General features: G+C 41.7%; 32 protein-coding genes and 1 pseudogene. 17 read left to right on the top strand and 16 right to left on the bottom strand.

The genetic code is table 11. The features are described 5' to 3' along the window. The 5 genes from HWQ37_RS11995 to HWQ37_RS11975 form a co-directional block, all read right to left on the bottom strand. Positions 1-3368 (bottom strand): WD40 repeat domain-containing protein (locus HWQ37_RS11995; protein WP_465249692.1); only part of this gene is annotated, 3368 nt, incomplete at its 3' end. A 10-nt stretch (positions 3369-3378) separates the two neighbouring features. Further along, positions 3379-3567 carry a hypothetical protein gene (locus HWQ37_RS11990; protein WP_292747417.1) on the bottom strand — a complete coding sequence of 63 codons (189 nt, stop codon included), beginning with the start codon at positions 3565-3567 and terminating at the stop codon, positions 3379-3381. 5 nt (positions 3568-3572) lie between these two features. Beyond that, positions 3573-3764 (bottom strand): hypothetical protein, encoded by a 192-nt coding sequence (locus HWQ37_RS11985; RefSeq protein ID WP_292747414.1) that lies wholly within the window; start codon positions 3762-3764, stop codon positions 3573-3575. Positions 3765-3794: 30 nt separating this feature from the next. Next, on the bottom strand, positions 3795-5144 hold the full coding sequence (locus HWQ37_RS11980; RefSeq protein ID WP_292747410.1) for a P-loop NTPase fold protein: 1350 nt from the start codon (positions 5142-5144) through the stop codon (positions 3795-3797). Between the two features lie 380 nt (positions 5145-5524). Beyond that, positions 5525-5860 (bottom strand): SH3 domain-containing protein, encoded by a 336-nt coding sequence (locus HWQ37_RS11975; protein WP_292747407.1) that lies wholly within the window; start codon positions 5858-5860, stop codon positions 5525-5527. 202 nt (positions 5861-6062) lie between these two features. Here HWQ37_RS11975 and leuC point away from each other — a divergent pair, with 202 nt between their 5' ends. The 6 genes from leuC to HWQ37_RS11945 all read left to right on the top strand — a co-directional run bounded on the left by leuC (position 6063) and on the right by HWQ37_RS11945 (position 13657). Continuing rightward, positions 6063-7466, top strand: coding sequence for a 3-isopropylmalate dehydratase large subunit (leuC, locus tag HWQ37_RS11970; RefSeq protein ID WP_292747404.1), 1404 nt, complete (start codon positions 6063-6065; stop codon positions 7464-7466). A gap of 95 nt (positions 7467-7561) precedes the next feature. Next, positions 7562-8170 (top strand): 3-isopropylmalate dehydratase small subunit, encoded by a 609-nt coding sequence (gene leuD / locus HWQ37_RS11965; RefSeq protein ID WP_292747401.1) that lies wholly within the window; start codon positions 7562-7564, stop codon positions 8168-8170. Between the two features lie 141 nt (positions 8171-8311). Then, positions 8312-10258 carry a DUF4209 domain-containing protein gene (locus HWQ37_RS11960; RefSeq protein ID WP_292747398.1) on the top strand — a complete coding sequence of 649 codons (1947 nt, stop codon included), beginning with the start codon at positions 8312-8314 and terminating at the stop codon, positions 10256-10258. Continuing rightward, positions 10255-10689 (top strand): type II toxin-antitoxin system VapC family toxin, encoded by a 435-nt coding sequence (locus HWQ37_RS11955; protein ID WP_292747395.1) that lies wholly within the window; start codon positions 10255-10257, stop codon positions 10687-10689. Before HWQ37_RS11960 ends, HWQ37_RS11955 begins: the two co-directional genes overlap by 4 nt. A gap of 535 nt (positions 10690-11224) precedes the next feature. Further along, positions 11225-12766 (top strand): calcium-binding protein, encoded by a 1542-nt coding sequence (locus tag HWQ37_RS11950; RefSeq protein ID WP_292747392.1) that lies wholly within the window; start codon positions 11225-11227, stop codon positions 12764-12766. A gap of 381 nt (positions 12767-13147) precedes the next feature. Next, positions 13148-13657: a DUF6174 domain-containing protein gene (locus HWQ37_RS11945; protein ID WP_292747389.1), complete on the top strand. Its 510-nt coding sequence runs from the start codon at positions 13148-13150 to the stop codon at positions 13655-13657. Positions 13658-14058: 401 nt separating this feature from the next. On the opposite strand, the gene HWQ37_RS11940 is transcribed toward HWQ37_RS11945, so the two are convergent. Further along, a complete protein-coding gene (locus HWQ37_RS11940; RefSeq protein ID WP_292747387.1) occupies positions 14059-15255 on the bottom strand; it encodes an FAD-dependent oxidoreductase in 1197 nt (398 codons plus the stop codon). 124 nt (positions 15256-15379) lie between these two features. On the opposite strand from HWQ37_RS11940, the gene HWQ37_RS11935 reads away from it, so the two are divergent. From HWQ37_RS11935 to HWQ37_RS11920, 5 genes and pseudogenes are all read left to right on the top strand, one after another. Next, entirely contained in the window at positions 15380-15928 is a 549-nt protein-coding gene (locus HWQ37_RS11935; protein ID WP_292747384.1) for a (2Fe-2S)-binding protein, read from the top strand. Then, positions 15915-16922 carry an FAD binding domain-containing protein gene (locus HWQ37_RS11930; protein ID WP_292747381.1) on the top strand — a complete coding sequence of 336 codons (1008 nt, stop codon included), beginning with the start codon at positions 15915-15917 and terminating at the stop codon, positions 16920-16922. Before HWQ37_RS11935 ends, HWQ37_RS11930 begins: the two co-directional genes overlap by 14 nt. Positions 16923-17226: 304 nt before the next feature. Further along, on the top strand, positions 17227-19416 hold the full coding sequence (locus HWQ37_RS11925) for a xanthine dehydrogenase family protein molybdopterin-binding subunit (RefSeq protein WP_292747378.1): 2190 nt from the start codon (positions 17227-17229) through the stop codon (positions 19414-19416). A 197-nt stretch (positions 19417-19613) separates the two neighbouring features. Further along, positions 19614-19760 (top strand): annotated as a pseudogene (locus tag HWQ37_RS34845) (IS4 family transposase); the annotation flags it as partial. 715 nt (positions 19761-20475) lie between these two features. After that, positions 20476-21036 carry an ABC transporter permease gene (locus tag HWQ37_RS11920; RefSeq protein ID WP_292747375.1) on the top strand — a complete coding sequence of 187 codons (561 nt, stop codon included), beginning with the start codon at positions 20476-20478 and terminating at the stop codon, positions 21034-21036. 85 nt (positions 21037-21121) lie between these two features. On the opposite strand, the gene HWQ37_RS11915 is transcribed toward HWQ37_RS11920, so the two are convergent. The 4 genes from HWQ37_RS11915 to HWQ37_RS11900 form a co-directional block, all read right to left on the bottom strand. Continuing rightward, positions 21122-22534 (bottom strand): collagen-like protein, encoded by a 1413-nt coding sequence (locus HWQ37_RS11915; RefSeq protein WP_292747372.1) that lies wholly within the window; start codon positions 22532-22534, stop codon positions 21122-21124. Positions 22535-23058: 524 nt separating this feature from the next. Further along, the gene (locus tag HWQ37_RS11910) at positions 23059-24081 is read right to left on the bottom strand and encodes an NADP-dependent oxidoreductase (RefSeq protein ID WP_292747370.1); all 1023 of its coding nucleotides are present in this window, start codon (positions 24079-24081) and stop codon (positions 23059-23061) included. Between the two features lie 275 nt (positions 24082-24356). Then, complete coding sequence (locus HWQ37_RS11905) at positions 24357-26519, bottom strand: serine/threonine-protein kinase (protein ID WP_292747368.1); 2163 nt, start codon at positions 26517-26519, stop codon at positions 24357-24359. 64 nt (positions 26520-26583) lie between these two features. Next, on the bottom strand, positions 26584-28266 hold the full coding sequence (locus HWQ37_RS11900; RefSeq protein WP_292747365.1) for a serine/threonine-protein kinase: 1683 nt from the start codon (positions 28264-28266) through the stop codon (positions 26584-26586). 244 nt (positions 28267-28510) lie between these two features. Between HWQ37_RS11900 and HWQ37_RS11895 the strand changes: the two genes are divergently transcribed. Both HWQ37_RS11895 and HWQ37_RS11890 read left to right on the top strand, forming a co-directional pair. Next, positions 28511-30061, top strand: a complete 1551-nt coding sequence (locus HWQ37_RS11895) for a phenylacetate--CoA ligase family protein (RefSeq protein ID WP_292747362.1) — start codon at positions 28511-28513, stop codon at positions 30059-30061. A gap of 124 nt (positions 30062-30185) precedes the next feature. Beyond that, complete coding sequence (locus HWQ37_RS11890; protein ID WP_292747358.1) at positions 30186-32348, top strand: eCIS core domain-containing protein; 2163 nt, start codon at positions 30186-30188, stop codon at positions 32346-32348. A 230-nt stretch (positions 32349-32578) separates the two neighbouring features. On the opposite strand, the gene HWQ37_RS11885 is transcribed toward HWQ37_RS11890, so the two are convergent. Further along, positions 32579-33166 carry a Uma2 family endonuclease gene (locus HWQ37_RS11885; protein WP_292747420.1) on the bottom strand — a complete coding sequence of 196 codons (588 nt, stop codon included), beginning with the start codon at positions 33164-33166 and terminating at the stop codon, positions 32579-32581. Between the two features lie 152 nt (positions 33167-33318). Between HWQ37_RS11885 and fni the strand changes: the two genes are divergently transcribed. From fni to HWQ37_RS11865, 4 genes are all read left to right on the top strand, one after another. Continuing rightward, a complete protein-coding gene (fni, locus tag HWQ37_RS11880) occupies positions 33319-34368 on the top strand; it encodes a type 2 isopentenyl-diphosphate Delta-isomerase (RefSeq protein WP_292747355.1) in 1050 nt (349 codons plus the stop codon). A gap of 142 nt (positions 34369-34510) precedes the next feature. Beyond that, the gene (gene sppA / locus HWQ37_RS11875; RefSeq protein ID WP_292747352.1) at positions 34511-36346 is read left to right on the top strand and encodes a signal peptide peptidase SppA; all 1836 of its coding nucleotides are present in this window, start codon (positions 34511-34513) and stop codon (positions 36344-36346) included. Positions 36347-36622: 276 nt separating this feature from the next. Then, on the top strand, positions 36623-38221 hold the full coding sequence (locus HWQ37_RS11870) for a DEAD/DEAH box helicase family protein (RefSeq protein ID WP_292747349.1): 1599 nt from the start codon (positions 36623-36625) through the stop codon (positions 38219-38221). Next, a complete protein-coding gene (locus tag HWQ37_RS11865; protein WP_292747346.1) occupies positions 38151-39365 on the top strand; it encodes a DUF790 family protein in 1215 nt (404 codons plus the stop codon). The genes HWQ37_RS11870 and HWQ37_RS11865 overlap by 71 nt, the downstream gene beginning before the upstream one ends. Positions 39366-39437: 72 nt before the next feature. Here the strand turns inward: HWQ37_RS11865 and HWQ37_RS11860 are convergent, their stop codons facing one another. The 5 genes from HWQ37_RS11860 to HWQ37_RS11840 form a co-directional block, all read right to left on the bottom strand. Beyond that, positions 39438-39587, bottom strand: a complete 150-nt coding sequence (locus tag HWQ37_RS11860) for a hypothetical protein (RefSeq protein WP_292747344.1) — start codon at positions 39585-39587, stop codon at positions 39438-39440. A gap of 80 nt (positions 39588-39667) precedes the next feature. Continuing rightward, entirely contained in the window at positions 39668-39892 is a 225-nt protein-coding gene (locus HWQ37_RS11855) for a transcriptional regulator (protein ID WP_292747341.1), read from the bottom strand. 85 nt (positions 39893-39977) lie between these two features. After that, the gene (locus HWQ37_RS11850; protein ID WP_292747338.1) at positions 39978-40613 is read right to left on the bottom strand and encodes a hypothetical protein; all 636 of its coding nucleotides are present in this window, start codon (positions 40611-40613) and stop codon (positions 39978-39980) included. Next, the gene (locus HWQ37_RS11845) at positions 40613-41686 is read right to left on the bottom strand and encodes an RAMP superfamily CRISPR-associated protein (protein WP_292747337.1); all 1074 of its coding nucleotides are present in this window, start codon (positions 41684-41686) and stop codon (positions 40613-40615) included. The genes HWQ37_RS11850 and HWQ37_RS11845 overlap by 1 nt, the downstream gene beginning before the upstream one ends. Beyond that, positions 41664-42164, bottom strand: a complete 501-nt coding sequence (locus tag HWQ37_RS11840) for a hypothetical protein (RefSeq protein ID WP_292747335.1) — start codon at positions 42162-42164, stop codon at positions 41664-41666. Before HWQ37_RS11840 ends, HWQ37_RS11845 begins: the two co-directional genes overlap by 23 nt. Positions 42165-42330: the final 166 nt, after the last annotated feature.

Here is a 42330-nt window from a genome sequence, read left to right as displayed (position 1 = left end):
GCTTTGCCTGTGCTGACATCCCAGAGTTTGATCGTGTTGTCACCACTGCCAGAAGCCAGTGTCTTGCCATCGGGGCTGAATCCGACGCTAAAGACCGTACTGCTATGCCCTTCTAAAGTGTTAACTTCTATAGCGCGGTTTTCTTTCTTCTCATTTGGCTTTAAATAAACCGCTTGTCGTAAAGTTGCCACAGTTAGCATTGAGATATCGCTTCTGTGCTGCGCCCAAAGTGTATGCTTGAGTTTGTTACTTGCCCTTAAAGCTATTATTAAAGCATCTGGGTATTGTTCAGAGACAGCAAAGGCTTCAGAAGAATTATTGATGGCGTTAATTTGATTAACATTTGCCTCTACTGCCCACTGGAATGTTGCCGCAGCTAAAACAGCAAATCCTAAACCTGCGGTTATGGAACCAAAAAGGGCGCGTTTGAGAACACGATTAAGTTTCGCATCACTAATTTTTCTTTGTTCTCGTTCCTTTTCCAGTTCCGCCATTACCTGCTTTAACTTCGGTTCCTGTTGCTGGCGGATAAAGGCGGCGATGTAGTCATGTACCAGTTGATAACGGTCGGCGGGGTTTTCTGGTAGCAAAACCACTAAGCCAGATTGGACAAAAATTTCTAAAACTAAATCTAATTTACTGATTTCAGAAGCTTGTTTCCCCCTAGTCTCTGATCTCCCCGCCTTCTTTAACCCCCTTTTTAAGGGGGTTAAAGAAACTAAGCCCCCCTTTTTAAGGGGGGTTGGGGGGATCTCCGAGAAATACGGCATCAAATCGCGTTCCAATTCAGCACGAGTCTTCAGAGGGCGAGTTCCTTTTTCATCCGTCAGCAAATAGAGTAATATGTCTGCTGCTTGCTGATTTTCTTCACCGCAATCATTAACAACTTCATCCAAATAACGCTCAACTAATTCGTCTTTAGTGCCACGTTGCCGATATTCTGTCAGAGTTGTAATATTCTCCGTTTGCAGTTGCGCCCCCACAACCTGTAACTCAATGGGACGAACTTCACCCAATTCTCCGGCTAAATCTTGCACTAGTTGTTCAACTAAAGCAGGTTCTAAGTGAAAACTAGTATTTTCAGTTAAACGCTGAATAATTGACTTCGCATCAGCCGGTGAGAAGTTTCCTAACTTGTAAAGCACATTATTACTGAGAATGTCATTGCCAATAATCTTGAGACTGGACAAATCATTGCACTCCAGCAAGTAATGGATGTAATCCACCCGCAGCGATAAGATAACTTTCACCGATAAAACATTCAGACACTCTCCCAAAAACTCAAAGAATTGCTTCCTTTGTAATGCTTCAGTGTAAACAAAGAAAAATTCCTCAAATTGATCGAAAATTAACACCGTGCGGAGGTTACGCTGTTCGTTTTCTTTAAGTCTAGATATTAAATATTGCGGAGTTCCGAGTTCTGAGGGTGAACTTTGACCTTCTGAGGGTGAACTTTGACCTTCTGAGGGTGAACGTTGACCTTCTGAGGGTGAAAGTTGACCTTCTGAAGCTGAAAGTTGACCTTCTGAAGCTGAAAGTTGACCTTCTGAGGATGAAAGTTGACCTTCTGAGGATGAAAGTTGACCTTCTGAGGGTGAAAGTTGACCTTCTAACTCTCCCTCATCTTCCTCGTCTCCCAAAAGCCTCCCCAACTCTTCCACCCAGTTAGTGTAAACACGCATTACCACCGGCAAATAATCTTGAGTACCGATCGCTTTATTATTTAAAGCTGGCACCAGTCCCGCATTCACTAGGGAACTTTTGCCTACACCCGATTGCCCATGAATTACTATCAGCTTATAATCAGGGCGACCCATACGTTCAATTAAACGTTCTACATCCAAGAGGCGACCAGATGCGGCAATTTCTGGGGCAATGTTTCCTTGTGGAGAGTTTGAGCGTAACCTCTCTAAAAATATCTGTTTTGTAGCTTCTAACCTACCCGCACCAATAAAAGCCCGCAAGCCAAATTGCTGTTCAATAGAACGCCGTTGCTGTTTGATTTTGTATGCTTTGAGATATTCTTTCTGCTGAAAATAAAGCTGCTGCAAAAATCTGAGAATATCCAAGTAAAGCCTGATATCTTCTAAGGGATTACCGACATTATTCGCAGTTTCTAAGCTGAGGATTGCCTCTGGAATTTGACCTAAATAGTATTGAGAACGACCTAAAATAAACTGATAAAAGCTCAAATCTTTTGATTCTAAAACCCTTTTGGGAATATCAGATAAAATCTCTGATGTATTCGTTGATTCCAAATTGGGAATTGCCGCAAAAACTTCCAAGGCTTGCTTAACTAACTCATTTGCTTTCACCCAGTTTTTGTGAGCCAAAGCCACTTCAGCTAAAAAACCGTAATCTTTGGCTAATTCCCTTAGTTGGTTGTTAGCTTTATGAATCGCTAAAGCTTGTTCTGAAAGACTCTGCAATATTTCCCACTTTTGCAAGTCTCGCAAGATATCACCAACTTTCACTACTGAACTAGCAATTATCTCTGGATTGTGAAACTGGTTAATAAAATTTATATACTCTTGAAGATAATGCCAAGTTAATTGCCAATCGGGATGACTGATATCTTGATGTTTTAAAGCACTGAGATAATAGCAAAAGCCAATTTCACCGAGGATTTTTACCTGTCGTTCTAAATTATTACTTTGCTGCCAGAGCTTCTCAGCTTTGTGATAATGCTCCAACGCCAAATCTTTCTGACTATTTATCTGTTTAATAAAACCTAATAAAGATTCTAAATTAGCTTGAATGTCTAAATTATAAACATCTGGCTTTTTAACTAAATCTCTTTGTGCTGCTTCTAACTCATTTTGCAGCTTCAGATATACATCGACGTTAATTTTTAACTTATTACTAAACCATTGATTAGCCGTTTGGAGGATAAAATCGACTAATTCTTGGGTTGAGATGGCAAAATTTCTTGTAGTTGCCCAACTTTCTAAATCAGGCGCAAGCAGTATTAATTGCTTGTAGATTTCATCGTCAATCCACAACACTAAGGGAAAAGCAAAATTCTTGCGAAACTCTTCCCGCACCTGATTTGCAGAAGTTAAAATCGCAGACAAATTCTGTACTGATTCCAAACCCACAACCATTGCACAGGCTGGTATTGCTTCGCCGAATTCTGACTGAATCGCAGTATAAAGAGTCCGGTTCGATTGCTGCACCGTCAAGACACGAATTTCAACTTGACAAATTTCTCGCAATCTGGAGATTAAGCGATCGCGCAAGCTAGCATAATTACACCGTGCCAAAATCAGCTTAAACTGTCCCACAGAGGATTCTATTGCCCAAGCTAATTGTGTCAGAGTGCGTTCGCTGTTTACATGGTCATCTTCTGGTGATTGCGAGTCTGTCATAAACACAAAATTAAACGTCCTGGCGTTTTAACTCCTGTATCAATACTTGAGTGCGCTTGCTAGCTTCTCTTGCTTGTTGTCTAAAATACTTGGCTTGCTGACGGTCAATTAAACACACTTCAGATGCTTTTCTACTAAATTCAACAGCTTGTTTACTGAGTTCTTTGATACGAGTCTTTAACTCTGGGATTGTTTTCATATTTCCTACTGTTCTGAAATTACAATCTCTAAATTTTCTATCTCTTCATAAAGTCTATCTGCTCTACTAGCGAGTAAGCTAGCGTCCTCAAAATCGTTGTTTTCCACAGCTTTATCCGAGGCGGAATACAATTCTTCTGTGATTTGGTGCAATTGTGCATAAGCTTTTAACAAAATATTTCTGGTTTCTGGTTTCATAATCTAACTATTCATCGGTTCCCTGATTCCTCATTGCAACTCCCTGGCTTCCGCCAAAACCGGGTTAACATCAAACCAAGACTCGCCCCTATCCCGATATTCAAAGACAAACCGACTGCGAATTAACTTTTGATATCCGTGGTTATCGCTGACCTTTTTCCTTTCCTTGACATGACGTAACAATTGCCACTCATCCTCAGAAATCGGTAACATAATTTCATTCCGCCGAGAACGAATCACTTGCTCTAAGGTTTGACGAGTTAAGGGAAGACTCATCTCTTCCATAATCCAGGTATTTAGCAGCCTCAGCACATCCCGCACATGACCACCGCTCATTTGACATAATCGTTCTAGGCTAGCTGCACTATCAAAAATCTCAGTAATTTTATTTAAACGCTCCTCTGGTGTCATGTCAGGAAAAGCTCTAGCTAGTACCATCTGCTGCATGAGTGACATTCCCTGTGTATGAACACTGCCATCAGGCCATTGCACAGGTACCATTGGTAACACCTTGGGGTCTTCTGGGAAACGCTGAGTCAGCATTCCGTAATCGTTGGAAAACTTCAACGATAAAGGCATGGTGTAGATGAGATGACAATTCAGCTTCGTCAAAAACTCACCCTGGTCAACAAATAAATATTCTTGCTGCGGACGACCCCAAGGTTTGGCACGATTATCTATGCGGTCAAGATTATCGACAATTACCACCAGACCATTTTTACCCTGCTGTTTGAGTTTAGCGATCGCAGGTTCCAATAATTCTTGATTAATCGCTTCCAACAGCTTAGTTTTTTGCGGTGCTAAATACTGATTGAGTTTTTCTCGCAGCGTTGGGTCATTTTTCATCTTCGCGGTGATTTCCCCAATGCCCACAGACAGAGAAAACTTATCTTTATCTGTCGATAAACCGACATCACCAACCACCGGAAGCTTAACTTTTCCCGCCGTCACCTCAGAGTTTAAGACCTTCCAAGCACCTTGCAACAACTCATTAAACTTGTTAGGTGACTCCAAAGTAATTTTATCCAGACTTTGACTTACACGACGAGCGATCGCTAGCAGCACATCAGCAATATCAACATCAGTCATTTCCAAGTCATCACTGGACTCAAAATAGACTACATGGAAGCCTAACTTTTCCAGTTCAGCCTGTAACCGTAATAATTCCGTCGATTTTCCACAACCAATATGCCCAGTAAATAAAGTGCAAGTGGGTTCATTCGGCTTAAAAAAAGTAATTTTTTGCTTCAGCTTGCCAAGAATATCACCACCTCGTACCGAGGAAAAATCTATATAATACTTGCCATCAGAGCTATTGTTGACAAACAGAGTTCTGCTCGGATCGCTAGCCTGATAAAATTCCCGTAAATCTATGGACATAACCTGGTAATGCAATTATCTCGTATTGTCTTAACATATCCTTGTATCAAAGGATAAAGTTATTTACATCATTCCATCTCCACATTTCGGAAAATTTTCGCTTTTGTTCCCTCAAAGGCGAAAAAATGGTATATTAAAATGACTAAATATTGAATAGTTTTAAACTGAATTTTAATCGCCAGTTTTTAACAATATAAAGATACGCTTATCAAAAGCACAATCACATCTCGTCGTTGGTGGTTAGTAGGTGAAGATCGCTAATCTTCGGCTGAGTGCTTGTTCCCTGCCCTCTTTGTGCGGATGTCCTTTAAGCCCCATTTCCTGCCCAAGAAGCGATGTCTAAGACGGGCTACGCCTACGCTAATTTTTGACTGCTTTTATCAGTCCCCAGCCATTTCCAGGTAGCGATAATAAATCCAACCAGGACGATTGGAAAGTTTTACCCATTCGCCAGAAGACTTGGTTACTCTGACGTTGACATCATGTCGGTAAGGGATGACACCGATTTTTTGATAATTAAAACCAGAACCAGAGCGGATGACAACTCCCTTGCGGGTAGTTACCAACACTGTGCAAACAGGATTTACACCTGGTTTGAGCCGACATAGTTTTTCTGCTCGGCTTTGAGCTTGACCAGCAACGGCTGGAACAGTTCCGCCAGTTGCAATTAGTGTTAAAAACACTAAAGTAGTCAGTTGTTTGCTGAATTTAAGCATGATTTTACCTATTTACATGGATTATACCTGTATATCAATGTGAGGGGGTGGAGAGAAGCCAGTGCGTTGCAGGGGTTCCCAAAGTTGTAGCAACTGGCGCGGCACAGAAGAAAAGATATAACTAATATTTAAGTGATCTGCAAAAACCGAGACTCTTTTTTGATACTATTTAAGGCCGGACTCCTTAAATATTGATTGAAGTATGAGCAAAGGTACCCTGTTTGATAAAGTTTGGGACTTACACACCGTTGGTACACTTCCATCAGGGCTGACGCAACTATTTATCGGGCTTCACCTAATTCATGAAGTCACCAGTCCCCAGGCCTTTGCTATGTTACGCGAGAGGGGTCTAAAAGTACTATTTCCAGAGCGTACCGTTGCCACAGTCGATCATATTGTGCCGACAGAAAATCAGGCGCGTCCCTTTGCCGATAGCTTGGCAGAAGAAATGATTCAGGCGCTGGAAACTAACTGTCAAGAAAATAACATAACTTTTTACAATATTGGTTCTGGCAGTCAGGGTATAGTTCACGTGATTGCTCCCGAACTTGGACTGACCCAACCAGGAATGACGATCGCTTGTGGAGATAGTCACACATCAAGTCATGGGGCATTTGGTGCGATCGCATTTGGTATTGGTACTAGTCAAGTCCGGGATGTTCTCGCTTCCCAAACCCTCGCCCTCTCAAAATTGAAAGTCCGCAAAATTGAAGTTAACGGCACTCTCAACCCCGGAGTTTACGCCAAAGATGTCATCCTGCATATTATCCGCACCCTTGGCGTAAAAGGTGGTGTCGGCTATGGCTACGAATTTGCAGGGACGACATTTGAGCAAATGAACATGGAAGAGAGGATGACAGTCTGCAATATGGCGATCGAAGGCGGTGCTAGATGCGGCTACGTCAATCCCGATCAAGTCACCTACGATTACCTCAAAGGCAGAGATTTTGCACCCATTGATGCAGATTGGGACAAAGCAGTGGCTTGGTGGGATTCCATCAAAAGCGATGCGGATGCTGAATACGATGATGTAGTCGTATTCGACGCGGCGGAAATTTCTCCTACCGTTACTTGGGGGATTACTCCCGGTCAAGGAATCGGTATCAACCAGTCAGTACCTCAACCAGAAGAACTGCTAGAAGAAGACCGATTTATTGCCGAAGAAGCTTATCGCTACATGGATTTATATCCTGGTCAACCGATCAAGGGGACAAAAATCGATGTCTGCTTTATTGGGAGTTGCACCAACGGCAGAATTAGCGATTTGCGAGAAGCGGCAAAAATTGCCAAAGGTCGCCACGTTGCAGAGGGAATCAAAGCCTTCGTTGTCCCCGGTTCAGAAAGGGTGAAAGAAGAAGCCGAAGCTGAAGGACTAGATAAAATCTTTCAGGAAGCCGGATTTGAGTGGCGTGAACCGGGATGTTCCATGTGTTTAGCCATGAACCCCGACAAATTACAAGGAAGACAAATCAGCGCTTCCTCCTCCAACCGCAACTTTAAAGGAAGACAAGGTTCCTCCTCCGGTCGGACATTATTAATGAGTCCGGCAATGGTCGCCACTGCTGCCATTAAAGGCGAAGTCTCCGACGTGCGCGAGTTGCTCTAACCCCACGGGATGAGAGACAAAACTCTCTTAAACTTTCTTCTCTTTCTTTCCTTTGTGTCCTTTGCGTTCTTTGCGGTTCGTTTTCTATAAAAATTATGGTGAGTGAAGTTAAAACAGTTTCAGGGCGCGGTATACCCTTAGTGGGCAACGATATAGATACCGATCGCATCATTCCCGCGCGATATTTGAAAGCCGTAACCTTTGATGGATTAGGCGAAGGTGCATTTATCGACGACCGAACAGCACTTAAAGGCGAACATCCCTTTGATCAACCCCAATACCAAGGGGCGAATATTTTAATAGTCAACCGTAACTTTGGTTGTGGTTCATCACGAGAACATGCACCCCAAGCGATCGCAAAATGGGGAATCCAAGCTTTAATTGGTGAAAGCTTCGCCGAAATCTTTTTCGGTAACTGTGTGGCAATGGGCATACCTTGCGTGACAGCCGATGCGGTTACTGTTAAACAACTGCAAGATTTAGTCGCTACTAATCCCCAAGCCACCGTGACAGTAAATTTAGAAACCTTGCAAGTGCAAATTGGTGATTACACTAGCACAGTTGCGATCGGTGAAGGCACAAGAAGCACATTTATTTCTGGAACTTGGGATGCTTGCGGTCAGTTGGTGGCGAATGCTGACCAAGTTCGCGCAACTGCTGCAAAATTACCCTATGTTGGTTGGGGCAATTTAGCCGCAAGTTAGCATTCTCTTATTCCCTGGCTCTGTCAGGGAATGCTCTCAATTGACCCAATGCACTAAGCGTTAATATTGAGGTAGAGCTAACAATAGCCTGATCTGCTTGAAATTTAGTATGGCAGGCATATAAAAAAGTGACTTTAAACCATGTCATTATTAAACACTTCCCTCACTAAAGAAGATTTCATAAACTCTGGCTGGCAGGACGTGGTTAATAGCAGCGAGAGAAAAGAGTGTCTGACTTACAACAGAGTCTTCTGGAACAAGGCACAAGAAGCAAAAGAGGCAGGAAATGTCAGAGAACAGTCCGTCTTTGAGATTCTAACGGTCGTGACTGGTGCTGCAATCCAACCGCGATCAAATGAAAAGTTTTTGGCTAAATTTGTTGAGCGCTTGACAGATGAACATCTAGATTTTTTGGCTGAGATTGTGGATGAAGTCTCAGACCCAGAGCTTCAAGCACGAATTGCAGATATTCTCTGGACTAGCAAACGACGTGACTCTTATAAAATGGCGCAGTTAGCAGTCACAGATTACTTAAAATCTGCCGCAGAATTAGAATATCTTGAAAACTGGACTTTATGTTTCGCTAAAATTGAACGGGCGCTCTGGCTAGCACGCAAAATTAATCATAAATTTGAAGATGTTGTTGCACATATCGAGAAAGTTATTGAACGCTGCAATGGAGAAGATCCAAAATTTTTATCAGCAAAGCTTATGGAGCTTTTACAGGAACACAAACGTGGTGATTTTAATAAATACGCTGCTCTAGCTGAGAAAGCCGCAACCCTATCAGAATCAGCGAATGATTGGCGTAGAGCAAGAAACTATTGGGAAATTAAAGCACAATGGCATCGTTTTGAAAAAGATGCAAAACAGGAACGTACAGCGCAAATGCAGGCTGCTGAAACCTATGTCAAAGAAGCTGAAGATAGCCTTAAGGGTATAGATGCAAGCTACCTCCGAGCGTCACATTTTATGGAGAAAGCTTTTGAAGCTTTCATGAATGTCCAAGGTACTAAGGAAGAAACTATTATTGCAAAAGAAAGAGCCGAAGAGGTTCGCAAGCTTCGTAGCCAGTATCAGGAGCAATCCTTAAATGAGTTAGTTTCTATGTCTCATGAAACAGATATTAGTGTTCAAGTAAATATAGCCAGATCGCACGTTAAAGGTAAAGAATTTTATAATGCACTCTTTTCTCTAGCATTTATAGGAACACCACCTAAAGTGTCTCAGCTTCGACAAGAAGTCTTGGAAATAGCTGTTGAAAATCCCATATATCATTTATTCCCATCTTCAATGATTAATCAGATGGGTAAAGTTGTAGCTCGTCAACCCAAGTTAGGCTTATCCAATAATCCAGAGCAGGTAGAAGAATCAATTCGTTTTGAGATGTATAAAAATGCAATCTACTATCAACAACTTCAGGCTCTGGCTTATACTGAGCCAGCAAAATATCAAATAAATTTGGAACATAATGTACAACTAGAAGACTTATTTCCAATTGTTTCAAATAACCCCTTTGTGCCACCAGGTAGAGAACAGCAGTTTGCGAAAGGGCTTTATGCTGGATTAACCGGAGACTTCTTCACATCAACTCATATTCTCATTCCTCAAATTGAGAATTCTATCCGTTATCTACTCCGAAAACACGGCGCACTACCCTCAAAAATTGATATCAATAAGGGAATTGAAGATGAACGTGATTTGAATACTACTCTTTTCCCCCGTAACTATCCACAAATAAACTCAATTTTTGATGAAGACACACTTTTTGATCTCCAAGGCTTATTAATTGAGCGTTCCGGTTCAAATTTAAGAAACCGTATGGCTCACGGTTTAATCAATGATGGTGAGTTCAACAGCCCTATCATGTCTTACTTATGGTGGGTCACATTACGACTTTGTTGTTTGCCAATCTTGAAAAAGCAACAGCAGGTTGAAGAGTCCAATCCTTGGGTTAAGTTTGATGGTATTTTCAAAGATGACCCACTTTTTGATGATTTTGTAGAAGATATGGCTGTAAATCGAAGTGAATTAGATGCAGAAGTCGCTGCTTATGAGGCTTCCTTAGAGGAGAATCAGTCAGCTTGAGCCAATATATCCTCGATACCGATCATGTTACTCTTTCTCAACATAGTAATTCTAAAATTCTACAACGCGCTCAAGCTGTTGGAAGTTCCAACATATTTATTACAACAGTCACACTCGAAGAACAGTTGAAAGGCAGACTAGCTTCTATTAGCAAGTGTGCTACTAAACCAGAACTGCTAGTAGTTGCTTATCGAAATCTGCGAATAACCCAGATTTACTTTTGTAGTATGAACTTGCTGGATTTTGATGATGCAGCCTACAGTTGCTACCAAAGTTTACGCCAGCAAAAAATCCAGGTAAGTACCCAAGACTTAAGAATTGCTGCGATCGCTTTGGCTAAGGGGGCAATTTTGGTTACTCGTAATCAAAAAGATTTTAGCAAAGTTCCTAATTTATGTCTTCAAGATTGGACTATGGATGGGTATTCTTAAAAAGACATAACACTAAATCCTATGTTGAATGTAATGTCTATTACACTAGGTAAGATATTGATTGTACGTTTTGTCTTAACGCTTGAAATTCTTTTTGGCATTGCTTTTAATGAGATTTGGCTCTTTTCATAAAAGTGATTTGCGACTGTGTAATAAATACATCTAAAGTGGCAGATATACTTAATAGGTATTTAATCCTCGCACATCAGAGGCACTATTTTAAACTTTAAAAAAATCGTTCAATCAGTTGAAAGCCAGTTTGCATAAGGCATTCACGAGCTATTCTTTCTTTTTAAAATGACTAAAAAGGTCAGTATATAGTCAAGTCTATCTAGAAAATTCATAGTGAAGAAGTTTTACAAAAACCAATATTCTGCATAAAAGAAGAATATCTCCCTGAGTAATACTTAGGAGCAAAAAACTATAAGTTTTGTAGTTCCTAGATAGAAACTAGTACTTCTATGCTTTTCCTAGAAATGAAGTATTAGTAACTCATTCTTCACTGAGAGAAATTAAGAATTTCGGAGTATTAATCATGGCAGTAACTTGGATTCCCGGGCCAGGACCGACTAATGGAGCAGATGTAGGTATTAGTAACGCCGCTTCTGATAACTTCAATGGTTTTGGTGGAAATGACTTCCTGTATGGAAATGGTGGTAACGATTTGTTACAAGGTGGCGATGGTATCGACTTTCTATCGGGTGGAAACGGAGACGATACCCTAATCGGAGATCGTGGTAACGATACCTTCATCGGCGGAAACGGCAACGATCGCCTGATCTGGAACAATGGTGATGGTAGCGACAGAATCAGTGGTAACGCTGGCTTTGACGTGGTTGAGGTCAACGGCGCGGGTGTGGGCGACAATTTCCGCCTAGAACAAGATGCTCAAGGCAAAGCAATCTTTGATCGGCTGAATCTGGTTCCCTTCACTCTGACTGTAGACAGTGCAGAGAGGTTTGAAATCAATGGTGGTGGAGGTGATGACACCCTTGATGTCAACAACCTGTCAGGAACTTCTGTAAATGCGGTATGGTTCACCGGCGGTGCTGGCAATGACTTACTCGATGGTAGTGGTACAGCGACAACGTTAAGAGCCTTTGGTGGTGAGGGTAATGACAGCCTGACAGGTGGTGCTGGCAATGACTTACTCTATGGTGATACTGGTAACGATTTGTTACGGGGTGGCGATGGTATCGACTTTCTATCTGGCGGAGATGGGAACGATACCATACTCGGAAATCGCGGGAACGACATCTTCACCGGCGGAAACGGCAACGATCGCCTGATCTGGAACAATGGAGATGGTAGCGACAGAATCAGTGGTAATGCTGGCTTTGATGTGGTTGAGGTCAATGGCGCGGGTGTGGGCGACAATTTCCGCCTAGAACAAGATGCTCAAGGCAGAGCAATCTTCGATCGGCTGAATCTGGTTCCCTTCACTCTGACTGTAGACAGTGCAGAGAGGTTTGAAATCAATGGTGGTGGAGGTGATGACACTCTCGATGTCAACAACCTTTCAGGAACTTCTGTAAATGCGGTATGGTTTACAGGCGGTGCTGGCAATGACTTCCTTGATGGTAGTGGTACAGCGACAACGTTAAGAGCCTTCGGTGGTGAAGGGAATGACATCCTCTATGGTGGTGCTGGCAATGACTTACTCTATGGAGATGCTGGTAACGATACCTTACGAGGTGGTAAAGGTAATGACATCCTGACTGGTGGCGCTGGTAGCGATCGCTTTGTCTTCAACTCAGGTGTTGCGTATAATAGTGCCAATTTGGGTGTAGATAAAATTACTGACTTCAGCTACTTTAGCGATAAAATTGTCCTAGATAAGACAACTTTTACCGGACTCAATAATCTGTTCCAAATTAGGATTGTCGCTAATGATGCAGCAGCAGCAACTAGCTCTGGACTCATTACTTACAGTCTTGGAACTGGCAACTTGTACTTCAACCAAAACTTGACATCACCAGGCTTGGGGACAGGTAGTCTGTTTGCCAACATTGATAACGATAACAATCAATTCACAGCCCCACCATTCTTATCAGCTACAAGCTTTGAGATTGTTTAGATCCCAATAGCCGCAATCATCAGCATTGCTAATTAGGGATAATTTAATCCTCCTCATACTTCAAGTACGAGGAGGATTATACAGCAGTTTTCTTTTAGATATCTCATTAGTTATCCTAAATCATTTGTGAAAAATTAGATCCCCGACTTCTCGAAGAAGTCGGGGATCTGGACACCACACATTTTCACAAATCAAATAGTATATATATTAATCTCTGGAAAACTTGACTATGGATAGGTATTCTTCAAAAATACATATTTATTTATCTCTCGAAGAACTTTAATTAAAAGATAAGGTTTATTTAAACAGCATTTTTTGAAGAAAATAAGTTGCAATTTGCTGTATGATAATAATTAGGTTTTTAAAATTAAAAGGATTAATATGCGTTTACCTATCATTATCAGTGGAACACTATTGCTATCTCTAAGCCTGAATCTACCAGCGATGTCTGAAACGACCGCAGATAAACCACAATGTCAAACACAAACGAATAATAACTTGAATTCAAGACGGTTATTTTTTAATAGCCGTTTGTGGGAGCGGGCAAATATTTCTAACTATCGGATTACGGTTAGCAATAGTTGTTTCTGTATACCCGATGCGAGAGGGCCAGTAATTATTGAAGTACGTAATGGTCAACCAACTTCAATCACTTCTGTTGCTACGGGTAAACCAGTTAATCCAGAATTCTTTCAAAAATACAACACAATCCCCAAGCTTTTTAATGTGATTCAAGATGCTATCAAACGTAAGGCATACAATCTGAATGTAGAATACAATGCTAAACTCGGCTATCCAACCAAAATTAATATTGATTACGATAGTAAAATCGCTGATGAAGAAATCTTTCTGACAATCGAAAATTTTCAGGAGATTAAACCTAGATACTAAGCTGATTACTTCCGTTCAATCTCGACTAAAAATAGGGGTAAATTAGCAACTCTAAAATGAGATTTAATATTAAATCCGGTAGCATCTGAATGATTAAAAAACCGCAGAGACGCTGAGGGCGCAGAGGAAGAGGAATAATTTCGATACAAACGGATTTGATATAATACTTCACTTTACCCCAAAAAATTAATGCGATCGCACTCCCATATTCAGTGCGATCGCTTTTTACAAAAATTAACAATTTGATGAAGTTATGTTGATTTCACGCGAATAATTCTCAATTATTCAACGAATTTGTTGCGTTTGAGGGCTTGACTAAAAACAGTCACTTTTGATATTCTGAAATTACTCGATAAGATTACCCCTTGCTATAACTTTCTGCGCTAACTGCACTCGAAAATTTAACTTTTTACAGATGGTTTGAAATTGTACACCCATTTGTGAAAATCATCATTAAGACTCATTTGGCGCTCTTGCGTCTGCCCGGTGGATGCCGCAAAGTTAGCGTCGTCGTAGTACCGCATCTCACCCAAGGCGCTACGAGCTTGGATAAGTTTTGTGCGCTCGATGCGATACTGTTCGTATTTAGTCAGAGCTTCTTGGAGATTAGCTGAATCAGAAAAACACTCTCGCAGTTGGTAAGCATCTTCAAAAGTGGTATTGGCTCCCTGTCCCATTGCAGGAGCCATTGGATGAGCCGCATCGCCTAAGAGAGTTACCCTGCCTTGACTCCATTGAGTTAACGGTGGGCGATCGCAAATCGGCCCTTCCCAAATTTCCTCGGCTGGTGTCTCTTCTACCACCGCCCGAAAGGATTCATCCCAGTCGGCTAATTCATGGAGAATGCGAGATTTCACTGCATCAGCGTTGTGGGAAAGGGAGTATTCAGGCGAGAACTTCCGACTAATCCAACTAGTATAGCCGCCGCCCACATTCAGAAGGTACATAAACTGTTTATTGCCTTTGACAAAAACTAGTTCATAGTCATTAAATAGCTCGTGGCGATACTTGATGACGGCACGCCAACACATACTACCGATGTAATTAGGCTTACCCTCGCCAAATAAACTTTCTCTGATGACAGAGTTAACGCCATCAGCGCCAATCAGCAAATCTGCATATACTGATTTTTTGCCATCAAAATGAATTTCCACACCATTTGTATCTTGTTCAAAGCCGATGCAGCGATGATTGAGATGAATGATTTCAGACGGCAATCTAGAGGCTAAGACTTGCTGTAGACGATACCACCAAATAGTCAACAACGGTTGTCCGTATTGCTCTAAATATTTAGTTGCGTTAGTTCGGATTGTCTCAGACTGAATATTCTTTAAAACCGTGTGGTGAACCTCGCACCCTGAACTTTTGAGAGTTTCGACAATTCCTGGCGCGATCGCATCTAAAGAATTTAAGCCATTAGGGGCTAGTCCTAGTCCAGTTCCCGCTGGACGAAATTCTTTGGCTTTTTCGTATACTTGAACCTCTATCCCTTGACTTCTCAGTGCGATCGCAGCAGCCAAACCGCCTGGGCCAGCACCGACAATAGCAACTTTCTCTACTATGGGTTGGGATAATTTCTCAGTTAAATTTGTATTCATATTATTAAGTCTATGTAACCTTTGAGCTAGATCCACAGTGGTTATTCTGACTCCTGAATTCTGACTCCTGAATTCTTCTTCAACGCTACTATAGTAAATGATGTAATTATTATCTACATAAGATATGGAAGAAAATTCTTTAGCTTTAATAACTTCAGACTCACGTACCCAGGAGGTGAAAATATTCGGTTCAGAGGAAGGAGAATTATCACTGACTGTCAATAATATATCTTACTCCCTGAAGTTAGAACCTCGTGTTACTTTACTAGATGCACTTCGAGAAAAACTGGGTTTAATGGGTACTAAAAAAGCTTGCGATCGCGGCGAATGTGGTGCGTGTACTGTATTAGTAGATAATCGGCGAATTAACTCTTGTATGACTCTAGCAGTTATGCACATCGATAGTAAAATTACCACAATTGAGGGATTAGCACAAGATGGTAAACTCCATCCGATGCAAACTGCCTTTATTACCCATGATGCTTTTCAATGTGGATACTGCACATCGGGTCAAATTATCTCAGCCGTAGGGATGATATTAGAAGAATTGCCCAAATCTGAAGCAGAAATTCGGGAAAAAATGAGTGGAAACCTTTGCCGTTGTGGAGCATACCCAAATATTATTGCGGCAATTCGAGATGTGCTAGAGGAAAAGGAAGATGCAGCCATTTAGTTATGCTAAAGTTACCTCAGAAGAAATAGCGATCGCCACAGTTGAGCAAGACAAAACTGCTGCATTTATTGCTGGTGGCACAGATTTACTCGGATTAATGAAAGATGGAGTGCAAACAGCGAATATATTAATTGATATTAATAGTTTGCCCTTAGCAGATATTGAATCTCAACCGAATGGAATCCGCATTGGTGCTATTTCTCGGATGAGTGATGTGGCTTTTCATCCCCAAATTCAAGAATGTTATCCCGTAATTAGCCAAGCTTTATTACAAAGCGCTTCACCGCAACTGCGAAATATGGCAACAGTCGGCGGAAATTTACTGCAAAAAGTTCGCTGTGGTTATTTTCGCGATCCGGTTTTTCCTTGTAATAAACGCACTCCCGGTATAGGTTGTTCGGCAATTACAGGTTACAATCGAATGCATTCCATTTTCGGAGCCAGCGAACATTGTATTGCCGTTCATCCCTCCGATTTAGCTGTAGCTTTGACCGCATTAGATGCAGTAATTTGCATCCAAGGAATAGAAACAGCACGGCGAATTTCAATTCATGATTTTTATCTTTTACCAGGTGAGACACCATCAAAAGAAACTCTATTACAGCCGGGAGAATTAATTGTTGCTATTGAAGTTCCAGATTCTGCATATAAATCTCATTATTTAAAAGTAAGAGATCGAGCTGCTTACGAATTTGCTCTCGTTTCCGTAGCTGTTGCCTTAGATATAGAACAAAATATCATCAAATCAGCACGCATCGCTTTTGGAGGAGTCGCACCCAAACCTTGGCGTGTTTGGGAAGCTGAGGAATTTCTCAAAGGGAAAGCAATTAACGAAGCTATTTTTACAGCCGCAGCCGCAACAGCAGTCAAAGAAGCAAAACCGCAAACAGACAATGAATTCAAAATTGAATTAGTCAAACGCGCTTTAGTACGCGCCCTCTCAGTTGTGGCGGAAGGGGACAACTTATATCTTGTACCTAGCCCTAGCGATTAGAAATCGCGGCTATACAAACGAAGTCCGCCTACGCGGACTAATACCATTTCTTTATGAAGCTGCGCCAAACCCTTTTAACTTCTTTCTTTCTTTTTTTCTTTCTTTCTTTGTGTCCTTCGCGTCCTTCTCTGACGAGACGCTACGCGAATGCGGTTCGTTTTTCTTTCTTGTACTTAAATATGGTTTAGCGCATCTTCATACAGAATTAGTATAAGGTCAAATCAGGGTTTTGCCTGTGTAGCCGCGACTTCTAGTGCAAGAGTGCAAAATATAAGACAAGAAAGAGGAGTAATAATTAATTGATATGAATGAAATTATCGGTAAACCACTCGATCGCGTTGATGGTAGGCTGAAAGTTACCGGAGAAGCACCTTACACCGCCGACGTGCCAATAGAGAATTTAACTTATGGAGTGATTTTTCAAAGCGCGATCGCCAGTGGTAAAATTATCCAAATAGACACATCCGCCGCCGCAGTCGCCCCCGGTGTCCTAGATATCCTTACTTACCAACAAACTCCATCTCTGGTAAAGATACCCTTCTTTGGCCCTCCACAACCTCAGTCAACCGAAAAAGACCATAACATTTACTACGATGGTCAACATCTGGGGGTTGTAATTGCCGAAACTTTAGAACAAGCCGAAACTGCTGCCTCTAAGGTAAAAATTATCTACGAAGAAGCCATTCCGACAGTCACAATGGCACGTACAGAGATATTTGAACCCGAATCAATATTTTTTGGCATGATGCCAGCCAAAATCACCAGAGGAGAGGTTGAATCGGGGAAAGTCCAAGCAGATGTCTTGGTGGAGCAAATTTATACCACCCCAATGGAACATCATAATCCCCTAGAACCTTCTGCAACGATCGCCATCTGGGAAGGGGATAATTTGACATTATATGAAACCACTCAAGGCGTTTCTGCAACCCAAAGCCGAATCGCATCTATTTTAAATATTCCCGAAGAAAATGTCCGCGTCATCTCCAAATATTTAGGGGGTGGATTTGGTTGTAAAGCCCTGCTGCGATCGCATACAATCTTAGCGGCGATCGCAGCTCGTCAAGTAAAACGCCCCGTGAAAGTTGTGCTAACGCGATCGCAAATGTACACAGCTTGCGGACATAGATCAGAAACTCAGCAACAGCTAACGTTAGGTGCAACCAAGGAAGGCAAACTAACCGTCATCGAGCAAATTGGGACATCCTTAACTTCCCTGTTTGATGACTTTACCGAACCCGTGGGTGCAGCCACAACCATGATGTACGCCTGTGCCAATTTGGAAATTAAATACCGTTTGGGACGCATCAACGCCGGCACACCAACCTTTATGCGTGGCCCAGGAGAAGCACCGGGAATGTTTGCCTTAGAATCGGCAATGGATGAACTGGCATACACCTTAAATATTGACCCAATTGAATTAAGATTAATAAATCATGCAGATATCGACCCGCACAAAGGATTACCTTGGTCAAGTAAATCCCTGAAAGAATGTTATCAAAAAGGCGCAGAAATTTTTGGATGGTTACAACGCAATCCAGTTCCCCGTTCCATGCGATACAATCATTTTCTAATTGGTTGGGGAATGGCAAGTGCGACATTTCCCACCAATGCGAGAACTGCATCAGTAAAAATAGAAATTTTTGCCACTGGAGAAGTGAAAGTACAAAGTGGTACTCAAGATATAGGTACTGGTACTTATACAGTGATGACACAGGTAGCTGCTGAAGTATTAGGTGTACCAGTAACGTTTGAATTAGGTGATACTAATCTTCCCAAAGCCCCGATTACAGGGAACTCAATGACAGTTGCGAGTGTTTCCCCGGCGGTGCATCAAGTTGCGATCGCAGCACGGGATAAGATAATTAAAATGGCGATCAAAGATGCAAATTCTCTGCTGTATGGATCGCAAATAGAAGATATTACCGTTGAGTCAGGGCAAATATTTTTAAAACAAGACCCATCAAAGCGAGACAGCTACACCGATATTCTGCGCCGTCATGGATTAGAAAGTTTAGAAGTTACAGAACAATCCTCACTCAATCCAGAGAGCCAACAATATGCAAAACATTCATTTGGGGCGATATTTGTCGAAGTTGCAGTCGATGAATTGTTAGGAGAAATCAAAGTTAGACGTTGCGTAGGCGTTTATGATGCTGGGCGAATTCTCAACTTCAAGACAGCGCGGAGTCAAGTTATCGGCGGGATTACCTGGGGAATTGGCATGGCGCTGATGGAGAAAACTGTAATAGATGCTAACCAGGGCAGAATAGTTGGTGCTAACCTTTCCGATTACCTGATTCCCGTTCATGCAGATATTCCCAATATGGAAGTGCAGTTTATTGAAGAACACGATCCTTATGTGAATACACTAGGAACTAAAAGCCTGGGGGAACTTCCGATTGTTGGGGTAGCTGCTGCCATATCTAATGCAGTTTATCATGCCACAGGTAAGCGAATTCGGGATTTGCCAATTACACCAGACAAGTTGTTGTGAATGATCGGACTTACGCACACTCTACGAATTATTGGCGTTCTTCTCTAATGATATCAAGTCTGGGTAATTAGTTATGATTCCCACAGTCATCTGTTAGTACGAGAAGGTTTATTATGGTGTGGTGTTACTAAAGTTGCCCAAAAATCACTGTTCAGTTTGGTTTTTAGTATTCCCCGCAGAGTTATTTGAGAATAGTCCTTACTTTACGTTTAATAGAAATTAAAGTTGGTAAAACCAGCTATTCTTACATTATTTCTGTCCTCGATGTCGTAGCAGATTTATATCGAAGAAGATCGAGAATTGAAGAAGCTTTTTACTCCGTAAAACGTTTATTGGAGCTAGCCTAGCTATTTTTGATAGAAATGACAGTTTTAGGATCGTATCGTTTAGCGATCGCACTAAACCTCGTAGATTTGAGTCTGTCAAAAATTATACGACAAATTGCCCATGTGTAGGAAAAGATTATAGATAGAAGGTAGGAAAAGTAGGAAAAGTAGGATGTTTTTCCTCCCCTCTTGATTATCAGGTTATTACACGGTAATTTGATGTATCAAGTACAGATTTTGAAAGGGAGTTTGGGGTATGTAAAAAAGTCACTGAGATTTTGGAATTTTTTCAAAATTTTCAGATTAAAAATATGGAAAAAAATAGGGAAATGGAGTTAAAAAAGCATATTTTTTAACTCTTTTTATATTGCTACTTAATTAAACTGCCCCATAGTAAGCTGTCTACATAGATCAAGGAGCGATCGCACGTAAGCTCTAGCAATAACTCCCTTATTTTGTCAATTCTGGAAATTGTATTTAATTTACTAATTAGGATTTGCTTTTCTGATAAAGTTTAGTAAAGTCAAGCTTCACCTCTTCTTTGTACTACCACTATCACATCGTAATAATACCTAACTTTTTTGATTAGTCATCAACGAGGAGAAGATATAAAAAAAATCTTTTAGCGATCGAATAAAACGTGTAATTTGATACAGTTTTTTCGCCCTATTTTGTGTTGTTGCCGCAGTATTTCCCCAATGTTTTCCATGAGAACTGAGGCAGAGAAAATAATATGTTTTTAGACATTTTAGCTAGCCTACAACGGTTATTTGTCGGTTACATTCCAGCCGTTGTATTGGGCAGTTTCATCGGATATTTAATCGGGATAAATAGCATGATTTATCAGCTATTTAGGCTGATATTTCAGATACCACATAGTATCCCTCCTATAGCTTTGCTACCTATTGCCCTAATCGCCTTTCAAGAGAGCGACTCTGCTGCTATTGTAGTAGTTTTTCTGGGAACTCTTTGGACGATGATCATTAATACAGCAATAGGGATGCAGCATTTCAAGAGACAGAATAATAACTTTCGAGTAGCTATATTTCATATATTTCATGCCTTGAAAGTTAGCATTTGGGTAGCCTGGTTTATAGTTATTGCCACAGAAATGTTAACAGGGCGAAAAGGACTTGGCTTTACCCTTTGGGATGCTTACAAAGCTGGCAATACAGATTACATAATCCAGGAAATCTTATACATCGGTATCATTGGCTTTTTGCTGGATCAGTTACTAGATTTTGCAGCTTATCTTCTCTCACAAATGGTTTCAGATGGGAAAAAATCTTCTTAAATTTTATCTAGTGGTCTATCAAATTCATTTTGACGATTAGAGAGACGCGATAAATCGCCGTCTCTACAGGTAATTTATCCATCAATTATTTATTGACAGGCTTACGGATTGCACCTTGCCAGCTAATAGTTTGCTTGGCAGAACGTGTTCCCAAAGAACGAGTTGCTACGACTTCAATATCAACATTGACACCAGGGCGTAAAGCTTCGTCAGGAATTTTGAGCTTGCCCAAAGCTAGGGTAAAACGGTTGTAGTCACGAGTCACAAGTTCGTTGGGAATATCGCCTTCATATTCAGTTTTGTAGCCAGAAAAACCCTGTAAGCTATCCTGAGCGCGAAATTTTACGCGAAACTGAGTATTAATGATATCAGACTTGGCTGCCAAATCTACTATTTTTAAGTTGAGGTTTTGTCCGGCATCGGCAAACTCTGCCACAGCTAACCGGGTGACATCTTTTTTAGCAATGGCATGGTTAACGGTAAATGTTGTTAAGTTAGCCTGACTTTTGGTGTTACCATCAACCCATAATTCTTCAGGAAAATTAATTTCTACTTCTTTGTTATCAGTTAAATTTAGTTTCACAACTTGATTGCCAAAGCTGGTAATGGGTTGTTTTTCTTGCCAAACTACTTGAAAAGCCTCTTCTAGACGCTGTTCAAACTCAAGGTAATCATCAGCGATCGCAGCACCAGGCGCAAGTAGAGAAGCAGCCCCTATGCGTTGATTCCACTTATTTTTCGAGAGGTTGAATTGTTTGTTTGTCAGTTCCGAAATTCCTACTTGCACAGTTGGAGTATCAGCCGCCAAAGCTTCCTTACTCTTGACAATACTCAAAGTTCCTAAGCGCCCTGGGCTACCATCGCTACCATCACTGCCATCTCGCCCATCGCTACCGTCACTACATCGATAAACTTTGTCAGTACACTTATAATCAGGGCTACCGGGAGTTCCCTTACAGATTTTCACTTCCCACCTGCGTCTGTGACAGTTGCAACCCTCAGTACCCTTGCCACCTCTACCACCGCGCCCACTTTGTCCACCAGTTGCCCGGACGGAAATGTTTCGTAAGTCTGCCAAATTAGTGTAATAGACTGTCAGGGAACCACCATTTCCCCCATTTCCTCCTTTGCCACCGTTACCGCCATTACCACCATCTGGTGCGCTGATGTCGTGGCTGATGCGATTGTCGCGTTGAGAACCACAGTCAGGGCGATCGCCATGTTCTCCATCTTCACCATCTTCACCATCTTTACCCGACAAGTCAAGATTTACAGGTGAACCATTGACAAAAATATTTTGGTTTTCACCGCTACCACCATCTCTACCCGATCGCCCATCGGTTCCTGCGCGTCCATCTCTGCTATAATTTCTGGCTACTTTATAGTATTCATCAGAGGCAACGGCTGGACATAAAACTGCACTAGATGCTGGCAAAAAGCTAGTAAATAAGCAGAATGTCAATAGTAGTGGCAGTTTACTCCTAAAACCATTGTGCATCTAGTTACACCTAAAACTTTAGTTTAACGTGTCGCGGAAGTCCCCACCTTATGAGTACATTGAAGGTGGGGATTGTGAGCGGGGGGTGAGGATTGCATCTGATATTGATTTTTTGCAAGAGCAAAAACAAATATCAGATGTATGACGAATCCCCAGAATTTTCTGATAGAATTATTTGGTCTTGACCCTCCGGGTTCAAAATCGCTCTACTTGGGGAGACCCCAAGACCGCGTTTTTCACCATCAATGCCATAAGCGAAAACCAAGCTAATAGGTATATGTTGCAAGAGAAATATTTGGGTCTTGGGAACCAGGACTTCTGCCCTTGGAGGGAATGTCAGACTTACCTTGTGCTATGGAGTTCTGGAAGCGATTCCCGATGAATTGGGAAGCTCCGTCCGTCTTACGGCGGGGTAGTTCACTTATCTACTTTTGACGCTGACTTTCAATAATTTGCTCCCTCTTGTCCAGTGATGTGCTACTGATTTGCGTTAACGTAGCACACACCTAGCTTAATACAACCGATCAAGCTGCTGTTGGGTCGTCATTGACTTTAATAATCAGCTTGCCAAAATTATCACCTCGAAGTAAACCGATGAATGCACTAGGAGCATTTTCTAAACCATCAACTACATCTTCTCTATACTTGAGTTGACCAGACTGTAACCATCCAGAAACATCGTGTAAAAAATCATTAAACCGATGTTGGTAATCACCAACTAAGAAACCTTTGATTAAAGCTCGTTTGATTAGTAGTGGCATTAAATTAGGCCCTGATGGAGTAGATGTAGCGTTATACTCCGAAATCAAACCTACTAATGGAATTCTTGCTCCAAGATTGATCTGCTGCAATACAGCTTCTAAAATTACACCTGCTGTATTGTCATAGTAAACATCAATGCCATTAGGAGCAGCTTCTTTGAGCGCTGAATTAAGTTCTTGAGTTCTGCGATTAATGCCAACATCAAAACCAAATTCTTTAACTATATAATCCCGCTTATCGTCACTTCCGACAATTCCCACGACTCGCGCACCTTTAATTTTGGCAATTTGACCTGCTACTGCACCGACAGCGCCAGAAGCGGCTGAAACCACAACAGTTTCACCTTGCTTAGGTTGACCGATATCAAGCAGAGCAGCATAAGCAGTCAGTCCAGGCATACCCAGTACACCTAAACTATAGGATAATCGTGCTTGAGTGGGATCGAGTTTACGCAGTGTTTCACCCTTAGATACAGCATAAGTTTGCCAACCGTTACTGTTAAGAATAAAATCTCCTACTTGAAATTGAGGATGATTTGATTTAATTATTTGGCTGACTGTCGCACCGACAATAACTGAACCCAACTCTACTGATGCAGCATAAGACTCAGCTACACTAATACGACCACGCATATAAGGGTCGAGAGATAGATAAATAGTGCGGCTCAGAATTTCGCCTTCACCCGGTTCGGGACTTGGTGTTTCTACTAGAGCAAAATCACTCTCTTTTGGTTCGCCGACTGGACGACTTTTAAGGATGATTTGTTTGTTAATTAAATCAGACATAAGTTATATGATGCACGCTTAATTACTTTATTAAACCTGAAGAACCCCAAAGAACCAAGAATCATGACTAATTATTCGGACAGGATATTAATTGAACATCGACTAAAACATTAGGCTTAAGGCGTATTTTCAAACTATTTATTTAGTGCATTAGACGTAGGTTGGGTGAAGCGGAGCGCAACCCAACATATATCAGGATGTTGGCTTTGGCAAAGCCTCCACCCAACCTACAATTTTTTTGCATAATTACGAATTACGAATTACGCCTTGCGGTATTAGGGGGTTGTCTCAGGAGTTGGTGTAGGTGTTGGTGTAGGTTCAAGTGTGGGAGTTTCTGTGGGTGTGGGTGTTGGTGTTGGCGTGGGCGTTTCTGTGGGCGTGGGCGTTGGTGTCGGCGTGGGCGTTGGTGTTACTGTTGGTGATGGCGGAACAATGGGATTTTCGGCTGCAATAGTGAGTTGATAATCTACTGGTTTCGTTGCTGTGGAAACCACGACAAACTCATAAAATCCATTTTCTGGTAATTTAGTTGACAAACTACGCTTGACAGAATCTTCTAAAAATCGAATTTTGCCAGAGGGTGAATAGACTGATAACAAAACTTGAGAATTTGCTTCTAGCTTCAAATCCAGAGATTGGTCTTTGGCAAGTCCAGCAATGAAGACTTTACCACCACCAGGTTGGAGAATACCGTCAACTGTTTTGCTAGTAGTCCCCGGATCGAAAACAAGTTTCTGGAAAGTGCTACCGGCGAGGATAGCACTGAGTTGATCGCTAACAAATCCGTACCAAACTTGTCCAATGGGCTGAGATCGGAAATCTTTACCACGCCGATCGGGGAATACATTGAAGAAAGCAGCGTCTCCCAAATCAGACAAAGAACGACTACCGACGTTGATTTTGTTGACTTCCACTTTCCAGCGATCGCGTTCAGCAGTTGTATAAGTTCCCAGCTTTTGACGTGATTTATTACTCAGTGGCGCTAGCTTTTCTAGTAATTCTGAAGCTGTTTTATCCCATTCTGCCCGCAAACCATCATCTTCAGGGCCATTGCTGAGAGTGCGTCCCCGTAAACTGGGGTTTCTGTCCCAAAAAACTTGATTCACTAAGTTCACGTAGAAGTTAGAGTCAATACCCAACTGTTGACGGCGATCGCTTAATTTTTCTTTACGTTCTCGTTCGACTGGCGAATATTGCGCTAAAGGATCGGTTGGTTGTTCGCTAGTTGGAATGGGGCTACCTGTAGGAGTAGGTTGGACTTGCCCGACATCACGTTTGCTACTCACTCCCCACCAAATTAATCCCACACTAGCAGCGACTAAAGCTGTCACCAGGAAGGTTTTTGTTGGTGTCCACCAGGAGGAAGGCGGGGGAGATGAGGGATATGAGGGATATGCAGAAGGTGGGGGAGGTGGGGAGACGGCGACGGTGGCGGATGTGGGTTGTGGTGGAGTGGGGTATTGAGTTGGCGGATAGTTTGGGGGTGAGTTGATCGCTTGGAGTACTTGACGGGCTGATTGATAGCGATCGCTCGGTCTGGCAGATAACATTTTATCTAATACCTGTGCCAAATCTTGACTCAAATTAACTTCTCGTCGCCACTGCCAACTGAGAGTATAGGTATCAATTAACTCTTGGGGTTGTTTTCCTGTCAGTAAAACCAACATTGTTGCGGCTAAAGCATACAAGTCGCTGTGGGGAGATACTAACCCAGTTTGCATCTGTTCTGGGGGTGCAAATCCGATTTTACCTAATAAGGTCGGTGCTGGCGGAGGTGCAACCATACCGGGTTGGTAATATTCGGAGGCCACGGTTGCTATTACTTGTTTGACACCGCCAAAGTCAATTAAAACTGGCATTTTGTCAACAGTCCGAAGCATTAAATTATCTGGAGAAATATCTCGATGAATTACTCCGAGTGAGTGGATGTATTCTAAGACGGGCAAAATTTGCAGGAACAATTGGCGTATTTCCGCCTCTGTAAAGCGCAAACCTTGTTGTATTCGGGTATTTAACAAAGAATTGTAAGTTTCCCCTTCTACATAATCTTGTACCAAAAATAGATATTCTTTGCCGCCTAAATTCAGCCGTAGCAGTTCTCGGAAGCGGGGAATTTGGGGATGTTGCAGTTTATAAAGAACACTCGCTTCTCTCTCAAAGAGTTCTTCAGCTTTTTGGACAACGTAAGCGGTTTGAACTTGGGGGGAAAATTCTTTTAAAACACAAAGTTCGCGGAAACGGTTGACATCTTCAGCTAAATAAGTGCGTCCAAAGCCACCTTGGCCAATTTGACGCACAATTACATAGCGATTGCCTAAAGTTAGTCCCGGTTGAATACTATAATTCATGGGCGTATCTAACAAATTTTCACCGCACTGGAGACAAAAGCGACTACCTGGGGAATTTTCATGTCCTTTAGAACAATATATTTTAGTCATTAGTTATTAGTCATTTGTCATTAGTTATTTGTTATTGGTTACTTTTCCCCAGTCTCCAGTCCCCTTATTTACCAGATTGTACTTTACTGACTTCATCGGCTGCGATCGCATACCAAATTTGACCAAAAGTCTGTTGATTCAGTTTTCTACGCTGCTGTTCGGGAAACAACTGATCGAATTTTTCATTTGTGTCTTTGGTCAACTGATCGATTGTATAGTTACCAAACTGCCCCGATCGCGCTTGTTGTCTCCATGTATCGTAATCTTTTTGACTATAGTTACCCAATTTCCGACGTGCTGTTGTACTGAGTTTAGCCTGTTCTAATTTATTCAATAAATCACCAGCGATACCAGACCATTCATCTCGTAAACCAGCATCTTCAGGTTTAGATGTCAGGCTACGTCCCTTTAATTCTGGTTTTTTTGTATAAAATAAATCATCTACTGTGCGAATAAAAAATCCTTCAGTAATTTCTAATTCTTGACGACGACTGATAATTTTCTGGAGGTCGCTATTTTTTCCTTTGTCGCTGTCTGGTTTACCGCTTGGGAAGTGGGGAATTTGCGGTAATGAGATTGAGGGAATGGTGATTGAAGTTACGGCCCGAATGGCTGCATTTCCCGCCGCCAAAGTTAATCCAATTAAAGCCGTCCCCCCTACACTTATCACAAAAGGACGAATCCAAACAGGCCAAGATATCGGTTTAGCAATCGCTTGTGTTTGCCTCTGGAATCTACTCACAACAGCACTGACGCGCTGTCTTCCCGGAGCAACTACCATTGTTTTTATCTTGGTGGTAATATAACCACCTGTGGATTTAGGCGCAGTTGATGATGGTAAATCTCTGAGGATTTGCTCGGCTCGTTGATAGCGATCGCTCGGTCTATAAGCCAGCATCTTTTTTAACACTGTTTCCAGTTGCGGGCTAACTCTAATTTCCTTTCCCCATCCCCAAATTCCCTGATAGCTATCGTATAATTTCTGCGGTTCTTTACCTGTAAGTAACACTAATGTTGTTACTGCCAAAGAGTATAAGTCACTACTAAAAAATGCTTTTCCCTGCCGTAGCTGTTCTTCGGGAGCGTAGCCTTTTTTACCCAGCAAAGTGTTATTTCCAACCAACTTGGTACGCCAAAAACCTTGAGAAGCTGGCAATTGTTTGACACCACCAAAATCAATCAGCACAGGTAGGTTATCAGAACGCCGCCAAATTAGATTATCGGGAGAGATATCACGGTGAATTACATCTCGTGAGTGGATGTAAGATAACACGGGTAAAATCTGTTGCAGGAGGGTAATTAGTTCTTCTTCACTAAAGGTTTTTCCTTGACTTTCGCGCTGTTCTAATAACTGGTAATAATTGTCACCATCCACATAATCTTGGACTAGAAAGAAAAAGTCTTTACTGCCTATCTTCACTTGTAGCGAGGCGTGAAAACGCGGGATTTGTGGATGCTGGAGTGTTTTCAGGACATTTGCTTCTCGTTCAAATAACTCTTTAGCTTTTTGTAAATCTTGATTTTCTTGTACTTGGGGTGCAAATTCCTTCAGCACACAGGTTTGATGGGATTTATTTATATCTTCCGCTAAATAAGTCCGTCCAAAGCCGCCCTGTCCTAGATGACGGATAATTTGATAGCGATTATCCACAATCTGTCCCACAGCAAGAGGTAATGGTTCACCACAATGGGTACAAAAGCGGCTACTACCATTATTTGTGTGTTGTTTACTGCAATAGAGCTGCATGGTGCTGAAGGATAAATTAAGGTTTTGTTGACTAAATACAACGCGCATACCCTCATTTTCGGATATTCTACGAATTACAATTACAAATTACGAATTACGTTAGCGCAGCGTTAGCGAGTCATCGATAGCGGAGCGGTAGCGAGTCTTCGTTCGCTTTTAGCGTCTCGTAGAGAGCGTCGCGTCATTACGAATTACGAATTATTTTAACGGTGTTGGTTCTACTTCAGGATAAACAACAAGCGTCATGAACTCCAAATCAAGACAGCAGCAAGTAATTCAAGCATTTGAAGACTTTTTGTCTACTCCCTTAGAAACCATACTGCAACGACATCTCAATACTCAAACTTCGGTAGCTTTGAGTTTATTTCACGATATGGCGGCTAATGTCCCAGCTTACAAGGCGTTTTTAGCAGAAAGGGAAATTAATCCTGCGACTATTCAAACCTTGGAGGAGTTTCAGAAACTACCAGCGATCGCTAAACAAAATTATATACTGCGTTATCCCTTAACTGACTTGTGCCGTAACGGACAACTAGAGGCGTGCGATATGATCGCAACTTCATCAGGTTCCAGTGGTAAACCGACATTTTGGCCTCGTTTTTTCACAGATGAACTCCAAATAGCCACACGCTTTGAACAGATTTTTCACGATAGTTTTTATTCAGATACTAGACGTACTCTAGCAGTGATTTGTTTCACTTTAGGCACTTGGGTAGGTGGGATGTTTACCACCAATTGCTGTCGTTATCTTGCTAGCAAAGGTTATCCCATCACCGTAATTACTCCTGGTAACAACAAAGAAGAAATCTTGCGAGTTGTGCAAGAACTAGGTTCAGCATTTGAACAAGTGGTGTTATTGGGATACCCGCCATTTTTGAAAGATGTGATTGATACTGGTATCGCTTCTGGTGTGGAGTGGCAGCAATATCAGATTAAATTAGTGATGGCGGGAGAAGTATTTAGTGAAGAATGGCGGAGTTTGGTTGGCGAAAGAGTTGGTTCACAAAATCCTTGCTATGATTTTGCATCACTCTACGGCACTGCGGATGCCGGAGTTTTGGCTAATGAAACACCGTTAAGTATCTATATTCGCCGTTTTTTGGCAAAAAATCCCGATGCAGCCAGAGCATTATTTGGGGAATCGCGTTTACCTACACTAGTACAATACGATCCTTGCAGTCGCTTTTTTGAAGTTGAAGATGGCGGCTTGCTGTTTTCAGGAGATAACGGTATTCCCTTAGTGCGTTATGACATTTTAGATACTGGCGGGATAATTAGTTATGATGCCATGCTGCAATTTTTGGCTGAATGGGGGTTTGATCCTGTTGCGGCGTTACAGAATGAGAGTCACAATTCAGAATTCAGAACTCAGCATTCCCCTAGAGGTGTTCATCAGCTACCTTTCGTTTATGTATTCGGGCGTTCTAATTTTACAGTTTCTTACTTTGGTGCAAATATCTATCCCGAAAATGTGGCGGTGGGATTAGAACAACCGATAATTCAAGAATGGGTGACGGGTAAATTCGTGTTGCAGGTACTAGAAGATACAGATAAGAATCGATTTTTATCTGTGGTTGTGGAATTAGGAGCAGGGGTAGAGGGTAGTGAAGATCGAAGACTTGCGATCGCATCTTCTATTCTTTCACAATTGCTACGTCTCAATAGCGAGTTTGCTAATTATGTTCCCCTAGAATATCAAACACCACAGGTTACATTAGCCCCAATGGGCGATTTTGAATATTTCCCCATTGGGGTGAAACATCGTTATACCCGTCAATTGGAAATGGGACAATAGTTTAAATTATCAAATTTAAATGCGCGACAGGACAGCTTAATGCCTGTTAAAGGGTGGTTAGATAAGTGAAGTCACTCTACCAATGAACTAAGTAAGCTGAAGGTTAGGGAAAGGAAGAATAATTATGACATTCCAAAAAATTCAAAAAACTGCTTTCACAAAGACCGAAATCCCGACAACATCCCAGTTTACATTAAGACCCTTTGCGGCGATTATTCAACCCCCAATATTAACTCCCCTTCAGCAGTCGGAACAGACCAAGGGATTAGTTCAAAGAAAAACGAACTTGTTACCAATCCCTTTGATGCGACTGCCAAAAAAGGTAATCCAGGCAAAGTTGACAATTGGGGAAACAGGAGATGAGTATGAGCAGGAAGCCGAGACCGTAGCGCGTCAAGTAGTGCAACGTCTTCATACACCTATGCCAAAGCAGACGCTCTCCATGATTCAATCTATGAAAGGTAACACATTATTGCAGCGATGTCTCCAACAGGCTTCTCTACGAGACGCTACGCGAACGCCTACGCACGGGCATCAATCAGAAATACTGACCAACAAAACGAATTTACTCAAACGACCAGCAGTAGGTACAAAGGGTCAGAGTCAGATGATGTCCCAAGTTCAACCGATACTGCAACGACGAGAGCATAGTGGAAATGGAATGACGGACGCACCTGATTTAGAAGCATCCATACAACAAGTGCGTGGTCGAGGCCAGCCATTAGAAAAAAAGACCCAAAAACAGATGCGACAAGCGTTTGGGGCAGATTTTAGTAAGGTGAAGGTGCATACAGATGGCCAATCAGACCAGTTGAATCGCTCAATACAGGCAAAGGCGTTTACCACGCAGCAGGATGTGTTCTCTCGGCAAGGAGAGTATAACCCTGCAAGCCGAGGGGGGCAGGAGTTGTTGGCGCATCAACTAACACCCGTTGTGCAACAGAATGGCAGTGCAGTGCAAGCTAAGTCTGATATTGTGCAGAGAGCACCAGACACTGTTCCTGTTGAAGACCAAAGAGTTACCGATGATCCAAGTATTATGGACAAACACAAAAAAAATGAAGGAGGTAGATTTGAGAAAATAAATCAGCCACTTTTCAAAATCGATAAAAAGACTGGAAAACCAAGAAAGCCATCTATTGATGATGTTATACAAGGCAACGTTGGAGATTGTTATCTGTTAGCAGCTATTGCAGCCATAGTAGAAACTAATCCTGAATATATCTTTGGAATGCTTACGGATCTAGGAGATAAGGTCAGCGTGCGGCTATATGACGAGGATAGATCAGACCCCGAAAAACGCAAATTTCCGGTAAGATATATAACGGTATGGAAATCAGTTGCCATCAATGATAAGGGTGATTGGCTATATGCTCAGAATTCTTTGTGGGTGAATATCCTTGAAAAAGCTTATGCTGCTGCTGGATTTGGAGGTTTCTATAAAACAACAGCTGATAAAAAAATACCACCTTCATATGATAAAATCGACCGTGGTGATGCTCGTTTTGCTCTTCAAGTACTATTAGGTGAAACGATTAGTAACAACGATATTCACAGTGGAAAAGCCCAAAAAAATACCAACCTACAAGGTTTGCCGTGGAGTAAGGAAGAGTGCGAGTCCTACAACATAGCTAAAAGTACCAATAATAATTACGAAACATTAGTTAGCTACGAAATATTTGAAAAAGATGTGAATAAAATACATAAATGGATGGATTGGCTAATAACAAGAAATGGCGGAAAAGCGATAGAGAAATTGTATTTTGAAAAAAAAGAGGGAACTTACGAAGAAGAAATTCGATTAGAAGATTTCTTAACGAAGTTTGCAGAAGAAAAACTTGACCAAACGCTGATTAACGATCTCGAATATTATTTACAAGATTTCTTCCCAGGAAAGAAGGGAACTGCCCTATATACAAAGTATCAATTCGATTGGTATAAAGATATTAAAAAGAAAATAAAGAATAAGCAACCTGTGGTCGTTGGTTCTAAGGAGAAGGTAGGTCGAGGAAATCTTGAAGAACTTGACAGTTCTAAGGGACTGGTGCCATCTCATGCATATACAGTAACCGATTATTATCGTGACAAAAAAAGTGGTCTTTTGTACTTAATACTTTTTGAGCCTCAGAGGTCATTCGCTCGGGAATACAATATGGATGCGAGTAAAGGAAATAAGGCGAAGGGGAAGATAGCTCCAGGAGAAGTTACTGAATTTCTAGTGGAATTGAGTGATTTCACGAAGCGTTACAATTTAATTAGTTATCCAAAAGACGAGAAGAAGAGGTAGGGAGGGGGCAGGGCTATTTCATTCCCTAAAACAGGCAAAATTGCAAGTGTTGAGGGGATAAAAATCATGGCTGCTTGGGCGTGTTTTAAAACTATCGTAAAGCCACTATCACCCGGTTAAAATCCACCGCAGACTCAAAAACAGCTTCTACACAGACAGCATAATGAGCAACAAATAGGCATCATTCACGGTGAATGATGCCCATGTTTGGCGATTGCGCGATCGCAGTTTTATTCCTCAATCAACTCAAAATTCACCCGTTCGTAAATATCACGCAAGGTAATTTGAAATTCGATAGAATCTAAGACTAAAACTGCATCTTCACCTTCATATTCCTTAAAAATCCATTGACCTTCTGCTTGTTTAGTAAATTGTTCCACAGCAAAACTATACTGGTCAATCATAATATATTCCTGAAAACCAGGAATTGAACGATAGTATTTAAACTTATCTGTTTTGTTATAATTTTTAGTTGAATTTGATAAGACTTCAACAATTAACAAGGGATTCGTAATAATTGTTGTACCTGTTCCCTCGTAAATAGGCTTACCTTTGATGACGATTACATCAGGATAAGTATAAAGGCGATAACGAGGTATTGATAGTTTCACATCGCCTATGTAAATCTCATAATCTTGTCCTTGCACTGTCGTAGGAAATTTTTTATAAAAATTACCTGCAATTTTATTGTGGTTGGTTGTTCCCCCTGCCATCGGTATAATTTCTCCATCTATGTATTCATTTTTATATTCAGCCTTCTCTTCTAATTCCAAATATTCTTCTGGCGTGTAATAGCGCTTTTCTGTTTGTAAAACCATATTCATTAACTCACAAAATGGGGAATGCTTCTGTTATCAATAGCGTAACGTAACCGAAAGGTAGCGAAAATAAATATTTTTGTTATAAAAAGATGGTTACAGTCAATGTAACAATAGCGATCGCCAGCCAATACTTTTAGCCATAGCCACCAGTGAACGCCCCTACCAACATCTCTGCACAAACTCAGAATCGCAAAGCCGATCACATTCGGATCTGCTTAGAGGAAGATGTTCAGTCTCATCAAATCACCAATGGATTGGAACGTTATCGTTTCACCCATTCTTGTTTACCGGAACTAAACCACAACGATATTGATATCAGTACAACTTTCCTGGGGAAACACCTTAACGCACCCTTGTTAATTTCTTCCATGACTGGAGGGACAGAACAAGCCGCAATCATTAATCAACGTTTAGCCAAAGTCGCCCAACACTACAAAATTGCAATGGGTGTCGGTTCCCAGCGCGTAGCAGTAGAAAAACCCCAAGTGGCTGATACTTTTGCTGTCCGCAAGTATGCGCCCGATGTTCTGCTATTTGCAAATCTGGGGGCTGTGCAACTTAACTATAAATATGGCTTAGATGAATGTTTGCGGGTAGTTGATATTCTAGAAGCTGATGCCTTAATTTTACACATTAACCCTCTACAAGAGTGCATTCAACCCAAAGGTGATACTAATTTTCGGGGTTTAATTGACAAGATAGCTGAATTGTGCAGTAAAATGCCCGTGCCAGTGATTGCGAAAGAAGTAGGTAACGGCATTTCAGCAGCGATCGCCCAGAAACTGATCGCTGCTGGAGTAGCAGCAATTGATGTCGCGGGTGCGGGCGGTACTTCTTGGGCAAAAGTAGAAAGCGAACGGGCAGAAAGTCCCTTGCAGCGTCGCTTAGGGACGACTTTTGCAGATTGGGGTTTACCGACAGCAGAGTGTATTACAACTATTAGAGCGATCGCCAAAGACATACCCTTAATTGCTTCAGGAGGTTTGCGTCATGGATTGGATGTTGCAACTGCGATCGCCCTGGGAGCGGATATAGCTGGTTTAGCAATGCCTTTCTTACAAGCAGCAGCAACATCAGAGACAGCAGTTGCAGAACTCGCGGAAGTCTTAATCGCCGAAATCACCACAGTCTTATTTTGTACTGGCAATGCCACCTTGTATCAGTTAAAGCACTCTGGCAGCTTACAACGCATAGAATAGGATATGGGGACTGGGGACTGGGAAGACAAGGGAGATAAATAAAATTCCTAACTCCTAACTCTTGTACAGACGCGATTCATCGCGTCTCTCCTAATGCCCAATTCCCAATGCCCAATGCCCAATGCCCAATAAATAATAACTAATGCGTAATTTTATCAAACAAACTTTTGCTAGTTTAATTGGAACCTTACTAGGACTAATTATTTTCGGTGGTTTAGGAACCACTGGACTGTTTTTGCTGATATTGGCTGCTACCTCTTCTAAAGATACTGGGCCAAATGTGAAAGATAAGTCAGTGTTAGTTTTTGACTTGTCAATGAAAATTACTGATAGCGAACCTAGTTCAGGCGAACTGTTTCAAAACACAATATCAGGTGTAGATGAAGATAGAATGGCACTCCGTAAGGTTGTGGAAACCTTGGAAAAGGCGCGGCGCGATCCCCGCATTGTCGGGATCTATATAGATGCAACAAATACTAGCCAAGTTGGTAACGTCGGCTATGCCTCTCTGAAAGAAATTCGGAAAGCGCTAGAGGAGTTTCGCGCTGCGGGGAAAAAGATTGTTGCTTATGGTAGTGATTGGAGTGAAAAGGAATATTATGTTAGTTCAGTAGCAGATTCCATTGTCCTTAACCCTCTAGGAATGATGGAAATCAACGGTTTGAGTTCACAACCAATGTTCTTAGCAGGAGCATTGCAAAAATATGGTATTGGTGTTCAAGTCGTGCGAGTCGGGAAATTTAAGGGAGCCGTTGAACCGTTTATTCTCACAAAGTTGAGTCCCGAAAACCGTGAACAAACTCAGAAATTGTTGGATGATGTTTGGGGAGAGTGGCGCACTGCTGTCGGCGCAACTCGGAAAATTGAACCCGATAAATTGCAAGCGATCGCAGATAATCAGTCCATACTAGAATCTACACAAGCCAAAACCAATGGTTTGGTCGATCAAGTTCAATACCCCGATGAAGTTGTCGCCGATCTCAAAAAGTTGACCAATAGCGATAAAGAAGACAAAACATTCCGACAAATTAGCCTCAATAGCTACGCACAAGTTTCTGGTAAATCTTTGGGTGTAGAACGTAACTCCAAAAATCAAATTGCCGTCGTTTATGCTGAGGGTGAGATTGTCGATGGCAAAGGAGAAGATGGGCAAGTAGGAGGCGATCGCTTTGCCAAAATCTTCAACAAGCTACGACAAGATAAGGATGTCAAGGCTGTTGTATTACGAATTAATAGTCCTGGTGGTAGCGCTACCGCAGCCGAAGTTATGCAGCGAGAAGTGAAATTAACTCGTCAGGTAAAACCAGTTATAGTCTCAATGGGTGATGTCGCTGCCTCTGGTGGTTATTGGATTGCTAGCGACTCTAATCGCATTTTTGCCGAACCAAATACCATTACAGGTTCTATAGGCGTGTTTGGGTTGCTATTCAATGGGGAAAAGCTGGCCAATAATAATGGTATTACTTGGGATTCAGTGAAAACCGCGCGCTATGCTGATAGTCAAACAGTTTCGCGGCCAAAATCGCCTCAAGAGTTGGAAATTTATCAGCGCAGTGTTAACCGGATTTATAATATGTTTCTGAATAAAGTTTCTCAAGGTCGCAAACTCCCAGAACAAAAGGTAGCCGAAATTGCCCAAGGAAGAGTTTGGTCGGGTGAGGCGGCCAAAGAAATTGGTTTAGTGGATGAAATTGGTGGTTTGAATAGTGCGATCGCATACGCGGTAAAGCAAGCGAAACTAGGAGAAGACTGGGAAGTGCAAGAATATCCTCGCACTAACAGCTTTGGCGAACGCTTTTTTGGGCGGACAACAGAAGAGGCGCGCACTGCTTTAGGGATTGATTCAGCCCGACTCAAATCAGCCAATCCCCTAACCACCGAATTCCAAAAATTGCAACAGGAAGTAGAGATTCTGCAAAAAATGAACGATCCCCAAGGGATTTATGCCCGCTTGCCTTTCAACTTAAAGATTGAGTAGATTTCTTGAGCATCACTAGGCCTGGGGACTGGGGACTGGGGACTGGGAAGACAAGGGGACAAAGAGATAAACAAAACTCCTAACTCCTAACTCCTAACTTCTAATACCAATTCTCTGTAAGCTTGCACTTAATAATTACTCCTTCTTTCTTGGCGTACTTGGCGTACTTGGCGGTTCGTTTAATAAATATTAAGTACATCTTCATGGCGAATTGGTATAACTCCTAACTCAGCACCAGCACTCATCAGCACTCAGCACTCCTAACGCCCAACAATCATGGCTCGTACCCCTACATTAAATTTCGATCGCGGCACATTAATTTTACATCCACCACCACGCGGTAAAGGTTGGATGGATTATGCTACATGGGATGATAGAGTTGAAAAATTCCGCATTCCGGCAATTAGATACCGATCGCTAGTGGAAGCACTACAAGCGGAGGATGTTTATTTTATCGATGAGGCCAAGCAATTTTATCCTATAGATTTGGTTCCCACTCTCGAAATGGAACCATATCCCCACCAGACTGAGGCGCTAGCGGCTTGGAAACTGGCAAGTAGGCGGGGAGTCGTTGTGCTTCCCACGGCGGCGGGAAAGACTTATTTGGCGCAAATGGCGATGCAGTCAACGCCGCGCACGACGTTGATTGTAGTGCCAACTTTGGATTTAATGCATCAATGGTATGCACATTTAGTAGCGGCTTTCCCTGATGCTGAGGTGGGATTGCTGGGAGGTGGTTCGCGGGATAGAACGGCAATTTTAGTTGCAACTTATGATAGTGCTGCAATTCACGCTGAGACGTTGGGCAATCAATATGCGTTGATTGTTTTTGATGAATGTCATCATTTACCGACAGATTTTAATCGGGTTATCGCTGAATATGCGATCGCACCCTATCGTTTAGGACTCTCCGCGACACCGGAACGCACTGATGGTAAACACGCTGACTTAAATATCCTCATTGGTCAAGAAGTATATCGCAAACGCGCTGAAGATTTGGCGGGGAAGGCGTTAGCAGAGCATGAAATTGTTCAAATTAAGGTAAAGTTATCGCAACTTGAGCGGGAAAGATACAATCAATTAATTCAAACTCGCAATGACTTTTTGAAGCAATCTAAGATTTCTTTGGGGAGTCTGCAAGGTTGGCAAATGTTCGTGCAAATGAGCGCGCGATCGCAATCTGGACGGAGGGCGATGTTGGCGCACCGAGAAGCGAAAGATATCGCTTTGGGTACTGATGGAAAGTTGCGAATTTTAATTAATTTATTGGCAGAACATTATCCGGCACGAATTTTGATTTTTACTGCTGATAATGCGACGGTTTATCGCATTTCTCAAGAGTTGCTAATTCCAGCAATTACTCATCAAACTCCTGTGAAGGAACGGCATGAAATATTAACAAAGTTTCGTGAGGGTAAATATAATACTTTGGTTGCTTCTCATGTGTTGAATGAAGGGGTTGATGTGCCGGCGGCAACTGTTGCAATTATTTTATCGGGAACGGGTTCGGCTAGGGAATATACTCAGCGTTTGGGGAGGATTTTACGGAAGGGGAATATTGAGAATAAGCAAGCGATTTTGTATGAGGTGGTGGCGGAGGATACGAGTGAGGAGGGGACTTCGGCGCGGCGGAGAGGGGAAAGGAGGGACGAACCGCCAAGACGCGGAGGACGCGGAGAGGAGGAGAAGAAGGGGAAGTTACAGGTTGTGTATGGGAGTGGGAAGGAACGGAGTTTGAAGGCTGCGGAACAGTTAGAAATTAATTATTCAACGGGAAGTTCAAAATCTAAAATCAAAAATTCAGATGTTACCGACAGATTTACTGATGCATCGCCTAAACGGGGAGGAGATCATTCCGAAGAGACTGAAGATTGATCGGAAAACTTCGGATTTGGCGATTGAGTTAATTGATTATTTTCAATCAGCAGTGGGGAAAACTCAAGGTGTGCTTGAGCGACAACTGACTGATTTTGAGGGAGATTCTACTGATTATCGGGTGAAGCGTGGGTTAGCTTATATTCTCAAAAGCAGTTTTTGCACTTTTGAGGTGGTTAGTCCTTTGGAACCACAAATGTTAAGAGAACGGGTGTTTTCTCTGGCTGCAAAGTCGGTTTCTAGTCGAGAATCTACACAAGTTACTTTGAGTAAAATTGCTGATGAGTTAACTCAAGAACTTGAACGGGAAGTTTTATTGGAACAGGTTCGCAATGGGCTATATGCTGATTTATCTGAAAATAAAATTTTGACTGTTTTTGAAGCACCAACCGCGCCAGATGTATTAAATCGATATAATTTATCTCAGGTGCAGGGTGTGTTTTATAAAGCCAGTCAATTGGTGTTAAATGCTCACCGAAATGTTCCGGGTGAATATAAGCTGTTATTTCGCTATTTAAAGTTGTTTCAATTGATGGCTTATATTGAGGGTGATGCTGACCACGGGTTTACAATTACCATTGACGGGCCGACGAGTTTGTTTAATTCTAGTACGCGATATGGGTTAGCGATCGCTAAAATGATTCCGGCTTTACTTCATGTTACTAAATGGAGTCTTTCTTCTATTCTCAAAACCCGCGACGCTTATACAGATACTTGGAAAACTGGACGTTTCACTCTCAATTCTGAATGTGGTTTGGTATCCCATTATCCACCAGGTAAGCCCTACGATAGTATGCTAGAAGCATCCTTTGCTGATAAGTGGGATGCGCTAAAAAGTGGTTGGGCGTTAGAGCGAGAAGTTGATTTGATACCGATTCCTGGTAGTGTGATGATTCCTGATTTTCGCTTAGTTCATGCTGATGGACGCACTTTCTTATTAGAAATTGTTGGTTATTGGCGACCAGAATATTTACAAAAAAAGTTTTCTCAGGTGCGACGGGCTGGACGTGATGACTTGATTTTGGCAATTTCTGAGCGACTTAATTTAGAAAAGGCGGGAGTAAAATTAAATGATGTCCCCGCCAGAATTGTTTGGTTTAAAGATAAGTTATTGCCAAAAGCTGTGTTAGCTGTGATGGATTGATTAAGTGGGCGCTTGTATTTCTTTTCGTAGGCTTTGAGGGCATCTCGTTGGTGTCTGTCTTCTGGATTATAATCAGCGTGCGCTAGTAGATTCCGGGGTTTCTGCCAGAGAAGAATGTGCGATCGCAGTTTTGGTATTAGTCAAGCGATCGCTCTTAATCCTTTGCTGAGAATGGCAAGAAATAAACAACCTTTCTAGCTTCCTGATGTGAGAAGTTAACAAAGTTATTTAATACTTTTGAAAAATAACTAGTAGTCTGTCAGTAAATAATTGACGTATAGGTTTCCTGTAGAGACGGCGATTTATCGCGTCTCTTTAACTTGAATGTCCTCTTGGTTTTCCAACTCCAAAACAGTAGACTCAATATCACTGAGTTTTTTTTCCAAATCATCCTGTGTCAGCCCCAACAATTCTTGCAGTTGCATTAGAGTAAGATGAAGTGACATAAGTTTAGCGCGAGTTTCGCTTCCTGCCCTTTGCTCAGGTGTCATCCGGTTTCGCAATTCACTAAAAGGCTTTGTCTTCATATCAATCCTTCATCCTCAAGCTCTTTTAGCACTTGATCTAGAGTTTATCAGCTTTCGTTATTAGTTTTCAAAAAAATAAAGTAAATTACTCAATAAATTTCACACTTTTAATACTTCCATCATCCTTCAGAGCGGTAATTTTCACTTTTACTACCTGTCCTTCCTTTAGAGAAGCTGCTTTTCTAGGTTCTTTCTCAGTCAGCTTAATTGTTCCCAGCATCTCATAGGTAACTCTATTACCTTTAACAGCAAGTACAGTAGCGTCTAAAACTTGGTCGATTTCAAACTTTTGTGACTGAAAAACTTCCGCAATTTCCGCTTGACGTTCCGAAATTTGTTCAACCTGTGGACTTTGGGAAATAGACATTTCCTCAATCGGACTAACTTTGTAATACCGCATTAAACGCATCGCCCAGCCCAAAATTTTTAAAATGGTCTGAGCGTTTGCTTGTTGGCTTTGCAAGTATTGATTACACGCACCTTCGATACTGCGGTAGTAGCCTGGAGTTCGGCCACTGTGTCCAATTTGCCTACCGTTAGTAACTAAGGTTTTAAGATAGCTAAAAAATCTCCATCCTGCGTCCGGTTGCTCTACAATGCTACGCAGATATGCAATAACTTTTCCTACCTCATTAACATCTGTGTCCTCTTTAACCAAAGTTATCGCTAAATTGTGAGCAAGTTGAGATTCTGCTTCTGTTAAAGATTCTGTAGTCAACATTAATACATATCCTCTGGTGGGGGTTCGCGGTCGGTTGGGTAGCGTAGAACTTCAGCGAGTTGTTGAAGTTGGGGAAGTTGAATGAGTCGGGAATGTGCTGTTTTAATTTGGGTGGCGATAAATGTTTCTAGTGCCTCTCCTGTGAGAAGATGATCGTTATTGGGGGTGTAAGTGGAGTAGTGCGATCGCAAATCCTCAAAATTTTGCAATATCCTAGCTTGGCTAACTTCTACAGTCATTGTTCCCATCCCAATCGGTTTACCACCACCAACTTTTAAAGCTATGGGATAGTTAGAATCTTGACCCAGCACAACAAACAGCGTCCCTAATTCTTCAGATTTGATGTTTTTAAATTGCAATTGAGTAGTAAAAGTGTATTCTCTTGCTGCTTGTTGAACTGCAATTCCTTGATTTTGACCTTTTTCAATAGCGCGAATTGTATGATAATAAAACTTACGTCCAGCAACTTTTCCCCTTGCGTCAAAATATGCGCTTCCGGGTTCAGGGCGTGGACGATATAACGAAGGCATAAACCCCGTATTAAAACCTATATTTTCGCACTTAACATCATTAAACTCAATTAATCCCTGCCAATCTAAAGCACCGAATACTTGACTAGCGGGACATAATTGTTCTTTATTTCGACATGGTAATCTTTCGTTGGGTATTTTATCCCGAAATTTTGATGTGACTACTGCAAGGGTGCTATTCGTAATCGCTTCATATACTGAACGAATACAACCTTTAAGGGAACTCCCTTGAATTACCAAGTGTTTATCAATCCCCTGTACCATTGTTTTAATTAAAGATACACGAGTTGCAATATCGTTACCAGGAACAACTACACCAGTAGAAACATGAAGTGAAGTTTGAACTTTCAGGGATAAAAATAAAGTTCCATGCAGACTATTTTTATCAAACTTATCATGTCCAGCAGGATGTTGTAAGCGCGGACGTTCCTGGGGAAAAGAAACAAATTTGTATGGTTTTTGTGTATTTACCGCAGAATCATCACTAGATGAAGGCTGAGAAGGTAATGGTTTTCGTAGTTTAGGTTTTGGCGTGTTGGTCATTTTCGTTAACCGTTAAGGCGACAAAATGAATAGTTGCAGTAGCAGAGTCTTTGAAATATCTTTGCTTTATTGATATATCTTCAGGCTTAATAGGTTGATTATTTTCACCTTTAAAAGTGAAACCTTTAGGAAATCTGGTTTCTTCTGGATTATGCCAATACGCATCTCTATCACAAATTTCCCAATGACCAGTTAATTCTTTAAAGCCTTCTAAGTTAAATTCCTGTTGACTGAGGATTAAAACTTCATAACCAGATTTATATTTCTTCCATCGGATTTCAAAGATTGAATTAAATACCCGTCCTTCAATTTCTCCTCTATCATCAGGCAACTTCTTACAAATTCCACTCACAGCATGAGAGTAACGTAAAAAATAATAACTTTGCGAGTTAGAGGGGTGACTAATTAAAGTAGCGAGTTCATCATCAGCTACTAATTGCTTATGATATACATACCCTGACGGAAATTCTTCTTTCATGCAACTAAAACCTTACTCCATGCACGAACTGAACGCATAGATAAATCTTTTACACCCGATTCTGTGTCACCTTCCCATTTAAGTTGAACACCAAAATCTAATTCCATAGACTCTGCACGAACTGGAGAATCTTGATTATCTGGTTTAGAAAAACCATATTTTTTTG

Origin of the sequence: Nostoc sp. NMS4 (genome assembly GCF_017115095.1) — a bacterium.
Lineage (GTDB): Bacteria > Cyanobacteriota > Cyanobacteriia > Cyanobacteriales > Nostocaceae > Nostoc.
This window is presented reverse-complemented; position numbering and strand designations above follow the sequence as displayed.

Excerpts from the sequence above, each read along its gene's own strand:
- HWQ37_RS11990 (WP_292747417.1), bottom strand. The coding sequence starts at position 3,567 with ATGAAAACAATCCCAGAGTTAAAGACTCGTATCAAAGAACTCAGTAAA.
- HWQ37_RS11985 (WP_292747414.1), bottom strand. The coding sequence starts at position 3,764 with ATGAAACCAGAAACCAGAAATATTTTGTTAAAAGCTTATGCACAATTG.
- HWQ37_RS11980 (WP_292747410.1), bottom strand. The coding sequence starts at position 5,144 with ATGTCCATAGATTTACGGGAATTTTATCAGGCTAGCGATCCGAGCAGA.
- HWQ37_RS11975 (WP_292747407.1), bottom strand. The coding sequence starts at position 5,860 with ATGCTTAAATTCAGCAAACAACTGACTACTTTAGTGTTTTTAACACTA.
- leuC (WP_292747404.1), top strand. The coding sequence starts at position 6,063 with ATGAGCAAAGGTACCCTGTTTGATAAAGTTTGGGACTTACACACCGTT.
- leuD (WP_292747401.1), top strand. The coding sequence starts at position 7,562 with ATGGTGAGTGAAGTTAAAACAGTTTCAGGGCGCGGTATACCCTTAGTG.
- HWQ37_RS11960 (WP_292747398.1), top strand. The coding sequence starts at position 8,312 with ATGTCATTATTAAACACTTCCCTCACTAAAGAAGATTTCATAAACTCT.
- HWQ37_RS11950 (WP_292747392.1), top strand. The coding sequence starts at position 11,225 with ATGGCAGTAACTTGGATTCCCGGGCCAGGACCGACTAATGGAGCAGAT.
- HWQ37_RS11945 (WP_292747389.1), top strand. The coding sequence starts at position 13,148 with ATGCGTTTACCTATCATTATCAGTGGAACACTATTGCTATCTCTAAGC.
- HWQ37_RS11940 (WP_292747387.1), bottom strand. The coding sequence starts at position 15,255 with ATGAATACAAATTTAACTGAGAAATTATCCCAACCCATAGTAGAGAAA.
- HWQ37_RS11935 (WP_292747384.1), top strand. The coding sequence starts at position 15,380 with ATGGAAGAAAATTCTTTAGCTTTAATAACTTCAGACTCACGTACCCAG.
- HWQ37_RS11930 (WP_292747381.1), top strand. The coding sequence starts at position 15,915 with ATGCAGCCATTTAGTTATGCTAAAGTTACCTCAGAAGAAATAGCGATC.
- HWQ37_RS11925 (WP_292747378.1), top strand. The coding sequence starts at position 17,227 with ATGAATGAAATTATCGGTAAACCACTCGATCGCGTTGATGGTAGGCTG.
- HWQ37_RS11920 (WP_292747375.1), top strand. The coding sequence starts at position 20,476 with ATGTTTTTAGACATTTTAGCTAGCCTACAACGGTTATTTGTCGGTTAC.
- HWQ37_RS11915 (WP_292747372.1), bottom strand. The coding sequence starts at position 22,534 with ATGCACAATGGTTTTAGGAGTAAACTGCCACTACTATTGACATTCTGC.
- HWQ37_RS11910 (WP_292747370.1), bottom strand. The coding sequence starts at position 24,081 with ATGTCTGATTTAATTAACAAACAAATCATCCTTAAAAGTCGTCCAGTC.
- HWQ37_RS11905 (WP_292747368.1), bottom strand. The coding sequence starts at position 26,519 with ATGACTAAAATATATTGTTCTAAAGGACATGAAAATTCCCCAGGTAGT.
- HWQ37_RS11900 (WP_292747365.1), bottom strand. The coding sequence starts at position 28,266 with ATGCAGCTCTATTGCAGTAAACAACACACAAATAATGGTAGTAGCCGC.
- HWQ37_RS11895 (WP_292747362.1), top strand. The coding sequence starts at position 28,511 with ATGAACTCCAAATCAAGACAGCAGCAAGTAATTCAAGCATTTGAAGAC.
- HWQ37_RS11890 (WP_292747358.1), top strand. The coding sequence starts at position 30,186 with ATGACATTCCAAAAAATTCAAAAAACTGCTTTCACAAAGACCGAAATC.
- HWQ37_RS11885 (WP_292747420.1), bottom strand. The coding sequence starts at position 33,166 with ATGGTTTTACAAACAGAAAAGCGCTATTACACGCCAGAAGAATATTTG.
- sppA (WP_292747352.1), top strand. The coding sequence starts at position 34,511 with ATGCGTAATTTTATCAAACAAACTTTTGCTAGTTTAATTGGAACCTTA.
- HWQ37_RS11870 (WP_292747349.1), top strand. The coding sequence starts at position 36,623 with ATGGCTCGTACCCCTACATTAAATTTCGATCGCGGCACATTAATTTTA.
- HWQ37_RS11865 (WP_292747346.1), top strand. The coding sequence starts at position 38,151 with ATGTTACCGACAGATTTACTGATGCATCGCCTAAACGGGGAGGAGATC.
- HWQ37_RS11855 (WP_292747341.1), bottom strand. The coding sequence starts at position 39,892 with ATGAAGACAAAGCCTTTTAGTGAATTGCGAAACCGGATGACACCTGAG.
- HWQ37_RS11850 (WP_292747338.1), bottom strand. The coding sequence starts at position 40,613 with ATGTTGACTACAGAATCTTTAACAGAAGCAGAATCTCAACTTGCTCAC.
- HWQ37_RS11845 (WP_292747337.1), bottom strand. The coding sequence starts at position 41,686 with ATGACCAACACGCCAAAACCTAAACTACGAAAACCATTACCTTCTCAG.
- HWQ37_RS11840 (WP_292747335.1), bottom strand. The coding sequence starts at position 42,164 with ATGAAAGAAGAATTTCCGTCAGGGTATGTATATCATAAGCAATTAGTA.